The 55983-nt window shown below is 73.8% G+C and carries 55 protein-coding genes and 1 riboswitch (2 of these 56 only partly in view); of the genes, 33 read left to right on the forward strand and 22 right to left on the reverse strand.

Features of this window, described 5'->3' with window-relative positions; all coding sequences use genetic code 11:
• From PVK37_RS21205 to PVK37_RS21225, 5 genes are all read right to left on the reverse strand, one after another.
• Positions 1-461, reverse strand: partial view of a low temperature requirement protein A gene (locus PVK37_RS21205; RefSeq protein WP_275029349.1) — the beginning only. Its footprint begins 790 nt before the window's first position; 461 of the gene's 1251 nt are visible here — the first part of the coding sequence; it begins with the start codon at positions 459-461; its stop codon lies off the left edge, out of view.
• Between the two features lie 187 nt (positions 462-648).
• Positions 649-1977 (reverse strand): helix-hairpin-helix domain-containing protein, encoded by a 1329-nt coding sequence (locus PVK37_RS31905; protein ID WP_423790828.1) that lies wholly within the window; start codon positions 1975-1977, stop codon positions 649-651.
• Positions 1978-2084: 107 nt separating this feature from the next.
• The gene (locus PVK37_RS21215) at positions 2085-3434 is read right to left on the reverse strand and encodes an FAD-dependent oxidoreductase (RefSeq protein ID WP_275029351.1); all 1350 of its coding nucleotides are present in this window, start codon (positions 3432-3434) and stop codon (positions 2085-2087) included.
• Positions 3435-3451: 17 nt separating this feature from the next.
• The gene (locus PVK37_RS21220) at positions 3452-3799 is read right to left on the reverse strand and encodes a TcmI family type II polyketide cyclase (protein WP_275029352.1); all 348 of its coding nucleotides are present in this window, start codon (positions 3797-3799) and stop codon (positions 3452-3454) included.
• A 219-nt stretch (positions 3800-4018) separates the two neighbouring features.
• Positions 4019-4783, reverse strand: a complete 765-nt coding sequence (locus PVK37_RS21225) for an AfsR/SARP family transcriptional regulator (RefSeq protein WP_275035192.1) — start codon at positions 4781-4783, stop codon at positions 4019-4021.
• A gap of 357 nt (positions 4784-5140) precedes the next feature.
• On the opposite strand from PVK37_RS21225, the gene PVK37_RS21230 reads away from it, so the two are divergent.
• The 6 genes from PVK37_RS21230 (at position 5141) to PVK37_RS21260 (ending at position 9822) form a co-directional block, all read left to right on the forward strand.
• Positions 5141-5479 carry a TcmI family type II polyketide cyclase gene (locus tag PVK37_RS21230; protein WP_275029353.1) on the forward strand — a complete coding sequence of 113 codons (339 nt, stop codon included), beginning with the start codon at positions 5141-5143 and terminating at the stop codon, positions 5477-5479.
• 106 nt (positions 5480-5585) lie between these two features.
• A complete protein-coding gene (locus PVK37_RS31740; RefSeq protein WP_341483393.1) occupies positions 5586-6518 on the forward strand; it encodes an SRPBCC family protein in 933 nt (310 codons plus the stop codon).
• Positions 6511-6975, forward strand: coding sequence for a cupin domain-containing protein (locus PVK37_RS21245; RefSeq protein WP_275029354.1), 465 nt, complete (start codon positions 6511-6513; stop codon positions 6973-6975). Before PVK37_RS31740 ends, PVK37_RS21245 begins: the two co-directional genes overlap by 8 nt.
• Positions 6972-8246 (forward strand): beta-ketoacyl-[acyl-carrier-protein] synthase family protein, encoded by a 1275-nt coding sequence (locus PVK37_RS21250; protein ID WP_275029355.1) that lies wholly within the window; start codon positions 6972-6974, stop codon positions 8244-8246. The genes PVK37_RS21245 and PVK37_RS21250 overlap by 4 nt, the downstream gene beginning before the upstream one ends.
• Complete coding sequence (locus PVK37_RS21255; protein WP_275029357.1) at positions 8243-9499, forward strand: beta-ketoacyl synthase N-terminal-like domain-containing protein; 1257 nt, start codon at positions 8243-8245, stop codon at positions 9497-9499. The genes PVK37_RS21250 and PVK37_RS21255 overlap by 4 nt, the downstream gene beginning before the upstream one ends.
• Complete coding sequence (locus PVK37_RS21260) at positions 9496-9822, forward strand: antibiotic biosynthesis monooxygenase family protein (RefSeq protein WP_275029359.1); 327 nt, start codon at positions 9496-9498, stop codon at positions 9820-9822. The genes PVK37_RS21255 and PVK37_RS21260 overlap by 4 nt, the downstream gene beginning before the upstream one ends.
• Positions 9823-9933: 111 nt before the next feature.
• On the opposite strand, the gene PVK37_RS21265 is transcribed toward PVK37_RS21260, so the two are convergent.
• On the reverse strand, positions 9934-10263 hold the full coding sequence (locus tag PVK37_RS21265; protein WP_275029360.1) for a DUF190 domain-containing protein: 330 nt from the start codon (positions 10261-10263) through the stop codon (positions 9934-9936).
• Positions 10260-14531 (reverse strand): putative inorganic carbon transporter subunit DabA, encoded by a 4272-nt coding sequence (locus PVK37_RS21270; protein ID WP_275029361.1) that lies wholly within the window; start codon positions 14529-14531, stop codon positions 10260-10262. The genes PVK37_RS21265 and PVK37_RS21270 overlap by 4 nt, the downstream gene beginning before the upstream one ends.
• Before the next feature lie 156 nt (positions 14532-14687).
• Here PVK37_RS21270 and PVK37_RS21275 point away from each other — a divergent pair, with 156 nt between their 5' ends.
• Both PVK37_RS21275 and PVK37_RS21280 read left to right on the forward strand, forming a co-directional pair.
• Positions 14688-15251, forward strand: a complete 564-nt coding sequence (locus PVK37_RS21275) for a carbonic anhydrase (protein WP_275029362.1) — start codon at positions 14688-14690, stop codon at positions 15249-15251.
• Positions 15252-15722: 471 nt separating this feature from the next.
• Positions 15723-17087, forward strand: a complete 1365-nt coding sequence (locus PVK37_RS21280) for a class I adenylate-forming enzyme family protein (RefSeq protein ID WP_275029364.1) — start codon at positions 15723-15725, stop codon at positions 17085-17087.
• On the opposite strand, the gene PVK37_RS21285 is transcribed toward PVK37_RS21280, so the two are convergent.
• On the reverse strand, positions 17018-17758 hold the full coding sequence (locus PVK37_RS21285) for a 4'-phosphopantetheinyl transferase family protein (RefSeq protein WP_275029365.1): 741 nt from the start codon (positions 17756-17758) through the stop codon (positions 17018-17020). The two genes, PVK37_RS21280 and PVK37_RS21285, sit on opposite strands and share 70 nt — an antisense overlap.
• A 17-nt stretch (positions 17759-17775) precedes the next feature.
• Here PVK37_RS21285 and PVK37_RS21290 point away from each other — a divergent pair, with 17 nt between their 5' ends.
• The 12 genes from PVK37_RS21290 (at position 17776) to PVK37_RS21345 (ending at position 29043) form a co-directional block, all read left to right on the forward strand.
• Positions 17776-18045 carry an acyl carrier protein gene (locus PVK37_RS21290; protein ID WP_275029366.1) on the forward strand — a complete coding sequence of 90 codons (270 nt, stop codon included), beginning with the start codon at positions 17776-17778 and terminating at the stop codon, positions 18043-18045.
• Complete coding sequence (locus tag PVK37_RS21295; protein WP_275029368.1) at positions 18045-18290, forward strand: acyl carrier protein; 246 nt, start codon at positions 18045-18047, stop codon at positions 18288-18290. Before PVK37_RS21290 ends, PVK37_RS21295 begins: the two co-directional genes overlap by 1 nt.
• Complete coding sequence (locus PVK37_RS21300) at positions 18283-19368, forward strand: beta-ketoacyl-[acyl-carrier-protein] synthase family protein (protein ID WP_275029370.1); 1086 nt, start codon at positions 18283-18285, stop codon at positions 19366-19368. The genes PVK37_RS21295 and PVK37_RS21300 overlap by 8 nt, the downstream gene beginning before the upstream one ends.
• Positions 19369-19499: 131 nt before the next feature.
• The gene (locus PVK37_RS21305; protein WP_423791096.1) at positions 19500-20042 is read left to right on the forward strand and encodes a beta-ketoacyl synthase chain length factor; all 543 of its coding nucleotides are present in this window, start codon (positions 19500-19502) and stop codon (positions 20040-20042) included.
• Positions 19997-21613, forward strand: coding sequence for a class I adenylate-forming enzyme family protein (locus tag PVK37_RS21310; RefSeq protein ID WP_275029371.1), 1617 nt, complete (start codon positions 19997-19999; stop codon positions 21611-21613). The genes PVK37_RS21305 and PVK37_RS21310 overlap by 46 nt, the downstream gene beginning before the upstream one ends.
• A complete protein-coding gene (locus tag PVK37_RS21315; protein WP_275029372.1) occupies positions 21610-22848 on the forward strand; it encodes a beta-ketoacyl-[acyl-carrier-protein] synthase family protein in 1239 nt (412 codons plus the stop codon). Before PVK37_RS21310 ends, PVK37_RS21315 begins: the two co-directional genes overlap by 4 nt.
• A gap of 68 nt (positions 22849-22916) precedes the next feature.
• A complete protein-coding gene (hppD, locus tag PVK37_RS21320) occupies positions 22917-24008 on the forward strand; it encodes a 4-hydroxyphenylpyruvate dioxygenase (protein WP_275029373.1) in 1092 nt (363 codons plus the stop codon).
• Positions 24005-24943: a phytanoyl-CoA dioxygenase family protein gene (locus PVK37_RS21325; RefSeq protein WP_275029375.1), complete on the forward strand. Its 939-nt coding sequence runs from the start codon at positions 24005-24007 to the stop codon at positions 24941-24943. Before hppD ends, PVK37_RS21325 begins: the two co-directional genes overlap by 4 nt.
• A gap of 2 nt (positions 24944-24945) precedes the next feature.
• The gene (locus PVK37_RS21330; protein WP_275029377.1) at positions 24946-25740 is read left to right on the forward strand and encodes a DUF3050 domain-containing protein; all 795 of its coding nucleotides are present in this window, start codon (positions 24946-24948) and stop codon (positions 25738-25740) included.
• On the forward strand, positions 25740-26711 hold the full coding sequence (locus PVK37_RS21335; RefSeq protein WP_275029378.1) for a thiamine pyrophosphate-dependent dehydrogenase E1 component subunit alpha: 972 nt from the start codon (positions 25740-25742) through the stop codon (positions 26709-26711). Before PVK37_RS21330 ends, PVK37_RS21335 begins: the two co-directional genes overlap by 1 nt.
• The gene (locus PVK37_RS21340) at positions 26711-27685 is read left to right on the forward strand and encodes an alpha-ketoacid dehydrogenase subunit beta (RefSeq protein ID WP_275029380.1); all 975 of its coding nucleotides are present in this window, start codon (positions 26711-26713) and stop codon (positions 27683-27685) included. Before PVK37_RS21335 ends, PVK37_RS21340 begins: the two co-directional genes overlap by 1 nt.
• A complete protein-coding gene (locus PVK37_RS21345; RefSeq protein WP_275035195.1) occupies positions 27685-29043 on the forward strand; it encodes a hypothetical protein in 1359 nt (452 codons plus the stop codon). The genes PVK37_RS21340 and PVK37_RS21345 overlap by 1 nt, the downstream gene beginning before the upstream one ends.
• A gap of 86 nt (positions 29044-29129) precedes the next feature.
• Here the strand turns inward: PVK37_RS21345 and PVK37_RS21350 are convergent, their stop codons facing one another.
• On the reverse strand, positions 29130-29813 hold the full coding sequence (locus PVK37_RS21350; RefSeq protein WP_275029382.1) for an SGNH/GDSL hydrolase family protein: 684 nt from the start codon (positions 29811-29813) through the stop codon (positions 29130-29132).
• Positions 29814-29925: 112 nt separating this feature from the next.
• Here PVK37_RS21350 and PVK37_RS21355 point away from each other — a divergent pair, with 112 nt between their 5' ends.
• The gene (locus tag PVK37_RS21355) at positions 29926-30804 is read left to right on the forward strand and encodes an alpha/beta hydrolase (RefSeq protein WP_275029384.1); all 879 of its coding nucleotides are present in this window, start codon (positions 29926-29928) and stop codon (positions 30802-30804) included.
• Between the two features lie 93 nt (positions 30805-30897).
• Here PVK37_RS21355 and PVK37_RS21360 read toward each other — a convergent pair whose 3' ends face one another.
• The 4 genes from PVK37_RS21360 to PVK37_RS21375 all read right to left on the reverse strand — a co-directional run bounded on the left by PVK37_RS21360 (position 30898) and on the right by PVK37_RS21375 (position 34868).
• Positions 30898-31662: a TIGR03089 family protein gene (locus PVK37_RS21360; protein WP_275029386.1), complete on the reverse strand. Its 765-nt coding sequence runs from the start codon at positions 31660-31662 to the stop codon at positions 30898-30900.
• A gap of 61 nt (positions 31663-31723) precedes the next feature.
• Positions 31724-31921: a hypothetical protein gene (locus PVK37_RS21365; protein ID WP_275029388.1), complete on the reverse strand. Its 198-nt coding sequence runs from the start codon at positions 31919-31921 to the stop codon at positions 31724-31726.
• A gap of 68 nt (positions 31922-31989) precedes the next feature.
• Positions 31990-33219 (reverse strand): MFS transporter, encoded by a 1230-nt coding sequence (locus PVK37_RS21370; protein ID WP_275029389.1) that lies wholly within the window; start codon positions 33217-33219, stop codon positions 31990-31992.
• Entirely contained in the window at positions 33216-34868 is a 1653-nt protein-coding gene (locus PVK37_RS21375; protein WP_275029391.1) for a class I adenylate-forming enzyme family protein, read from the reverse strand. The genes PVK37_RS21370 and PVK37_RS21375 overlap by 4 nt, the downstream gene beginning before the upstream one ends.
• A gap of 342 nt (positions 34869-35210) precedes the next feature.
• On the opposite strand from PVK37_RS21375, the gene PVK37_RS21380 reads away from it, so the two are divergent.
• From PVK37_RS21380 to PVK37_RS21405, 6 genes are all read left to right on the forward strand, one after another.
• On the forward strand, positions 35211-36494 hold the full coding sequence (locus tag PVK37_RS21380; protein WP_275035196.1) for an SGNH/GDSL hydrolase family protein: 1284 nt from the start codon (positions 35211-35213) through the stop codon (positions 36492-36494).
• Positions 36495-36568: 74 nt separating this feature from the next.
• On the forward strand, positions 36569-37786 hold the full coding sequence (locus tag PVK37_RS21385) for a cytochrome P450 (protein ID WP_275029392.1): 1218 nt from the start codon (positions 36569-36571) through the stop codon (positions 37784-37786).
• A gap of 10 nt (positions 37787-37796) precedes the next feature.
• Positions 37797-38792 (forward strand): alpha/beta hydrolase, encoded by a 996-nt coding sequence (locus PVK37_RS21390; protein ID WP_275029393.1) that lies wholly within the window; start codon positions 37797-37799, stop codon positions 38790-38792.
• Positions 38785-39984, forward strand: a complete 1200-nt coding sequence (locus tag PVK37_RS21395) for an alpha-hydroxy acid oxidase (RefSeq protein ID WP_275029394.1) — start codon at positions 38785-38787, stop codon at positions 39982-39984. The genes PVK37_RS21390 and PVK37_RS21395 overlap by 8 nt, the downstream gene beginning before the upstream one ends.
• Entirely contained in the window at positions 39927-41303 is a 1377-nt protein-coding gene (locus PVK37_RS21400) for an aminotransferase-like domain-containing protein (protein ID WP_423791097.1), read from the forward strand. The genes PVK37_RS21395 and PVK37_RS21400 overlap by 58 nt, the downstream gene beginning before the upstream one ends.
• Before the next feature lie 64 nt (positions 41304-41367).
• A complete protein-coding gene (locus tag PVK37_RS21405) occupies positions 41368-41622 on the forward strand; it encodes a hypothetical protein (RefSeq protein WP_275029396.1) in 255 nt (84 codons plus the stop codon).
• A 47-nt stretch (positions 41623-41669) separates the two neighbouring features.
• On the opposite strand, the gene PVK37_RS21410 is transcribed toward PVK37_RS21405, so the two are convergent.
• Entirely contained in the window at positions 41670-43109 is a 1440-nt protein-coding gene (locus tag PVK37_RS21410) for a glycine hydroxymethyltransferase (protein WP_275029397.1), read from the reverse strand.
• Between the two features lie 18 nt (positions 43110-43127).
• Positions 43128-43217, reverse strand: a riboswitch (ZMP/ZTP riboswitch).
• 123 nt (positions 43218-43340) lie between these two features.
• Between PVK37_RS21410 and PVK37_RS21415 the strand changes: the two genes are divergently transcribed.
• A complete protein-coding gene (locus PVK37_RS21415) occupies positions 43341-44225 on the forward strand; it encodes a metallophosphoesterase family protein (protein ID WP_275029398.1) in 885 nt (294 codons plus the stop codon).
• Between the two features lie 8 nt (positions 44226-44233).
• Here PVK37_RS21415 and PVK37_RS21420 read toward each other — a convergent pair whose 3' ends face one another.
• From PVK37_RS21420 to PVK37_RS21435, 4 genes are all read right to left on the reverse strand, one after another.
• A complete protein-coding gene (locus tag PVK37_RS21420; protein WP_275029400.1) occupies positions 44234-44734 on the reverse strand; it encodes a hemerythrin domain-containing protein in 501 nt (166 codons plus the stop codon).
• Between the two features lie 130 nt (positions 44735-44864).
• Positions 44865-46337, reverse strand: a complete 1473-nt coding sequence (locus tag PVK37_RS21425) for a S8 family peptidase (protein ID WP_275029401.1) — start codon at positions 46335-46337, stop codon at positions 44865-44867.
• A gap of 147 nt (positions 46338-46484) precedes the next feature.
• Positions 46485-47354 (reverse strand): NAD(P)H-hydrate dehydratase, encoded by an 870-nt coding sequence (locus PVK37_RS21430; RefSeq protein ID WP_275029403.1) that lies wholly within the window; start codon positions 47352-47354, stop codon positions 46485-46487.
• On the reverse strand, positions 47338-48069 hold the full coding sequence (locus PVK37_RS21435) for a histidine phosphatase family protein (RefSeq protein WP_275029404.1): 732 nt from the start codon (positions 48067-48069) through the stop codon (positions 47338-47340). Before PVK37_RS21435 ends, PVK37_RS21430 begins: the two co-directional genes overlap by 17 nt.
• Positions 48070-48315: 246 nt before the next feature.
• Between PVK37_RS21435 and PVK37_RS21440 the strand changes: the two genes are divergently transcribed.
• Positions 48316-48546, forward strand: a complete 231-nt coding sequence (locus PVK37_RS21440; protein ID WP_275035197.1) for a hypothetical protein — start codon at positions 48316-48318, stop codon at positions 48544-48546.
• A gap of 115 nt (positions 48547-48661) precedes the next feature.
• On the opposite strand, the gene PVK37_RS21445 is transcribed toward PVK37_RS21440, so the two are convergent.
• Genes PVK37_RS21445 through PVK37_RS21455 form a run of 3 tightly spaced genes read right to left on the reverse strand, consistent with a single transcriptional unit; the run spans position 48662 to position 50010 of the window.
• Positions 48662-49219 carry a hypothetical protein gene (locus PVK37_RS21445; RefSeq protein WP_275029405.1) on the reverse strand — a complete coding sequence of 186 codons (558 nt, stop codon included), beginning with the start codon at positions 49217-49219 and terminating at the stop codon, positions 48662-48664.
• Positions 49212-49499: a DUF1905 domain-containing protein gene (locus PVK37_RS21450; RefSeq protein WP_275029406.1), complete on the reverse strand. Its 288-nt coding sequence runs from the start codon at positions 49497-49499 to the stop codon at positions 49212-49214. Before PVK37_RS21450 ends, PVK37_RS21445 begins: the two co-directional genes overlap by 8 nt.
• Positions 49500-49533: 34 nt before the next feature.
• Positions 49534-50010 (reverse strand): Lrp/AsnC family transcriptional regulator, encoded by a 477-nt coding sequence (locus PVK37_RS21455; protein ID WP_423791098.1) that lies wholly within the window; start codon positions 50008-50010, stop codon positions 49534-49536.
• A 134-nt stretch (positions 50011-50144) separates the two neighbouring features.
• Between PVK37_RS21455 and pdhA the strand changes: the two genes are divergently transcribed.
• The 4 genes from pdhA to PVK37_RS21475 all read left to right on the forward strand — a co-directional run bounded on the left by pdhA (position 50145) and on the right by PVK37_RS21475 (position 55542).
• Complete coding sequence (gene pdhA / locus PVK37_RS21460) at positions 50145-51299, forward strand: pyruvate dehydrogenase (acetyl-transferring) E1 component subunit alpha (RefSeq protein ID WP_275029407.1); 1155 nt, start codon at positions 50145-50147, stop codon at positions 51297-51299.
• The gene (locus PVK37_RS21465) at positions 51299-52321 is read left to right on the forward strand and encodes an alpha-ketoacid dehydrogenase subunit beta (protein WP_275029408.1); all 1023 of its coding nucleotides are present in this window, start codon (positions 51299-51301) and stop codon (positions 52319-52321) included. The genes pdhA and PVK37_RS21465 overlap by 1 nt, the downstream gene beginning before the upstream one ends.
• Positions 52318-53775, forward strand: coding sequence for a dihydrolipoamide acetyltransferase family protein (locus PVK37_RS21470; protein ID WP_275029409.1), 1458 nt, complete (start codon positions 52318-52320; stop codon positions 53773-53775). Before PVK37_RS21465 ends, PVK37_RS21470 begins: the two co-directional genes overlap by 4 nt.
• A 111-nt stretch (positions 53776-53886) precedes the next feature.
• Positions 53887-55542 (forward strand): right-handed parallel beta-helix repeat-containing protein, encoded by a 1656-nt coding sequence (locus PVK37_RS21475; RefSeq protein WP_275029410.1) that lies wholly within the window; start codon positions 53887-53889, stop codon positions 55540-55542.
• A gap of 165 nt (positions 55543-55707) precedes the next feature.
• Here the strand turns inward: PVK37_RS21475 and PVK37_RS21480 are convergent, their stop codons facing one another.
• Positions 55708-55983, reverse strand: the end of a protein-coding gene (locus tag PVK37_RS21480) for a PQQ-dependent sugar dehydrogenase (protein WP_275029412.1). Its footprint extends 1818 nt past the window's final position; only the last 276 of its 2094 coding nucleotides appear in the window; its start codon lies off the right edge, out of view; its stop codon occupies positions 55708-55710.

Genomic DNA, 55983 nt, shown 5'->3' on the forward strand with positions numbered 1-55983 from the left:
TCGTGGCGGGTGGTGTAGATGAGGATGGCGCCGCGGACGAGGTGGATCGCCACGTATCCGAGCGCGAAGGTGAGTCCCCGGTTGTCGAAGGCGTGCGGGACGGCGGTGGCCATCAGCAGGACGCCGGCCATGGCCGCCGGCAGCAGCAGTTTGACGGGTTGGCCCTGGGGGGCGTTCAGGTTGGCGGTGGTGGTGGTGATGGCCCAGACCCACCAGAGCGCCATCAGCAGGATCGGGGCGTGGAGGACCTGGTGCCAGCTGATGGCGGGAACGAGGCCGTGGGTCGTCTCGTCGTGTCGGCTGACGCTCTGGAACAGTTCGGCCGACACCAGGGCGAGGGCGACCACGTAGGCCAGGTCGAAGAAGAGTTCCAGCAGGGTGACCCGGCCCGGTCGTTCCGGGTCGGCGACCCGTTCCCGGGCGCCTTCCGGGACGGGCGGCTGTGCTGCGGCGAACGGCACCGTGGCTCCTGCTGCATGCCGGGAGGCGGCCCGGCGGCCGTCGAGCCCAGATCCGACGGTAACGCCGCCGGTGCGGTCGGTACCGGCGAATCCGCGAACGTTTCCGTCTGCCCGGTCGGCCTCGCGGGCCGGTCGTGGTCGGGTGCGGTGCGGTGACCACGACCGGCCCGGGAGGGCACGCAGGGCGTCAGGGGGTGCTGGGGGCGGGCATGATCTTCTCGGTCTCGGCGGGGGCCGCGGCGAGCAGGCGGGCCTGCTGGGGCCAGCTTGCCAGGCCGGGGGCGCTGCGGAGCCCGGCGGCCCGGATCAGCTCACGGAGGGCGGTCTCGTCCAGGTCGGCCAGTTGCCGGTAGGTGCGGATGCCGGCGCTGTCGAGCGCCGTGGCGATCTTGGGGCCGATGCCCTGGATGCGGCGGAAGTCGTCGCGGGTGGCGGACTCGTCGCTGCTGCGTGGGGCGGGGACGGTGGGCGGGGGCGGCGTGATGGTGTCGGTCGCCTGTCCGGTGGGGGTGGGTGGGGGTACGTCGTCGGGCTGCGGGATGGTGCTGTCCTGGGCGGCCGTCGGCGTGGTGGGTGCGGTCTCCGGTCCCGGTCCCGGTCCCGGTCCCGGTCCCGGGGTCGGGCCGGTGGCCGGTTCCTCGGTGGGGACGGTGGGCGCCGGGGCGCTGCCCTCGGCGGCCTCAGGCGTCCCAGCCGTCTGAGGGGTCTCAGCGGCCTCAGGCGTCTCAGGCGTTCCGGCGGGCACGACGGGGGCGGTGGTGTCGACAGGCACGGTGGTCTCGAGCGGGGCGGTGGTCTCGGCCGTCTCGATGGGCGCGGCGGGTGCGGCGGTGTCGGCCGTCGGTTGGCCGGTCGGCGTGTCCGGCTCGTCCGGGATGACCTGCGGGGCGGGTTCTGCCTCGGTGGTCGCCGCCAGCTCCGGCTCGATGGTGACGCCCGGCCCTGCCTGGGTGGTGGCGGTCGGCTCGGGCTCGGTGGTGACGGTCGGCTTCGCCTCGGTGGTCGTCGCGGGCGTGCTGGTGGCCGTCGGTTCCGGTTCGATGGTTGCCGTGAGCGGGGTGGTCGCCGTCGGCTCCGGCTCGCGCACCGGCGTGGCCGTGTGGTCGGCGGTGGGCGTGTCCACGGGTGCTTCCGCGGTGGTCGGCGGGTCGGCGGATACGTCCGCGGTGGTCGGCGTTTCCGGGGTGGTCAGCGGGTCCGGACTGGGCACTGACGTGGCGGGTGTCCGCGTGGTCGCCTCCGCGTCCGGGACCGGGGCGGTCTCGGACGTGTCGCCGCGTTCGTCGGTGCTGGTGCTGGTGCCGCTCGGGGTGGCCGGGGCCGCCGGGGGTGGTGTCGGCTGGTCGACGGTGGTGGTCGCCGGGGTGGGGCTGGTCGACCGGGGGGTGGTGGGGGTGGGGGCGGTCCGTGCCGGTGTGTGGTCGGTGCTTCGGCGGCCGCGCGCCGCCCAACCGGCGGCCGCGCCGCCCGCCAGTGCCAGAACGAGTAACAGTGTGTGCCCGAAAGTCCACGCCACGGCGTACCTCCCATTGCGTATGGCGAAACTGCGAGAAAAGTCCGCCGAAGCTTCGCATACGCGTGTTACCGGCCTCATTCAGGCCGGGAGGATGGCCGGGTTCGGGGTCATTCCTCGGCGCCCCGGTAGGTGTAGAAGCCGTCGACGAACTTCTTGCGTAGGCGGGGTACCCGGCTGGTGACTCCGAAGTAGCCGCGTGCGCCGAGTAGGGCGAGGCGTCCGATCACGGGGTGGTAGAGGGTGTCGTCGCCGTTGGTGCCGTTGTCCCTGAGTGAGTCGGCGACCCGGGCGAAACCGTAGGGGAGCATCTGCGCTTCGTAGTCGCCGACGGCTTCCAGTAGTGGTTTGTCGTCGGTGGCGACGGCGGTGAGTTGTCGGCAGAGGAGCGCGGCGTCGCGGAGGGCGGTGTTGGCGCCGCTGCCGCGGCCGGGGGTCATGGTGTGGATGGCATCGCCGAGCAGGGTGACGGTGCTGGGTTTCCAGGGTGGGACGGGTTCGCTGGTAGCGACCTTGATGGGCATGGCGCTGCCCGGGTCGGCGCGGGCGATGAGTTCGCGGAGGTGGGGGTGCCAGCCGGTGGTCAGGTCGAGGGCGATCCGGATCAGGTCCTGGCCGCGGCGCTGCATGATGTCGGGTGGGAATCGGCGGGCGGTGCTCCAGATGACGATGGCGATGTAGTCGCTGGTGTTGTCGTAGAGGAGTCCGGGCCAGCGGTCGAGGAGTTCGGCGTCGGTGCTGCCGATGCCGGACTTGAGGGCGCCGGTGTGTTGCCACTTGAATTCCATGACGTGCAGGACGCCCATCAGTCCGCCGCTGGCGAAGATCAGGTTGATGCCTTTGCGGATGCGGTCGGGTAGCAGGCTTCGGGTGTGGTCGGTGAGGGGGATCTTCACGGCGACGTTGATGGTGCCGGAGTCGCGGATGACGGCGTGGGGGAGGTACTGGCGGCGGACGGCGGAGTGGGTGCCGTCGGCGGCGACGAGCAGGTCGCCCACGGCGGTGCTGCCGTCGGCGAAGTGGGCGGTGACGGTGCCGTCGTCGTGTTGGTCGTAGCCGGTGCAGGTCTTGTCGAAGTGGACGATGTCCTCCATGCCGGTGAGGAGGATCTGGCGCAGGGTCATCCGGGAGACGGAGCGGTCGGTGTCGGCGGGGTCGGTGTCGGGTCGCAGGTCGAAGGAGGCGGTCTGGCGCATCTTCTCGCTGATGACGTTGAAGTGGGCGGGGGAGCGGGCGCAGGTGGCGACGAAGGTGTCGAACAGGTCGGGTGGTAGGCATTCGCGGAGGGCTCGGGTGCCGGTGGGTCCGATGCCGACGCGGTAGCCGAGGAGGCCGTCGGTGCGGGTGCGGTGTCGTTCGTAGACGGCGACGCTGATGCCGGCGCGGCGTAGGCCGTGGGCGAGGCACATTCCGCCGGTGCCGGCGCCGATGACCAGTACGTGGGGGCGTTGGGGTGTCATGTTTCCTCCTCGTGTGGTCAGTCGGTGGTGCCGGTGGACGGGGTGGTGGTGGCGTCCCACCGGTAGAAGCAGCCGGCGATGGCGTCGCGGGGTGAGCGCCAGGTGGGTAGGTAGGGGGAGGTGTGGGCGGAGAGTCGTTCGTTGACCCGGAGGTAGAGGGGGTGGTTGCGGGCGTCGGCGACCGCGCCGGGGTCGACGTCGGCGGTTTCCATCAGGTGGACGTACAGGTCGTGCAGGCTGTAGAGGGAGCGGTGTCGGACGCCGGTCATGGCGGGTAGGCCGGTGGCGTCGGATTCGGCGAAGATGTCGGCCACCGGGCCTTCGGAGCCGGGGATGATCCGGCTGACGATGAGTAGTCGACTCATGTGTGGGTCCCTCTGGTCGTGGTGGTGTCCGGGGGCGGGGTGGACATCTGGTGGGGTCACCCTGGCGGCGGGGCTGTCACGGGGCTGTCACGGTGGCGTCACCGGTGGGGGTGGTGGCGGTGACGGTGGGCGGGGTGGTGCGGTCGGTGGTGGTGCGTTGGCGCTGCTCGCGGTCGGCGTCCACGCGTCGTCGGCGTGCACCGGTCGGCGTCCGTCGGGTCAGGGTTGGGATCGGGTGGGGCGGGTCGGTGGGCGGGGGTGGGGTGGGGTGGTGCGGCGGCGGATCGGGGCGAGGGTGTCGTCGAGGAGGGCGCACATCGCGGCGGAGGGTTCGAGGTGCAGTTCGCGCAGGATCAGGTCGCGGTAGACGTAGAAGGCGTGCAGGGCTTCGAAGGCGTTGCCTTCGGCGAGGTGGATCTGCACCACGAGGCGGTGGGGGGTTTCCCGGAGGGGTTCGGCGGCCATGGCTTCGAGGGCGGCTTGGAGGGCTTCGCCGTGCCGGCCGGCCTGGAGGTGGTTGCGGGCCAGCTGTTCGAGCATGTGGAGGCGTAGTTGCCGGAGTCGTTCGCGTTCGAGGAGGACCCAGTCGTCGTACCAGCCGGGGAGCAGGTCGTGGCGGCCGGCGGCGAGGGCGTCGAGGGCAGGGTGGTTGGTGTCGTGGAGGTGGGCGGCGGTGTGGACGAGGTCGTCGACGTCCAGGCTGACCCGGGGGTCGAGGTGGACGGTGTCGCCGTCGGTGCGGAGGGGGCAGTAGGGGTCCTGGCGGAGTCGCCAGAGGGCGGTGCGGAGGGAGGAGAGGGCGCGTTCCTCGGTGGCGTCGGGCCAGAGGAGTCCGGCGAGGTGGCTGCGGGTGGCGCCGGGGCGTAGTCCGATGAGGGCGATGATCCGTTGCAGGCCGCGGGGGACGGTGACGGGTGTGTCGTCGTGGAGGAGGCGGAAGCCGCCGAGTAGCAGCAGGCGGATCTGTGCGGCGGGTGTCGGCATGCTGGTGTCGGCCACGGCTGCTGCACCCCCTGCTGGAACCGGGGTTCCGTCGTCCAGTGTGCCTGTCGGTGACGGGCTGCGACGAAGATTATCAATAGCGATTACGCTGGGTCAACGGCTGGTGTGTGGGGTGTGTGGGGTCGGCGCGTCCTGAGGATGGCTCTGAACTGGGCTTTTGTCTGCCCTCGGGGTGGATCTTGTGGGTGGGTCGTCAACGGGGCGTCACTGCCGGTGTGGGGCGGTGGACGGTTCATCGTGACGGTCGGTTGACGGTCGGGTGACGGTGCTGTGGGCATCGTGTCGGCAGCCGCCCGGGTTGTCGGGTGGGTCCGGCGTAGGCCGTAGGGGAGGCCGTTGATGGACCGTTCGTTGATCGTGGCGAAGGTGCTGCCGACCGCGGAGACGCGGGTCGCGGAGATCTTCGCGGAGTCGGACGCGACGGAGTTGCCGCGCCTGGTGGGGGTACGGCACCGGTCGTTGTACCGGCTGCACGACCTCTACGTGCATCTGTTGGAGACGGATTCCTCGGGGGCGGGGACGGTGGAGAACGCCCGCCAGCATCCGGAGTTCCGTCGGGTCAGTGACCGGTTGCGTCCGTTCATCTCGCCGTACCTGCCGACGTGGCGGTCGCCGCAGGACGCGATGGCGCGGTGTTTCTACCGGTGGGACGCCTCGTCGAACGGGCGTCGGCCGTGACGGTCGCGGTGATTCGGCAGTGGGGCGCGGTGCGGGTGTGCCGGGCCCGGCGACTGCGCACCCACCCGGTGGCACCGCCTCCGGGTGCACATCTGAGGAGGACTGCATGACCGTCACCAGAGGACCGGACGCGGCGGCACTGGCCACCGAGATCACCGACATCCTCGTCGCGCACTGCGGGCTGGACCCGGGGGCCGCCGGCCGGGCGCCGGCGGCCACGTTGGCGGAGCTCGGCATGGATTCGTTGGCCCTGTTGGAGTTGCAGGCGGTGGTCGCCGACCGGTACCGGGTGCGGATTCCGGCCGAGACGGCGGAGTTGAGTATCGCCGCGGTCGCCGACCTGGTCGCCGAGCAGACCGTTGCGCCGCAGCACCGGGCCGGTCCGTCGGAGCATGCCCACCGGGCGGTTCCGCCGCAGCGTCCCGACCGGGCCGGTCCGCCGGCGGCGGGCGTGGACCCCACCGCCGCGCCGACCGACCAGACCGCCGCGCCGACCGACCGTGCCGGCGGGTCGACCGAGCAGACCGACGCGTCCGGGTCGCCCGGCGGGTCCGGCGCGCCCGGGCACACCGAGAACAGCATCGTGATCGGCGCGCCGTTGCCGCTGGTCTGGAACGTCACCAACGACGTGGAGGGCTGGCCGGACCTGTTCACCGAGTACCAGTCGGCGCAGGTGCTGCACCGCGACGGGGACACGGTGCGGTTCCGGTTGACCATGCATCCCGACCCGGACGGCACGGTGTGGAGCTGGGTCAGCGAACGCACCGCCGACCCGGTCACCCGGCAGGTGCATGCGCACCGGGTGGAGACCGGGCCGTTCGAGTACATGCGACTGCACTGGCTCTACAGCACCGAGCCCGACGGGGGCACCCGGATGACCTGGATCCAGGACTTCGACCTGCGCGCGGACGCGCCGATCGACAACCGGGCCATGGAGGTCCGGCTCAACACGAACACCCCACAGCAGATGGCGATCATCCGGGACAAGATCGAGCAGCTGGCCCGGCAGCGTGGCCTGGAGGTCGACGACGATGAGTGAGACCCGCGACCGGGTGATCGCCGCCCGTGACGTTGTCGCCGACCGGCGGCGTGGTGCGGAGCTGCGGGTGCTGCTCGGCCCGAAGACGGTGGGTTCGACCAGCGGATTCATGGGGGTGGCGGTGTTGCGGCCCGGGGAGCGCATCGCCGAGCACTACCACCCGTACAGTGAGGAGTTCCTGTACGTCGCCCGGGGTGTGCTCACCGTGGACCTGGACGACCGGCCGGTGCCGTTGGCGGCGGGTGAGGCGCTGTTCGTGCCGGTGAACGTGCGGCACCGGTTGCGGAACACCGGCGACGAGCTGGCCGAGGTGGTGTTCCAGCTGGGGCCGTTGGCGCCGCGTCCGGAACTCGGCCACGTCGACACCGAGGCGGCGCCCGCCGGCGCGCCGTCGTCCGGTGTGGCGGCGCAGCCGGGGCCGGTGGACACGGGCGTGACAGTGGAGGCGACGTCGTGACCGGGCGCCGCACGGTGGTGACCGGCATCGGGGTGGTCGCTCCGGGCGGCGCCACCCGGGACCGGTTCTGGAAGGGCATCACCGAGGGGCGTACCGCCACCCGCCGGATCAGCTTCTTCGACCCGTCGGCGTTCCGGTCCCAGATCGCCGCCGAGTGTGACTTCGACCCGGACGCCGCCGGTCTCGGTCTGGCCGAACGGCTGCGCGCCGACCGGTACGTGCAGTTCGCGTTGGCGTGCTCCATCGAGGCGCTCGCCGACAGTGGACTGGACCTCACCGACGCGGTACGGGACCGGGCCGGGGTGGTGCTCGGTACGGCGGTGGGCGGCACGATGGCGCTGGAGCAGGAGTACGTGCGGGCCAGCGACCAGGGCCGCAACTGGCTGGTCGACCCGACCCGCACCGGCCCGTACCTGTACCAGGCGTTGGTGCCGAGCAGTCTGGCCGCCGACGTGGCCTGCCGGCACGGGCTGCACGGGCCGGCGCAGGTGGTGTCCACCGGCTGCACGTCCGGTATCGACGCGATCGGCTACGCCCACCAGTTGATCGTGGACGGGGAGGCCGACGTGGTGGTGGCCGGGGCGTCGGACTCGCCGATCTCGCCGGTGACGGTGGCGTCGTTCGACGCGATCGGCGCGACCAGCCCCGACAACGACGATCCGGCGCACGCGTCCCGCCCGTTCGACGCGCACCGGCGCGGGTTCGTGCTGGCCGAGGGGGCGGCGGTGCTGGTGCTGGAGGAGGCCGGGCACGCCCGGCGGCGGGGCGCGCACGTGTACTGCGAGGTGGCCGGGTACGCCAGCCGCAGCAACGGCTACCACATGACCGGGTTGCGGCCGGACGGGGTGGAGATGGCGCTGGCGATCGACGACGCGATGCGGCAGGCCCGGATCGGCCCGGACGACGTGTCGTACGTCAGCGCGCACGGTTCGGGGACCCGGCAGAACGACCGGCACGAGACGGCGGCGTTCAAGCGGGCCCTGGGCGCGGCGGCGTACCGGGTGCCGGTGAGTTCGATCAAGTCGATGGTGGGGCATTCGCTGGGGGCGATCGGGTCGATCGAGATGGCGGCCTGCGCGTTGGCCATCGAGTACGGGGTGGTGCCGCCGACGGCGAACTGGACCACCCGGGACCCGGAGTGCGACCTGGACTACGTGCCGAACGTGGCCCGGGAGGTGCCGGTCGACGTGGCGGTGTCGGTGGGCAGCGGCTTCGGTGGCTTCCAGTCCGCGATGGTCTTCCGCCGGTTACGTGGGTCGGTGCCGCGGTGACCGCGCGGGCGGTGGTGACCGGCATCGGGGTGGTCGCCCCGAGTGGTGTCGGCGTGGACGCGCACTGGCGTTCGGTCACCGCCGGCACCCGGTCGACCGGGCCGATCACCCTGTTCGACCCGGACCACCGCTATCCGACCCGGATCGCCGGGGAGGTGGCCGGGTTCGACGCCGGCCGGTACGTCGACAACCGGCGGCTGGTGCAGACCGACCGGTGGACGCACCTCGGGTTCGCGGCGACCACGTTGGCGCTGGCCGACGCCGGTCTGCCGGAACAGGCGCCCGACCCGTACGGGTACGCGGTGACGTTGGCGAGTTCGTCGGGGGGGAACCTGTTCGGGCAGCGGGAGCTGCAACGGTTGTGGGGCGGGCCGTCGCGGACGGTCGGGGCGTACCAGTCGATCGCCTGGTTCTACGCGGCCAGCGTCGGGCAGGTGTCCATCCACCACCAGTTCAAGGGCCCGTGCGGGGTGCTGGTCACCGAGGCGGCGGGCGGGTTGGACAGCCTGGCGCACGCGGTGCGGACGATCCGGCGGGGCACCCCGGTGGTGATCGCCGGGGCGACCGAGTGTCCGCTGAGCCCGTACGCGCTGGCCTGTCAGCTGCGGTCCGGGCTGCTCAGTCCGGTGGACGACCCGGAGCGGGCGTACCAGCCGTTCGACGTGGACGCCGCCGGTTACGTGCCCGCCGAGGGCGGCGCGGTGTTCGTGGTGGAGGAGCGCGGGCACGCGGTGGCGCGGGGCGCGCGGATCTACGGCGAGGTGGCCGGGTGGGGGGCCACCCACGACGCCGCGCACACCGGCCCGGAGTCCGCCGGTGACCCGGTGCAGTACGCGCGGGCGGTGCGGTCGGCCCTGGACCGGGCCGGCACCGGCCCGGACGAGGTGGACGTGGTGCTGCCGGACGCGCTGGGGGTGGCCCGGTACGACCGCAGTGAAGCCGAGGCGCTGCGGCGGGTGTTCGGGGCCCGCCCGGTGCCGGTGACCACGCAGAAACCACTGACCGGGCGGGCCCACCAGGGCGGGTCGGCGCTGGACGTGGCGACCGCGCTGCTGGCGATGCGGCACGACCTGCTGCCCGCGTCGGCCGGGCCACGTCGCCCGGCCGACGGGTGCGAACTGGAGTTCCTGCGGCGGCCCCGGCGGCCGGAGACCGGGGTCGCGGTGGTGTGCGCCCGCGGCTTCGACGGTTTCAACAGCGCACTGGTGCTGCGCGGGGCGCGGCCGGGTTCAGATGGGGGTGCCGGAGCATGACCGAGCAGCGGGCGCGGGTGCTGTTCATGGTGCGGGTGGCGGCGGACCGGACCGCGGACTTCCTCCGGGCATACGAGATGGTGCGGCACGAGGTCAACGAGGTGCCGGGACACCTGGTGGACCAGATCTGCCGGTCCGCGGCCGACCCGGAGCAGTGGCTGGTGACCAGTGAGTGGGTGACGTTGGCCGATTTCGAGGCGTGGGAACGCAGCCCCGGGCACCGGGAGCTGGTGCGGCCGATGCGGGAGTGTTTCACCGACGCCCGGTCGCTGCGGTTCCTGGTGCACGCGCAGACCCCGGAGCCGGAGGCGGCCCGCCGGTAGGGCGGCCCGACCACCCGACCACCCGTCCGGGCGGCGGTCCGGGGGCCACGTGGTCCGTGGCCCCCGGCGTGGTGACGCCGTCGTGGCGGTGCCGCCGTCATCCGGGGACGGTCACTCCGTGGCGAAGTAGTCGGGTCGGCTGACCCAGGCGTCGCTGACGAACATGACGCCCGGCCGGTCGGCGAGGATGTCCCGCAGCCCGGTGACGACCGGGTGGGCCCGCTCGTACGGCAGGACGGCGATGACCATGACGAGTCCGTCCCGGTCGTTGAACAGCAGCCGGCCCTCGTGGGTGCCGTGGTGACCGAAGCCGGACACGCCGCTGAGGCTGGTCCAGCCGCGCACGGCGGACGTGTGCAGCAGCGTGCGGACGGCGTCGGCGTCCACGCCGCGGGTGACGACCTCGACCTTGACCATGCGGGTCAGTCCCAGCTCTCTCATGCCGTGGGCTCCTTCTCGGTAACGGTGCGGGTGGGCCGGGCCGGTGCCGGTCCGGTGGGGTGTGGCAGGCGGGTACGGGGCTGGCCGGGGTGGGGTGCCGTCGGCGTGGGTGGCCGCCGGACGCCGTCCGGTCGGGGCTGCGACCATTCGCCGGTGTGCGGGTCGTGGACGGTCAGCGTGAGCCAGCCGCCGTCGACGAGCCGACGCAGCGCGGGGTGGCGTTCCAGCACCGTGTCCACCAGGGCTCGGGGGGCCTGGACCAGCGCGAACAGGCGCAGTGGTTCGTGGACCAGGTCACCGCCGCTGCCCACCGACTGCCAGGGCAGGCCGGTGCGCAGGTCACCGCCGGTGCCGGGCAGGACACCCAGCCCGTCGCCGAGCACCGAGTGCACGGTCTTGGTGCCGGCGCCGAGGCGGTGCGGGTCGACGGTGGAGAAGTAGTACTGGAGGTTGATCCAGGTGGCGACCACCAGCGGCCCTGTCATGATCGCCTCCAGGGCGGCGGCCTGCGGGTCGGTGGACCAGTCGTAGGAGTGCAGGAACACCCGGCCGTCGAGGTCGACCCCGGCGGTGAGGTCGCGGGGCGCGGCGATGAACGCGGCGTTGCCGGCGAGCGCCCACTCCGGGCGGACCTGCGCCCAATCGGTGGCCCGGGTGGGCAGCCGGCCGGGGCCGGGACGGTCGGGTAGCCGGGCGGCGCGTTCGGCCCGCAACCGCTGTCCCGCGTCCGCGAGGTGACCGGTCAGGGCGTCGACGACCGGCTGGTGGGTGGCCGGGATGCCGGCGGGGTCGAGTAGCCGCACCTGGTCGGTGACGGTGTCGTGTTCGGCGGCCAGGACGAGGGTGTGGTCCGGGATGGTGATGCCCCGCCCGGCCAGCGCGGCCCGTACCCGTGGGTCGTTGAGGACGGTGGCGGCGAGGTGGGCGCTGACGCCGCCACGGTTGCCGCCGCAGGCCCCGCAGTCGAGGGCGGCGGCGTACGGGTTGTTGGCGCTGGTCGCGCCGTGCCCGCACAGCAGCACCAGCGGAGCGAAGTCGGTGGTCAGTCCGATCGCCCGCAGGGTCGCCTCGGCGTAGTAGACCCGCTCGTCGAGGGTCAACGCGGCGTCCAGGTCGGCCGTGGTGACCGCGGTGTGGTCGACGGGCGGGGCGAGCCGTCGGGGTGCCGCCGCGCGCAGCAGCAGGGCACCGGTGGCGAGCAGACCGGCGACCTCGACGAACGCGAACGCCCCGGTCGGGTTCGCCTTCGCGGCGACGAACGCCCGCCGCCAGGCCTGCCGGACCCGCAGCGGCCCGCTCCGGGCCGGGGGTTCGGTGACCGTGGCGACCGGTGCCATCAGGGCGGGGCAGCGGTCCCGGCCGCGCCGCGCGCCGACGGCCGTGGTGCGTACCGGCAGACCGAAGAAGCCGGCGAACCCGAAGGTACGCACCGGTCCGGTCGCCTCCAGGTGGCGGCGCAGGCCCTCGCTGCGCACGTCGATGCAGAACACCGCCTGGGCGAGCGGGGCGTTCGGCGGTACCGGGCGGCCGGTGCGGTGGCCGAGCCGGTTACGGAGCTGCCGCCGGTAGGCGTGTTCCGCCGCGGCCAGCCAGATCTCCGCCTGCCGCTGCGGGGACAGGTCGGTCACCGTGTCGTGCAGCGCCGTCAGGGACCGCTGCGGCAGCCCGTCCAGGGCGGCGGCGTCGAGACCGAGGACCGCCGCCAGCCGGGCGACGCCGGCCACCGCGTCCGGCCCGCCCGGGTCACCGGCCACCGGGTCCGAGCCGGCCGGGGCACCGGCCACCTGCGTGTCCGGGGCGGGCCGGTGTGGGGTGCGGGCCGCCGCGACGACCAGGTCGACGGCCGGGCCGACCCCGAGATGCCGGTGCGCGACGGCGGCACCGAGGGCGACCTCGTAGGCGAGGCGTACCGCGAGCAGGTCGAGCACCGTCAACGTCGGCCGCTGCGCCGGGTGGTCCTGCGACCAGCGGGCGTAGCCGGCCCAGCCGGGCAGCCGCACCAGCGACCGGGACAGGTAGGTCGCCCAGTCGTCGGGCGCGACACCGAGGGTGCGCAGCAGCACGGCGAGAGCCGGTCCGGAGGCGGCCGGCAGGGCGGCGACGAAGGCACCGAAACCGGTGGCACCGTGCCACGCCGGCGCGGGGTCGGCCGCCGCGACCTGCCGCCACCGCGACCAGCATCCCTGTGCGTCGGCACCGGGCACCGGCCAGGGCGCGGCCGGTCGACCGCAGTGCGCGGCGCACCAGTCGGCCACCAGGTCGTCGACGTCCGCGCCGACCCGGCCGCCCAGCGCGTCGTCGAGGATCTCGGCCAGGGTCCGCACCCCGTCGACGGTGGGCGCGGGCCGGGCCGGGAGCCGACGCCGCGCCACGGCGAGCAGGTCGGCCCGGGGCGGTGGCCCGTCGTACACGGGGTGGCGCAGCACCAGCATCCGCAGGTCACCGACGTCGGCCAGCCGGCCGTCCAGCCGTACCGGGCGGGTTGCCCCGGGCACCGTGGCCAGGGCGGCGGTCAGGTCCGCGGCGGTGAGGTGGCCGTCGCGGAGCCGCTGCCGCCAGTGCTCGGCGGGCAGGTGGGTGCGGATCCCACCGAGTTCCCGCATCCGGGCGGTGGCCGGCCCGAACGCGGTACGTTCCAGACCGGCCAGCGGGTTGACCGCCACGAAGCTGTCCAACGGCCAGGTCGCGGCGACGTGGTCGGCAGCGCTGGTCGCCGCGGCGACCGCGCGGGCGGCGTCGGCGTCGGTGTCGCCGGCGGTGACCACCAGCGGTGGGTGCCCACCCGTGCCGTCACCTCCCGTCCGCCGCCCCGCGACGGTCGACGGCAGCGGCAGCCAGCTGGTGGCGGTCGACGGCAGCGGCAGCCGGCCGTCCCGCCAGGCCCACCACCACAGCCCGACGGCCCGGCGGCGCAGCGCGGACCGGGACGACAGCGCGACGACCGCCAGCACCAGCGCGGCGGTACCGACCGCCAGTGGCGTCACCGCCTGGGGCAGGCCCATCCAGTCGGTGGCCGCCCGCCCGGCGAGCAGGTAGCCGGCGGCCAGGGCGGCGACCGTGGCGGTGACCGCCAGCGTGGCGGTCACCGGCAGCCGCCGGTCGGCCAGGGCGGCCCGCAGCGCGGCGACACCGGCGACGCCGGCCAGGGCCGCGCTGAGCAGCCCGGTCAGGGTGGCCCCGAGGATCGTCTCGGTGACCACGACGACGGTGACCAGGACGGCGGTCGCCGCGGCGAGCCGCCGGACCGGGGCGGGTCCCACCGGCTGTGGCGCCTCGGCGGCCCGCGCCTGGGCCTGCACGGCCCCGCCGGCGGACAGGAACGCGTACGCCTTGTAGACGCCGTGCCCGACCAGGTGCACGGCGGCCAACCCGAACGCGCCCAGCCCGCACTGCGCCAGCATGAATCCCATCTGCGCCACGGTGGACCGGGCCAGGGCGCCCTTGACGTCGGTGCGTACCGCCGCGAACAGCGTCCCGGCGGCGGCGGTGGTCAACCCCACCAGCAGGGTGGCGGCCATCACCGCCGGCGCGGCCACGACGACCGGCGCGAACGTGATCATCAGGAAGCCCGCCACGTTGACCATCCCGGCGTGCAGGAAGGCCGACACCGGGGTGGGCGCGTCCAGGGTTCCGGGCAGCCACCCGTGTACCGGCACCTGCGCCGACCGCACCATGCCGGCCACCAGCAGCAGCCCACCCGCGGTCGCCGGCACCCAGCCGGGGGCGGTGTCGCCGAGTGCCCGTACGGCGGCCAGGTCGGCGCTGCCGGCAGCGGCCGTCAGCAGCGCGAAGGCACCCACCAGGGCGACGTCGCCGAGGAGGAACAGCCGGCGGACGCGGCGCACCGCGACCCGGACGCGTGGCTGGTCACGGTGGTAGCCGATCAGACCGACCAGCAGCCAGCCCGCCGCGATCCAGCCCGCCGCGAACTGCGCCAGGCTCGGCGCGGTGGCCATCACCAGGGTCGCCGCCGCGGCCCCCGCGATCCGGGCCTGGAAGCCGGCCATTCCCGGCTCGCCGTCGAGGTACCGCCGCGCGTACCCCGCCACCACCGCCGCGATCCCGCTGACCAGCAGCACGAACAGCGCACCGAACCGGTCGACCCGCACCCCGAGCGGGAACGGCACGCCGCCGACCTCCGGGCGGGCCAGCACGCCGGTCGCGGGTGCGGTGACCGCGACGGCGGCGAGCAGCCCGACGGCCGCGACAGCGGCGACGGCGAGCAGCCAGCCGGCCGCGCGGGCGGCCCGGCGTGGATCCGGTACCACCAGTGCGCACCCCGCTGCGGCCGCGGTCGCGGCAAGAACTCCTGTGACCAGTGCGACGGACATCGCCACCTCCCTCGATGCACGCACTGTAGAACACGATTCATGATTCGTGTATCGTGAGTCGCATAACAGCTGGTGTGAGACGGAGGAACGGCGATGACTGACCTCGATCCGATGGGCCGTGACGAGCGGCCGAGCCCGGCCGCCGCCCTCGCCGCGCTCCGCGCCGGTCATGCCCGGTTCCGGGCCGGCGCGGCGGTCCTGCCGGTGGCGTCGGGTTCCCCCGCGGTGGCGTCGGGCCCCCTCGCGGCGGTCTTCGCCTGCGCCGACCCGCACCAGCCCGAGCCCGGGCCCCTGTTCGGCGGCAGCGAGTTGCTCACGGTCCGCACGGCCGGTCTCGGCATCGGACCGGCTGTGCTCGGCAGCCTCGAGTACGCCGTCGCGCACCTGCGCCTGCCCCTGATCCTCGTCCTCGGCCACGAGTCCTGCCGGCTGCCCGGTGGCGGTGGACACGAGCGGGTACGCGCCGCCGCCGCGACCCTGCGCCACCGGTCCGCCCTGCTCGACGCGGCCGTCCGCGCCGGCCGGTGCGCGATCCACGGGATGTGCTGGCACGACCCGGAGCGGGTGCTCCGGTCGGTACGACGCACCGAACCGCCGTCCGCGCCACGGCCGCCCCGACTGCGGCCGAGGGCATCCCGGACCGCGCAGGCCCACTGAGGGCGCGGGTGTTCGCGACGAGCTACTGAGGGCGCGGATGCCCGCGCGGAACCACTGAATGCACCGAATTCCGCGACGACCCGCTGACGTACGGGCCGGTGGGTCGTCGCGTGGCGGGCCGGTGTCGATGCCGGCCCAGCCGCCGGCAGTGCCCTACCTGGCCCACCCCTGTCGGGGGCAGCGAAGCCGGTCTATCGGCTGGTGGGCCTCTGTCGACTGACTGATCGGACGGTCGATGAGGACCGCCGTCCGAACGAGACTCCGCTGGACGATCCTGCCCGCCGAACCGGCATCCGACAATAGGACCCGGCGCTCGAATTGATCTAGCCATTCGCATCTAGTCATGCTCGGGTGGCTGTCGTAGGGTTCCGGGCAGCAATCAATCAGACGCACCTAACGGGCTGATATGCCCGCTTTTGTGCTGAGCGCTGGACGGCGGTGACGATGAATCGTTCGGCGGAAGATCTTCCGGTGTCCGACGGTGCCTGGGTGGACGACGTCCTGCTCGCCGGCCCCGCCACCGACGTTTGTCTTCGCCTGCCCGAACCCGTCGACCGGGGCACGCTGCGCCGACTCGTCACCGACGCGCAGGCCCGACTCGCCGGGGCCGGGCTGCGCCCGGGCGGTGCCGTCGCGCTCCGTCTGCCGCCGTCACTGTCCTATGTGGTGAACCTGCTCGCCACCTGGCGCAGCGGCGGCCAGGCCGTCCTGCTCGACCACCGGCTCACCGACTACGAGGTGGACCGCGCCCTGCAGCGGCTGCACCCCCAGGTCGTCGTCGCGCCGGTGCGTACCGGCGGGGGAGCGCTGCGGGTCTTCGTCGACGTCACCGAGGGCCTGACCGCCTACTCCGACCGGCCCGCCGCCAGCGGCCACGCCGTCGTCCAGCTCAGCTCCGGCTCCACCGGACCGTCCAAGGTGATCGGTCGGACCGCCGACGACCTGGTCGCCGAGGTGCACCGCTACACCCGCATCGACGGCGTCGCCCGACCCGGCGAGCGGATCATCCTGCTGCCGTCCATGGTGCACGTCCTCGGCCTGGTCGGCGGCCTGCTCTACGGTCTGCACGCCCGGGTCGAGCTGGTCCCGCCGGAGCGCCTCAGCGGCGACGCCGTGCTGGCCGCCATCTCCGCCCAGCCCACCCCGGCCACCGTCCTCGGCGTGCCGTTCCACATCGGGCTGCTCGCCTCCACCCGGCCGCCGGCCCCGCTGCCGCAGTTCACCCGGATGACCACCGGCGGGGAACTCGTCCCGGCCGCCGTCGCGCAGGCCTTCCACGACCGGCACGGCGTGCCGCTGGGCAACATGTACGGGATGACCGAGGTCGGCGTGATCGGCACCGACCTGCACGGCGCGCACCGCCCCGCCATCCTGCCCGCCCCCGGCATCACCGTCCGGGAGGTCGCCGGTGAACTGCAGGTCAGCTGCCCGGCCACGCCGTACCTCGGGCTGTCCGACCCGACCCGCTGGGCCGACGGCTGGCTGCACACCCGCGACGCCGGCACCGTCGACCCGGACACCGGCCTGGTCACCGTGCGCGGCCGACTCGACTCCCAGGTCAGCGTGGGTGGCCTGAAGGTCGACCTGACCGAGGTCGAGGCCACCGTCACCGCCCTGCCCGGTGTCACCGCCGCCGTGGTCGTCTACGACGGCGGCATCACCGCGTACGTGCAGACCGACGGCACCCTCACCGAGGAACACCTGGACAAGCTGCTCGCCGAACGGCTCGCCGGCTACAAGCGGCCCCGCACCCTGCACCTGCTGGCTCAGCTGCCCCGCACCACCACCGGGAAGCTCGTCCGCTCCACCGAGGCGCTGCGGACGGCCGCCTCATGACCCGACCCCTCGACGCGGTCCACCACGACCTGCCGGGCCGGCCCGACGACCGCCACGGCCACCACCAGCTCCGTACCCGCGTCGGGATGGCCCACCCGCAGCCCGGACGCCCCGGGCACCGGGCGCAGCAGCGGCCCACCGTCCGGCACCGGGCGCAGCGGCCCGTTGTCCGGCAGCGGGCGCAGCAGCGGACCCCCGCCGTCCGGCAGCGGCATCGGCCGGGCCAGCCCACCGGCGCGCAGCCCCGACCCCAGGGCCTTGCCCACCGCCTCCTTGGCCGTCCACAGCAGCAGGAAACCCGCCACCCGGTCCTCGGCCGGCAACCCGGCCACCCATCCCGCGGCGGCCGGCTCGAACCAGCGCCGCGCCAACGCCTGCGCCGGCACCGGCCGGTGCCGCTCCACGTCCACCCCGACCGGCGCGGCCCGGCAGGCCGCCACGACCACCACACCCTCGACATGGCTGACGCTGACCGGCAGCTCCACCCCGCCGGCGCGTACCCGGGGGCGACCGTCCGGCGCGCGTCCCACCGAGACCGCCGACCGGTCCCGGCCCAGCAGCGCCACCCCCGCGCCCACCAGCATCCGCCGCGCCACCTCCGGCTGATCGCCGGTGCCGCGGCAGACCCACACGTACACGGTGTCCCGACCGGGCACCGGTAGTTGGCTCACGGAAAGAGGTTAACCCCATGTCCGACGAGGTCCGCACCTTCGTCATCGAGCAACTGACGGACATGAACTACGACGTCGAGGGCATCGACGACGACACCACCCTCGGCCCCGCCGGCGTCGACCTGGAGTCCCTCGCCCTGGCCGACCTGGCGGTCCGCGTCGAGGACCGGTACGGCCTGGCGTTCGCCGAGGACGAGAACGAGAAACTGGCCCTGATGACGGTCGGCGAGTTCACCCGCATGGTCGCCGACCGGGTCTCCGCCAAGGCCACGAGCGACCTCGCCTGATGGCCGGACAGCCCGTACCCGAGCGGGCCGAACTGGTCGACATGCTCGCCGAACTGACCAACAAACCGGCCACCGAGGTACCCGAGCGGCTCGGCTCGATGGAGCTGGCCTGGCTCGTGCACCTCGTCGAGCAGCGCTACGACACCCGCCTCGACCTGACCGACGACCAGCTCGCCGGCATCCGCACCGTCGACGACGCCCGGGAGGTCTTCCGCTCCTGCCTGACCGCCGCCGCAGATGGCTGACGGGACGACGACCGCCCGCATCACCGGTGTCCACGCGACCAGCGCCCTCGGCCGGGGCGCGGCGGCGCAACTCGCCGGCGTGCTCGCCGGGACGCCGGCGTTCGGGCCGGTGCACCGCTTCGACACCACCGGCCGGCGGGTCGACCGGGCGGCGACCCGCACCGACGTCGGCTCCCTGGCCGACGAACTCGCCGACGCTGTCGACGCCGCCTGCGTCGACGCCGCGCTGACCGGCCCGGACCGGCGTACCGCCGCCCTGCTGCTGGCCGTCCACGGTGGCCCCGCCGCCGGGCCGCTCGCCGCCGAGCTGGCCGTCCGGACCGGCATCGGCGGGCTCCGCCGGGTCTACACCAGCGCCTGCGTGTCGGCCAGTTCGGCGCTGGCCGACGCCGCCACCCTGATCCGTCGCGGTGACCTGACCCGGGTCGTGGTGGCCGCCGGCTACCTCGTCGAACCCGACCAGTACGCGCTGTTCGACGCCGGTCGGGCGCTGGCCACCGACGGTGCCGTCCGGCCGTTCAGCACCGGACGCACCGGACTGCTCCTCGGTGACGCGGTGGCGGCGGTGGTGCTGGAGTCCCCGGCGGTGGCCCGGCACCGCGTCGCCGACCTGCTCGGTTGGGGCCGGGCCGGGGACGCCTTCCACGCCTGCCGCCCGCACCCCGACGGCGTGGGCCTGGCCCGGGCCGTCGAGGCGGCCCTGCGCCGCGCCGGCCTGCCCGCCGCCGCGCTCGGCTACGTCAACGCCAACGCCACCGGCACCGGCTTCAGCGACGCCTCCGAGGCCAACGCCCTCCGGGCGGCGCTGGGCACGGTCGCCGACCGGATCCCGGTCAGCTCCACCAAGGCCCTGCACGGGCACGCCCTGGAAGCCTCCGGCCTGCTCGAACTGGTGGTGACGGTGCTCGCCCTGCAACACGGGAAACTACCGGTCAACGCCGGCTATCTCGGCCCCGACCCGGCCTGCCCGCTGGACGTGATCCTCGACGCGCCCCGCCCGGCGACCAGCCCGTACGCGCTCAGCCTCAACGCCGCGTTCGGTGGCGCGAACACCGCCCTGCTGGTCGGTGCGGCATGACCGCCACCGACCCGACCACCGCCACGAACGCGACCGCCGGTACCGGCGGCGTGCCGGTCGCGACCGACGTGGCGGGGACCGCCACGGGCACCGACCAGGGCCGCGGGCGTCCGGCCGGTGCCGCCGGGCGGCTGCGGGTGCTCGCCGAGGCCCGCTGGCCGGAACCCGGCGACGGCCCGGCACCCACCGTGCCCGGGTTCGTGCACTCCATGTTCCCGCCCCTGGTCGCCGCCGTCGCCGACCGCTGCCTGACCCGCCGCCACGGCACCCCACCCGCCGCCGGTGACGTCGGCGCCCGCACCGCCGTGCTGCTGGCCAGCGCCGGCGGCGACCGGGCCAGCGCCGACCACGTCCACACCACCGTGGCCACCGGCGGCCGGGTCGGCCCGCTGTTCTTCTACCAGTCGGTGCCCAACAGCATCGCCGGACACGTGGCCGCCCGCTGGGGGCTCGGCGGCCCGGTGCTGTGCCTGAGCCCCACCACCGCAGACCCCCGGGCCGAGGCGACCGCCGAGGCCGACCTGCTGCTGTACGACGGCGACGCGGACGAGGCGTTGCTGGTCCTGATCGAACAAACCGCCACCGGCGACCACGCGGTCGCGGTGCTGCTGGGGCAAGGAGACACAGAATGCGGACCAGGGGACTTCGCGGTCAGCTCGCCACCGACGAGCTGATCGGCGCCGGCAACGTACTGGCCCGGGTACTGGCACACGGCGCCGACCCGGACGGGCCGGGCCTCACCTTCGACACGCCGGTCGACGGCCACCCCGCCGAACACCCGCTCACCCTCGGGCAGCTCGACCGGATGGTCGACGCCCGCGCGGCCTGGCTGCACGCCCGTGGCGTCAAACCCCGCGACCCGATCGCGGTGTGGGCCGGCACCGCCGCCGACATGGTGCTCAGCTTCCTCGCCCTGACCCGCATCGGCGCCATCCCCGCGCTGATGAACGGCAAGCTGCGCCCGGAGATCGCCGCCGAGTACATCCGCCGGCTGCGCGGCGCGGGCGTGCTCGCCGACGCCGACCACACCGCCCTGCTGGCCGGGCACGACCTGGGCGTACCGCTGATCGGCGAACCCGCCGAAGCCGGCGCCGGCGACCCGGCGGCCGTGCCCACGCCGTACCGGCACCACCCGAACGACCCGGTCGTCATCACCCACACCTCCGGCACCACCGGCATCCCCAAGGCCGTGCTGCACTCGCACAGCAGCCTGTTCGCCGCCACCCGGCACCTGCTCACCATGCCGCAGGCCCAGGGCACCAGCCGCATCCTCAACGCGCTGCCCGCCCCGCACACCGCCACCGTGCTCATGGTCAACCAGGCCCTCGGCAACCGGGCCGAGATGTTCCTGCTGTCCGAGCAGAGCGGCGAGAAGGTCCTGGACGCCATCCAGCGCTGGCGGCCCGACGGCGTGTTCGGGTTCTCCGTCACCTGGGCCGAACTGGCCCGGTTCGACCTGTCCGGGTACGACCTGGAGTCGGTGCGGCTGTGGTTCAACACCGGCGACTGCTCCCACGAACCCCACGTGCGCAAGCTCGTCGCGGTCGGCTCCCGGGACACCGTCACCCGCGAGGGCGTCAAGCGGGTGCCCGGCTCGGTGTTCATCGACGGCCTCGGCTCCAGCGAGATGGGCCACTCGATGTTCCACATCACCCACCACAGCGGCACCGACCGGTACGGGCGCTGCGTGGGCCGCCCCTACCAGTTCACCAAGGTCGCCGTCCTCGACGCCGACGGGAACCCGCTGCCGGCCGGGCAGGTCGGCTGGCTCGGCATCGACTCCCCGTCCCTGTTCAAGGGCTACTGGAACGACTCGGTCACCACGTACCGGTTCCGGCAGCAGGGCTGGTACCTCACCGGCGACCTGGTGTACGCCGACGACGAGGGCCGCTACTACCACATGGACCGGGCCGTCGACTCGGTCGACGTCGGCGACGGCAAGCGGTTCTTCACCGCGCTCAGCGAGGAACGCGTCCTCGCCGCCTGTCCCGACGTGGTCGACTGCACCGCCGTCATCGTCCGCGAGCCGGCCGGCGTGGTCACCGACGTGCTGCTGGAACTGGCCGCCGGCGCCGACCCGACGCTGGACCGCACCGAGGCGGTCCGGGCGGCCCTCGGCACCGACGTCGGGGCCACCCTGCGCCGGGTGGTGCCGGTCGCCTCCGCCGACATCCCGGTCACCGTCACCGGCAAGGTCCGCAAGGTGGTGCTGCGCGAGCGGTACCTCACGGAGTCGCCGTCATGACCGTGCTGGTCACCGGAATGGGCCTGTTCACCCCGGCCGGTCGGGGCGTGGCGGAGACCTTCACCGCCCTGACCACCGGCCGGTCCGGGCTGAGCCGGCCCCCGGCCGGGCACCCCGCCGAGGAGTCGCTGGAGGTCGCCGGGATCCTGCCCGAGGTCGACCCACGGACCGTCGCGTCCGGCCCGGAGACCCGGGTACTGGACCGCACCGTCGTCCTGGCGCTGCTCACCGCCGCCGAGGCGCTCGCCGACGCCGGCATCGAGGTCGGCCGGGACGTCGACGGCGACCGGACCGGGGTGATCGTCGGCGGCGTCGGCGGCATGGCCACCCTGGAGACGCAGGCCGTGGCCCGCGCCCAGCGTGGCCGGGCGGCGGTGAGCCCGTACCTGCTCACCGGGATCCTGCCGAACATGCCGGCGGCCCGCATCGCCATCGCCCACGGCATCCGCGGCTACGCGTCCTCCGTCGGCACCGCCTGCGCGTCCGGCGCGCAGGCCATCGCCGACGGGGTACGGCTGATCCGCGCCGGTGAGGCCGACGTGGTGCTGGTCGGCGCGAGCGAGGCCCCGCTGTTCCCGACCTTCGCCGACACCTTCGGCAACGCCCGCGCCCTGGCCCGCGGCTGGACCGACCCGACCGAAGCCAGCCGCCCGTTCGACCGGCGACGCAACGGGTTCGTGCTCGCCGAGGGGGCCGCGCTGCTGGTGCTGGAACGCGCCGACCACGCGCACGCCCGGGGCGTCACCGGCTACGCCGAGGTCACCGGGTACGGGATCACCACCGACGCGCACCACCCCACCGCGCCCCGCCCGGACGGGGCCGGGGCCGCCGCGAGCATGCGCCGCGCCCTCGCCGACGGTGGCGTCGACCCGGCGGACGTCGGCTACGTCAACGCCCACGGCACCAGCACCAAACTCGGCGACATCGCCGAAACCACCGCCCTGACCAGAGTCTTCGGTACCGGGGCGGTGCCGGTCAGCTCCACCAAGGGACTCACCGGGCACCTGCTCGGCGCGTCCGGGGCGCTGGAGGCGGCGGTCACCGCGCTGGCCCTCGGGCGGGGACTGCTGCCGCCCACGTACCACCTCGACGACCCGGACCCGGACTGCCCCGCCGACCACGTCCGGGCCGCGCCCCGCCCGGCCCGGCCGGCGTACGCGCTGTCCAACTCGTTCGGGTTCGGCGGGCAGAACGTCAGCCTGCTGTTCGGCCGGGCCGCCGGACCGGGGAGGTGAACCGGCACCACCCGGGCACGACGCCCGGCCCAAACCACACGGGGGGATCTGTGGAGAGGCTGAAAAAGATGGAAATCCGCGGAATTGATCACATTGAGATGTTCGTAGGGGACGCCCGGCAGGCCGCCTTCTACTTCGGTACGGCGGTCGGCTTCCACCTCGGCGGCCAGGGCGGCCCGGAGACCGGCCTGACCGACCAGCGGTCCCTGCTGCTGCGCCAGGGCGCCATCCGGATGGTGCTCACCTCCGGACTGACCGCCGACCACGACGCGTCGACCTACGTGCAACGGCACGGCGACGGGATCGCCGTGGTGGCCCTCGAGGTCGACGACACCGCCGGGGCGTACGCCGAACTGGTCGGCCGGGGCGCGACGCCGCTGGCCCCGCCGCGTACCCTCACCGGCCCGGACGCCGAGGTGGTCGTCGCCGAGGTCGGCGGCTTCGGGGACGTGCGGCACCGGCTGGTGCAGCGCCGCGGCGACCGGGACGACTTCCTGCCCGGCGCGGTGGAGATGCTGCCCACCCCGCCCGGGGTGACCGCCGGCCCGCTCACCGACATCGACCACCTGGCGATCTGCGTGCCACCCGGTCAGCTGGACCGCACCGTCGCGCACTACCGGCAGGTGTTCGGGTTCGACCAGATCTTCACCGAGTACATCGAGGTGGCCGGGCAGGCGATGAACTCCACCGTGGTGCAGAGCCCGTCCGGGCGGGTCACCCTGGTGGTGCTGGAGCCGGACACCAGCCACCGGCCCGGACAGATCGACACCTTCCTCGCCCAGCACGCCGGGGCCGGGGTGCAGCACCTGGCGCTGAACACCGACGACATCGTCACCGCCGTCGAGGCGCTACGCGACCGGGGCGTCCGCTTCGCCTTCACCCCCGGCAGCTACTACGACGCCATCGAGGACCGGGTCGGTCGGCTCGACGCCCCGGTCGACAAGCTGCGCGAGCTGGGGGTGCTGGTCGACCGCGACCACGCCGGACAACTACTCCAGATCTTCACCGAGTCGATGCACGTACGCCGGACGCTCTTCCTGGAGCTGATCGAGCGCCGCGGGGCGCTCACCTTCGGCAGCGGCAACATCAAGGCGCTCTACGAGGCGAAGGAACGCGAGCTGGCCGCCACCGCGGCAGCTCAACAGAAGGTGGGGGCATGACCACGACCGAGATCACCACCGACAGGACCACCCTGACCCCGGAGGAGGAGGCGCTGCTTCCCACCGACGAGGAGGTGGCCCACTACGCCGAACACGGCTGGTACCTGTCGAAGAAACTGTTCACCGACGACGAGATCGACGAACTCGTCGCCGCGTCCGACCGGTACTACGACGGCGAACGGGACCGGCTGCTGCCCACCCGCCCACCGAAGCTGGCCTACTGGGAGCCGGCCAAGGGCGACGTGCAGCGGCACAACGACTACGTCCACCACGAACACGACGTGATCGGCCGGATCCTGCGCAAGCCGCTGGTCGGCGCGGTGGCCGCCCGACTCGCGCGGGCCGACGAGATCCGCGTCTTCCAGGCCACCATGATCTACAAGCCGCCGATCTCCGGGGAACCCAGCAACATCGTGCCCTGGCACTTCGACAAGCACTACTGGTCCTCGTCGTCGTCGGAGAAGATGCTCACCGCGTTCATCCCCTTCCACGACTGCGGCGAGGAGATGGGCACCATCACCATGGTCGACGGCTCGCACCGCTGGCAGGAGATCGGCGCCGACGACACCGTGGTCCGGCACTTCGCCGACCGCGACCGCGACCAGCTCGAGGAGATGCTGGCCGAGAACGCGGCGTACAACGACGCCGAGATCCGCAAGATCCCCATGGTGATCCCCAAGGGACACATGAGTTTCCACCACTGCCGCACCTACCACGGCAGCGGTGCGAACGTCAGCGGACGCCCCCGGCGGGCGATCTCGCTGCACCTGCAGGACGGCGACAACGCCTGGCGGGAGTTCCCCCTCTCCGACGGCAGCCTCGCCGCGTACAACCACGACGTGCTGGTCCGCCGCACCGCCGACGGGCGACCGGACTACGCCGACCCCGAATACTGCCCGGTCATCTGGCGCACGAGCGCCCAGCAAGGAGGCTGACAATGTCACGGTACGACTGGGGCAAGACCCACCCGGGGATCGAACGGCTCGAGCAGGCCGTCACCGCCCGCCGCGACCAGGTGGTGCAGCACCCGCTCTACGCCAACCTGGACACCCACGAGGCGCTGGTGACCTTCATGGAGCACCACGTCTTCGCCGTGTGGGACTTCATGTCCCTGCTCAAGTCGTTGCAGCGGCAACTCACCTGCGTCACCGTCCCGTGGATCCCCACCGGGCCGACCGGCAGCCGCCGCCTGATCAACGACATCGTCATGGTGGAGGAGAGCGACGAGCTCGGCGACGGCTACATCAGCCACTTCGAGCTGTACGTGCAGGGCATGGCCGAGGCCGGCGCGGACACCACCGCCATCGACAAGCTCATCGACCTGCTCCGGGCCGGCGGTACGGTGACCGACGCGCTGGTCGCCGCCGGGGTGCCCGCCGCGTCGGCGGCGTTCGCCGGCACCACCTGGCACATCATCGAGAACACCCCGGTGCACTGCCAGGCGGCGGCGTTCGCGTTCGGCCGGGAGGACCTGATCCCGGAGATGTTCGCCCAGGTCGTCGCGGTCAACGAGCGCAGCCAGAAGCTGAACAAGTTCGTCGACTACCTGGAGCGGCACATCGAGGTCGACGGCGAACAGCACACCCCGATGGCGATGCAGATGCTCGCCGACCTGTGCGGCGACGACGACACCAAGTGGCAGGAGTGCGCCGACACGGTCAACACCGCGCTGGCCGCCCGCGCCCGGCTCTGGGACGACATCCTCGCCGCCGTCAAGGAGGGCCGCGGCTAGTGACCGAGCCCGAGGCCGTCCGGCTCTACCGGACCGTACGGCTGATCCGGCGCTTCGAGGAGCGGGCGATCGACCTCGTCCGCTCCGGCGCGATCGTCGGCGGCATACACCCGTACCTCGGGCAGGAGGGCGTCGCGGCCGGTGTCTGCGGCGCCCTCCGCGCCGACGACATCGTCGCCGGCACCCACCGGGGCCACGGGCACGTGCTCGCCAAGGGCGCCGACCCGGCCCGGATGCTCGCCGAACTGTGCGGCCGGGCCAACGGTCTCAACCGGGGCCGGGGCGGGTCCATGCACGCCGCCGACTTCGGGGTCGGCGTGTACGGGGCGAACGCCATCGTCGGCGCGTCCGGGGCGATCATCACCGGCGCGGTGTGGGCGCTGCGCCGCCGCGGCGGCGACCAGGTCGGGGTGAGTTTCTTCGGCGACGGCGCGGTCAACGAGGGCATGCTGCTGGAGGCGTTCAACCTGGCCGCCCTGTGGCGGGTACCGGTGATCTTCGTGTGCGAGGACAACGGCTACGCCACCACCATGCCCGTCGACAGCGCGGTGGCCGGCACCGTCGCCGGCCGGGCCGAGGCGTTCGGCATCCGGTCCACCCTGGTCGACGGCCAGGACCCGGAAGCCGTCCGGGACGCCACCGCCGCCGCCGTGGACCGGGCCCGTGCCAGCGGGGCACCGGAGCTGATCGAGGCCCGCACCTACCGCTTCGACGCCCACCACACCTTCGAACACGCGGTACGCCTCGACTACCGCGACCCGGCCGAGGTGACCCGGGGCCGCTCCCGGGACCCGGTCACCATCCAGGGCGACCGGCTGCCCGACGAGGTCCGCGAACGCGTCGACACCGAGATCGAGGACCTGCTGGCCGGGGCGGTCGAGTTCGCCCTCGCCGGCCCGGAACCCGACCCGGCCGGCGCGCTGGACCACCTGTACGCGAGCGGGCTGGTCGCCCGGACGGGGAGCCACTGATGCCACGGCTGTCGTACCTCAAGGCCCTCAACCGGGCCCTCGGCGACGAACTGGCCCGCGACGACGACGTGTTCCTGCTCGGCGAGGACATCCGGGTCGGCGCGTCGAACGTCACCGCCGGGCTGTTCAAACGGTTCGGCCCGGACCGGGTGCTGGACACCCCGCTGTCCGAGCAGGCGTTCACCAGCTTCGCCACCGGCGCGGCCCTGGCCGGCATGCGGCCGGTGATCGAGTTCCAGATCCCGTCGCTGCTGTTCCTGGTCTTCGAGCAGATCGTCAACCACGCGCACAAGTTCCCGCTGATGACCGGCGGGCAGTGCGCCGCCCCGGTCACCTACCTGGTGCCCGGCTCCGGGTCGCGGACCGGCTGGGCGGGGCAGCACTCCGACCACCCGTACAGCCTCTTCGCGCACGTCGGCATCACCACCGTCGTGCCGGCCACCCCGGCCGACGCGTACGGGCTGCTGGTCTCGGCGATCCGGCACGACGACCCGGTGGTGGTGTTCGCCCCGGCCGGCGCGCTCGGCGTCCGCGCCGACGTGGACTTCGCCGCCCTCGCACCGGTGCCGCTCGGGGTCGGCGCGGTACGCCGGGCCGGCACCGACGTGACCGTGGTCGCCGTCGGGCACCTGGTGCACGACGCGCTCGCCGTCGCCGACGACCTGGCCGGCACCGTGTCGGTGGAGGTGTTCGACCCGCGCACCCTGTACCCGTTCGACTGGGACGGGCTGGCCGCGTCGGTGACCCGCACCGGCCGGCTGGTCGTGGTGGACGACTCCAACCGGTCCTGCGGCATCGCCGGGGAGATCATCGCCACCCTGGCCGAGCGGGGCGTGCCGCTGGCCGCACCCCCGGCCCGGGTCACCCGCCCGGACGGCGCGGTGCTGCCGTTCGCCCAGGCCCTGGACCGGGCGGTGCAGCCCAGCCGGGAACAACTCACCGCCGCCATCCACCACGTCACGAAGGACGGATGATGATCGACGCTACGTACGCCTGGCCGCCGGCCGGCCAGGCCTGGTTCGACCTGCCGGAGCCGGTCCGGGCGGCGATGGTGTCCGCCGGCGCGGACAACTGGGCGGAGATCTTCCACGGCCGGGCCACCTACAACAAGCAGTGGCGGCTGGCCCGGCCGCCGGTGCTGACCGCCGACAGCTACCGGATGCTGAACGAGGTGGCCCTGCGGCTGGCCGAACTGCTGCTGGAGGCCGCCCGCCGGCGGGCCGGCAGCACCGGCGAGCTGGCCGCCGTGCTCGGCGTGGACCCCGTCGACACCCGGATGCTGCCCACCGACGAGCCACTCGACGCGCACCTGCTGGCCGCCGTCCGCCCTGACGTGCTGCTCAGCGACGGGGTGCCGAGGATCGTCGAGTTCAACATCGACAGCAGCATCGGCGGGGTGCTGGACGCCGACACCGTCATCGAGCGGTTCACCCGGGTGTACGCCGAGCGGGGCGTCCTCGACGGCGTGCCGGTGCGGCCGGCACCGTCGGCGATGGACACCCGGTTCGCCGCGATCCGGGCCACCCTCGGGCTACCCGAGGGAGCCGTGGTGCCGCTGCTGCTGGACTTCGAGGCCGACTACCCCGGCCTGGACGACCCGGACCTGATGCGGCGGGTCCTCGCGCCGGTCACCGAGCGGGCCGCCCGGTTCGGGCTGGTGATGCCGATCGAGCCGGTCACCGCGGTCAGCGTCGCCGCCGACGGTGGCCCGCTGGTCTCCGGTCGGCCGGTCGACGGCGTGTTCCGGCTGTTCGTGCTCAACCGGGTCACCCGCGGGCCCGGCCTGGACGCCCTGGAGACCCTGGTGCTCTCGGGCCGGCTGCCCGCGTTCACCTCCGGGGCGGCCTGGCTGCTCGGCAACAAGCAGCTGCTGGCCTGGCTCTGGGCCGACCTGGACACCCTCGACGACACCGACCGGGCCATCGTCCGGCGGCACCTGCCCCGCACCGACCTGCTCACCGCCGACCTGTTCGACCGGGCCGTGGCCGACCGGCACGACCTGGTGTCCAAGCCCGCCGACGGGTCGGCCGGCGTGGACGTGGTGATCGGACGGGAGTCCGACGCCGACACCTGGGCCGAGGCGCTGCGCCGGGGCATCGACCGGGGCGGCTACATCCTCCAGGAGTACGCCCACGCCGACGTGGTCCCGATGGACTTCGTGCACATCGAGACCGGCGAGACGGTCACCGAGGACGTGCCGTACAGCATCGCCCCGTACCTGTTCGGCCGGGAGCCGGCCAACGCCTGCGTCCGGTCCGGGTTCCCCGGCTGCGAGGGCGTGCTGAACCTGGCCCGGGGCGTACTGCTGTCCGGCATCTTCCTCACCGACTGACAGCCCCACCCCGCCTTCCCTGACCAGGAGGTTCGTGTCCTCGTCGCGGCGGCGCCGGGCGCGGACCTCCTGATCGTCGAGGGTGTTCAGCGGGGGCGGGTGAGGTGGGCGGCCAGCCGGCGCAGCGTCTCGGCGGTGGCGACGGCGTCGCTGCGGGCGCTGCCGTGCCGGCCGTCGCTGCTGTAGATGGACGGGTCGGCGGTGAGCGGGTGGTCGGTCAGCGGCACGTGCAGGGTGCCGAGCCGTTCGGCGAGCCGCCCGGTGTGCGCCGACAGCAGCCGCATCCGTTCGCGTAGGCCGGGGCGGACCCGTTCGGGTACGGCCGGGCTGTGCGACACGTCGAACATGCCCACGGTGATCACGTCCGCGCCGGCCGCCTGCAACGCGGTGACCATCAGGGTGAGTTCGGTGTCGACCGCGTCCGGGTCGTACGCCGGGCGGAACGCGTCGTTGCCGCCGCAGACCACCAGCGCCAGGTCGGGGCCGAAGTCCAGCGCTGGGCGCAACTGTCCGGCGTGCACCTCGTGCGCCCGCAGCCCTCGCCGGCCCAGGTTCAGGTACGCCAGGTCGGGTGCGACGGCCCGCAGCTCGGCGGCGATCCGGTCGGCCCACTGGAGCCGGCTGTAGCCGTCGACCGGCTCGCACAGCCCTTCGGCCACGCTGTCGCCGAGCACCACGAACCGCCGCCACGGGTGGCCGGCGAGCAGCGTCGCGCTCTCCCCGTCGCGCAGGCAGTACGGATCGGTGGACTCGGTCAGCGTCGACGGCATGCCCGGCACCGTAGCCGATCACCAGGGTGCGGACCACCGGCCGTGCGGACGGTCGTGGATCTGCCGCGTCCCTTGTCGACCGGGCCGGGTATCCGTTTGGTGTACTGGCCGAATGGAGCTGTCCATAGACGCCGGGGACGTCCGGCTGCCCGGAACCCTGACCCTGCCCGCCGGGCCACCCCGCGCCGGAGTGGTGCTGCTGCACGGCGCGGGGTACGGCCACCGGTCCTACTTCCTGTACGAGCATCTGGCCCGGGTACTGCCGCCGCTCGGGATCGCCGTGCTCCGGTACGACCGGCGGCCGGTGGCGGCCGGGGACGTGCCGTTGGCGGTGCAGGCCGCCGACGCGGCGGCGGCCGTCGCCCGACTGCGGGCGGAGATCGGTGACCGGCCGGTCGGCCTGTGGGGCTGGAGCCAGGGCGCGTGGGCGGCCCTGGCTGCGGCGACCAGCACCGTCCCCGAGGCGGCCTTCCTGGTCCTGCTCTCCGCCTCCGGTGTCACGCCGGCCCGGCAGATGCGCTACGGCACCGCCGAGCAGCTCCGCCGGCACGGGTACGGCCCGGAACCGCTGGCCGACCTGCTCGCCCTGCGGACCACGGTGGAGGAGTACCTGCGTGGCCGGCTACCCCGGGACCGGGCCCAGGCCGAGGTCGACCGGTACGCGGACCAGCCCTGGTTCCCGCTGGCGTACGTCCGCCGGCACCTGCCCGAGCCCGGGGCCTGGACGGACATGGACCACGACCCGGCACCGACGATGGCCGCCGTGACATGCCCCGTCCTGCTGTACTACGGCGAGACCGACGAGTGGGTGCCGGTCGAGGAGAGCCTCGCCGCCTGGCGGGACACCGGGACGGCGGCCACCGTGTGCCGGCTGGCGGGCTGCGACCACGCGGCCACCCCGCTCGGCGGGACGACCATCGCCGAGATCAGCCCGACGTACTCGGCGACCCTGCGGGACTGGCTCACCGACCGGCTCGCCCGGTCGAGGTGACCGGCCCCGGGCGGGCGTTCGTACCCCGCCCACGACCGCCGCGAGGTCGACGCCACGGTCGGCGTCCTCCGCTCGACGGTGGCGTCCGCCGGGTCAGAGGACCCGGGTGACCTGCTCGGCGGCGGCCAGCGCGGCCCGCCGCTGCGGGGTGGTGTTGGCGCAGAGCACCACGGACGCGCCGACCGCCAGCGGCGCGAGCAGCCACGTCACCGGCTCGTCGTGGACGTCCGCGTCCACCAGGATCCGGTCGCCCGTGCGCAGCCCGAGCCGTTCGGCCACCCCCTGGGCGATCTCACCCCACTGCCGGTAGCTGGTGCCGTCGACGCTGGCCGCGTCCGACCGCCGGACCTCGGCCGTCGGCGGCGGGGCGGCGGCATGCCGGTCCAGTTCGGTGAGGAAGTCCAGGTAGCCGGTCGGCGGCGGCGGGGTGGGCGCTCCGACCGGGCCGAGGCCGAGGACGTACCGGTGGGTGGCCTCGGGTGGGTTGTCCAGCCAGTCGTCGACCCGGGGCCGGTGGACGAAGCTGGCGTCCAGCGCCGCGTCCGCGCCCGCACCGACCGGGGACAGCCCGGCGGTGGCCCGGCCCCGGAACGACACCGCCACCCCGGCCGCCCAACAGCCCATCAGCACCACGGCCGTCTGCCAGTGCGGCGGCAACAGCACGGCCGCCCGGTCGCCGGGGCGCAGCCCGCACCCGTCACGCAGCAGCCCGGCCGTCCGGGCCGCCCAGTCACCCAGCTCGACGGCGGTCAGCGCGGTGCGTTCACCGGTCGCGCCGTCGTGGTACGTCAGCAGGGGTTCGTCCCGGCCGGCACCAGCGCGCAGGCCGGTCCCGTCGATGGTGGCGGACAGGGTCATCGGAGCCTCCGAAGGACGCGGGTCGCGTACAGGGTCGACCCTATTGGCTGTCCGATCCTCCCTACCGGCGGGGCTTCACCATGACGGTCAGGATCAGCGCGAGGATGACGAGCGTCAGGATCAACCAGCCGATGTTGACAGCGAGACCGATCACCGCGTCTCGGGTACCTGGGATGATCAGCAAGATGACGACGCCGAGCAGGATCCCGCGCAGCGGTGACGGCTTCCTTCTGCCCGCCTTGTTCTCGTTCCCTGCCATCTCAGCAGCTCCCCTCGGGGTATGCCGGCAAGCGTCATCGGCCTGAAGAACGTTGCCTGCCGGTCGGTTCAGGCCGGGACGGTGGCCTTCTCGGGTCCGCCGACCGGGGCCGAGGGCGGCCGGGCGATCAGCGGTACGACGATCACGGCCAGGCACAACACCGCCGAGGCGACCAGGGCGGGGGTCAACCCGAAGGCCGTCACACCCCACCCGGCGAGCAGCGCGCCGGCCGGCAGCCCGGCGAACCCGATCGCCCCGGCCAGACCGATCACCCGGGTCTGCAACACCGGGGGCACCCGTTCGTAGAGGGTCACGCCGAGCAGCGGGTTGATCGCGGCCACCCCGATCGCGGACACGAAGGTGACCGAGGTGACCAGCACCAGGTCGTCGGTGGCGGCCATGGCGAGCAGCCGGGGTGTGCCGCACAGGGCCGCGCCGGCCACGAAGGTGGCGAACGGGGGCAGCCGGGGCCCCAACCAGGTGAAGATCACGCTGCCGAGCAGCGCACCCGCACCGAACGCGCCGAGCACCAGGCCGAGGCCGGCGGGGGAGTCCAGCACCTCGGCCACCCAGAGCGGCACGAAGACCGCGATGCTGGCGTTCGCCACCATGTTCAGCGCGAACACCACCAGCAGCATGCTGCGCAGCAACCGGTCGTCGCGGACGTAGCGGAAGCCGCCGCGCAGCGCCGCCCAGTAGCCCTCGCGGGCCGGGGCCGCGTCGCCGCCGGCCGGGGCGGGCAGCACCACCAGCAGCCCGATCAGCAGGGCGCACACCGCGAAGGTGGCCGCGTCGATCAGCAGCGCGGTGGTGGTGCCGAACCAGAAGATGAGCAGCCCACCGAGGCTCGCGCCGAGCAGCGTGACCACCCGGTTGAGCCCCTCGTACACGGAGGTGAGCCGGATCAGGCGTACCCCGGCGGCCTCGGCGGCCGGGCGCATCATCACGTGCTTGACCCGGTCGCCGATGCCGCGCAGCCCGCCGACCACCGCGACCAGCACCACCAGGGCTGCCAGGCCGAGCCAGGGGGCCACCGCCACCGCGACCATCCCGGCGGCGCTGGCGGCGTCGGCCACGACCGAGGTCCGCCGCAGCCCGACCCGGTCGGCCAGCGGCGCGGCCAGCGCGCTGGAGAGCAGGTACGGGATGGTCTCCGCCGCCGCGACCAGCCCCATCAGCGCCGGGCTGCCGGTGGTCTCCAGCACCAGCCAGGGGATCGCCACGATCGACACCCGGCTGCCCAGGGTGGAGATGATGTCGGCGGTGACCAGGGTGGCCAGTCGCGCCCTCGGGGTCACCCGCCGACGCCGATCACCCGGTGCGCGGCGGCGTGCCGGGCCCGCAGCGCGGGCTTGTCCACCTTGTTGGAGCGGTTCAGCGGCAACCGGTCCACGAACTCCACCTGCTGCGGGGCCCACAGGTCGCTCAGTTCCCGGGTCACCAGGTCGATCAGTTCCTGCTCGGTGACGGTCGCCGCCGGGTTCCGCACCACGTACGCGTAAGGGTCCTCCGCGCCGTCGTCGCCCGGTACGCCGATCACCGCCGCCGCGGCGACCTGCGGGTGCCCGGCCAGCACGTCCTCGACGGGGCGGCTGTAGATCGGCCAGGACCGCCGCTTGGTGAGGATCCGGTCGGCCAGCCGGTCCACGAGGTGGAGGTACCCGTCGGCGTCGAGGTGCCCGACGTCGCGGGTGCGGACCCACCCGTCGACCAGGGTGTCGGCGGTCAGCTCGGGCTGGCCGAAGTAGCCGACGAAGCTGAGTTTCGTGCGTACCCACACCTCGCCGTCGGTGCCGGCCGGCACCACCTGCCCGTCGGCGTCGCGGATCTCCAGGTCCACGTCGCCGTACGGTCGGCCGCAGGAGCGGAGCCGTTCCGGGTGCGCCGGGTCCTCGGTCAACTGCGGCAGCGCCGTGATGATCACCGCTTCGCTGAGCCCGTACACGATCCGCATGACCGGGCCGAACCGGGCGATGGCCTGGCGTAGCCGGGCCGGTGCGGCCGGGCCGCCACCGACGTTGAACATGAACATGTTCGAGAAGTCCGCGCCGGGCAGGGCCGGGTGGTCGAGCACCTCGTACAGCATCGGCGGGGTGAGGAAGGTGGAGTTGATCCGCTCCCGGTCGACGGTGGCGATGAACCGGGCCGGGTCCCAGTCGTCGGACAGGAACAGCACTCCGCCGGTGAACAGGTTGACCAGGGTGGTGACCTGGCCGCTGGCGATCCACATGGGGGAGTGGGACAGGTGCCGCAGCAGCGGCGCGCCGCTGCCCCGGATCGCCTCGGCGATGGCCAGGACCTGCCGGTAGAAGCTCTCCCGGTGGTGCACCAGCTTCGGCGTGCCGGTGCTGCCGCTGGTCTGGAGGAACGACTCCGGCGTCGGCACCCCGACCGGCAGCGCCTCCGGGCTGGCGGTCGATCCACCGGTTCCGCTGGCCGGTCCGCTCGGGGCGGCGGTCGGGTCGGTCGGATCGACGGTCGCGCCGGCCGGCCCGGCGGTCGGGTCGGGCGCGGTGAGGTCGGGGCCGTCCCCGGCACCGAGGCAGAGCACCGGCACCCCGGGCAGCGCGCCGGCCAGTTCCGCGCCGAGGCCGTCCGGGCGGCGGGCGTCGTAGACGAACACGTCGGGGCGGGCCAGCCGGACGAACTGGTCGATCTCCCGGCGGGAGGTGACCGGCGCGACCCACATCGACCGGCAGCCCAGCAGGTGCAGGGCGAGTTGCAGCAGTGGTGCCTCGACCACGTTGCCGGCCATCACCAGCACCGCCGCGCCGGGCCGGACCCCGTGCCGGAGCAGCCGGGCCGCCAGCGCCCGCACCTCGGCGGCCACCTCGCAGTAGGTGAGCCGTCGTCCGCCACCGACCAGCGCCTCCCGGTCGCCGAACCCGGTGAACAGCGCCAGGGCGTCGGAAACGTAGCTCGGCTGGTGCGCGGTCCCGTCAGACATGCGGCAACTCCCGTCCCGTCCAGGGTGGTCGTTCGGGTGCCCCGGATGCGCGCGGATGTGGCGCATCCGGGGGGAAGGATTCGGCGACGGGACGGCGCGCCGAGGTGCCGTCGACGGCCGCACCGCCGCCCGTCGAGCCTAGGTGGAGGGTGCCCGGACGGGCCAGAGCCGATCGTCGTCGGGTGCCGGCCGGGCAGTAGTTGATCATGCCGGTCCGGTTGATTGACGCCTGTAAACAGCGGGGCTAGGTTTCTGGACCATCGTCCAGGCGCTGCCGTCAGCGGACGGCCCTGGGCTGCCGATAATGGAGGTTCAATGTCGACCCCGAAACGATGGCAGGTCGTGGCCACCGCCACGGCGCTGCTGGTCACGGGTACTCCCGCGGTGGTGGCGAGTGCCGGACCGTCCACCGACGCCGCCAACCGCAACGACCGGTCGCGCGACGTGTGGGCGGGCACCTGGGCCGCCGCGGTCACCCGCGGCAACTCGGTCGGACTGACCAACAACGGGCTCAACAACCAGAGCGTACGGATGGTCGTGCACACCACCGTCGGTGGTGACCGGCTCCGCATCCGCCTCAGCAACATCTACGGCGAGCAGATCGTCAAGCTCGGCCGGGCCACCGTCGCCAAGCCGAACACCAGCACCCCGGACGACCTGTCCGACATCGACACCAGCACGGTGCGGGAGCTGACCTTCGGCGGCACCGCCACGGTGAACATGAACCGCGGCGGCGAACTGCTCAGCGACCCGATCGACCTGCCGGTCGGCGAGCAGCAGGACCTCGTCGTCACCCTGTACTTTCCGACCATCACCGGGCCGGTCACCTTCCACGGCCAGTCCCGGCAGACCACCTACATCGGTGCCACCGACCTCACCGGGGCGGCCGACGGCGCGGGCTTCACGGTCCGCCCCGACTGCTGCTGGTTCTTCCTCTCCGGCGTGGACGTCGAGCGGCGCAAGAGCCCCGGCTCGGTCGTCGTCTTCGGTGACTCGATCGGTGACGGCAACAAGGCCACCGTCAACGCCAACAAGCGCTGGCCGGACTTCCTCGCCGACCGGCTGATCGACACCCGCGCCGAGGTCCGCACCCCGGGCGTGCTCAACGCCAGCCTGGCCGGCAACCGCCTCAACCACGAGGGCACCGAACCGGGTGCGGGCGGCTTCCCCGGCTACTACGAGCTGGGGCCGAACGCCCTGGCCCGGCTCAACGAGGACGTCTTCGCCCAGACCGACGTGCGGACCGTCGTCACCCACCTGGGTATCAACGACATCTGGATGTCCGGTGACTCCGCCGAGAGCATCATCGCCAGCCTGCGCCAGATCAACCAGCAGGTGCAGCAGCGCGGCCTGACCAGCCTGGTCGGCACGCTCACCCCGTACGAGGGGCACGGCGCGGAGGGGGTCTGGACGCCGGCGAAGGAGGCCACCCGGCAGGCCGTCAACGCGTACCTGCGCAGCAGCACCGAGTTCGACGGCGTGATCGACTTCGACAAGGTGCTCCGCGACCCGGCGCAGCCGAGCCGGCTGCTGCCCGCGTACGACTCGGGCGACCACATCCACCCGAACGACCTGGGCAACCAGAAGATGGCCGAGGCGGTCTCGCTGCGGCTGCTCGGGCTCTAGCACCACCAGGCGGAAGCGGCGGGGTGACCCCCCGCCGCTTCCGGCCGTCTATTCCTGGGGAGGAAGCACCACCAGTGGACGTCCAGAGCATCCTGACCGGCCTGTACAGCGAGGCCGGTCGGCAGGACCCCTACCCGTACTACGCCCGCCTGCACCAGCTCGGCCCGGTCGCCGCCGTACCGGACCGGGGCGAGCACCGCTCGGTGACCGCCGTCGCGGTCGGCTACGACGCGGTCTCCCGGATCCTGCGCGACCCCGGCTTCTACAAGCAGGCCCCGCCGACCTGGCGCGACCACGAGGTGCTGCGTACGCTCCAGACCTCGATGATGTTCGTCAACCCACCCGACCACACCCGGATGCGGCAGGTGTTCGCGAAGACGTTCACCCCGCGTCGGCTGGGTGCGCTGGAACCGGTGGTGGCCCGGGTCGTCGACGCCCAACTGGACCGGATGGCCGAGCACGGTGCCGGCGGCGTCCCGGTCGACGTCGTCGCCGACTTCGCCCACCCGGTGCCGGCGCTGGTGATGGCGGAGTTCATCGGCATCCCCGCGCAGGACCTGGACTGGTACCGGCAGCGGGTGGAACGCATCGACGACTTCCTCGACGTGGCCGGCAAGACCGCGCAGCGGCTCGCCGCCGCCAACACCGCCGCCGACGAACTGCGCGCGTTCTACCGCGACCTGATCGCGCACCGTCGCCGCACCCCGGGCGATGACCTGGTCGGCGCGCTGGTCGAGGCGCTGGACTCCGGTGACGTCGGACTGACCGAGGACGAGCTGATCAGCAACCTGGTGGTGCTGTTCAACGCCAGCTTCGTCACCACCGTCTACCTGCTCAGCAACGGCCTGCCGCTGCTGCTGGCGCACCCGGACACCGCCGCCGCGCTGCCCGGTGACGACACCCTGGCCGCCGGCTGCGTGGACGAGATCCTGCGGATGCAGAACCCGGTGCACTTCCTGGCCCGCGCCGCCCCGGACGACGTCGACCTGGACGGGGTGAAGGTCGCCAAGGACGAGAACGTGCTGCTGCTGATCGCCGGCGCGAACCGTGACCCGGCCCGCTTCCCGGACCCGGACCGGTTCGACCCGCGCCGCGCCGGGCCGCCGTCACTGGCCTTCGGGCTCGGCCTGCACTACTGCCTCGGCGCGGCGGTGTCCCGGCTGGAGGGGCGGCTCGCCCTGCCCCGGCTGTTCGCCCGCTTCCCCGGGCTGGCCGTCGCCGAGCAGCCCACCTACAGCGGCAGCCTGTTCCTGCGCGGCATCGACAAGCTTCTCGTCACCACCGGCGGTTAGGAGACCAGACATGCCCCTCGACCCGCAGGTCGTGGCGTACCGGGCGCAACGCGCGGCGGCCGGCACGCCCCAGCTCTACACCCAGACCCTCGCCGAGGCCCGCGCCGCCGACCTGGCCGCGATCCGGGCCGGCGGCGGCGACGCCGAACCGGTCCACCAGGTACGCGACACGTCTCTGCCCGGCCCGGACGGCGACCTGCCGATCCGGATCTACCGCCCGGCCGGCGACGGGCCGCTGCCCACCCTGGTGTACTTCTTCGGCGGTGGCTGGACCCTCGGCAGCATCGACACCGCCGACGGCATCTGCCGACGCCTCGCCAACCTGGTGCCCTGCCAGGTGATCACCGTCGGGTACCGGCTCGCCCCCGAGCACAGGTTCCCCGCCGCCGTGCTGGACTGCCACGCCGCCACCGCCTGGATCGCCGCGCACGCCGACGCCCTCGGTGTCGACCCGGACCGGATCGCGGTGGGCGGGGACTCCGCCGGCGGCAACCTGGCCGCCGCGGTCACCCTGCTCGCCCGCCGCGACGGCACCCCGCCGCTGGCCGGGCAGCTCCTGGTGTACCCGAACACCAATTACCGCGACGAGACCGACTCGATGCGGACCTCCGACGACCCGTACCTGTTCAACCGGACGTCGGTCGGCTGGTACTGGAACCACTACCTGGCCGACCCGGCCGACGGGCGGAACCCGCTCGCGTCGCCGCTGCTCGCCGAGGACCTGGGCGGACTGCCGCCCGCCCTGGTGATCACCGCCGAGTACGACCCGCTGCGCGACGAGGGGGAACGGTACGCGCACCGGCTCCGCGAGGCCGGCGTACCGACCGAGCTGACCCGCTACGACGGCATGATCCACGGCTTCTTCGCCATGTCCGGGGTCCTCGACGGCGGTCGGCGGGCTCTCGACCAGGCGGCCGGCTGGCTCCGCGACCGGCTGGTCCACCCGGCCCCCGGACCGGACTCCGCCGGCCGCCAGCCGGTCGGCGCGAGGCGCGCCGATGACTGAGCGTGCCGCCACCACCGACCCGGCGACGGCGCGGCGACCCGACCCGGAGGCCGGCGGCGGGCGGTCCGCCGCCGTCCCGGGCCTGGGCGAGCCAAACAGCAGCGCGGACCAGGTGGTCTGCCTGGCCGACTTCGCCGAGCGGGCCCGCGCCGTGCTGCCCGCGCCGGTCTGGGACTACGTGCACGGCGGCAGCGGCGCGGAGACCACCCTCGCGGCGAACCGGACCGCCCTGGACCGGGTGGCGGTGCTGCCCCGGATGCTGCGCGGCGTCGGCACCCCGACGCTCGACACGACGCTCGCCGGCCGGCCCAGCGCGCTGCCGGCGGCGGTCGCCCCGATGGCGTACCAGAAGTTGCTGCACCCCGACGGGGAACTGGCGCTGGCCACGGCGGCCCGGACCGCGGGCGTCCCCTACGTGGCGAGCACCATCGGCAGTTGCCCGATCGAGGAGGTCGCCGCGACCGGCGCGGACGTCTGGTTCCAGCTCTACTGGCTGCGCGACCGGGCGCTGGTGATCGACCTGCTGGCTAGGGCCGAGGAGGCCGGTTGCAGCGCGCTGATGGTCACCGTGGACGTGCCGGTGCTCGGCCGGCGGCACCGTGACCTGCGCAACGCGTTCGCGCTGCCCGCCGGGGTGGTGGCCGCGAACCTGCCCGGCGGCCGCGACGACCTCGCCCACCAGGGGGTCCCGGGGGTGTCGGCGGTGGCCGCGCACACCGGGGCCGTCTTCGCGCCCGCCCTCTCGTGGGCCGACCTGGAGTGGCTGCGCGCCGAGACCCGGCTGCCGCTGCTGGTCAAGGGCATCCTGGACCCCCGGGACGCCACCCTCGCCGCGTCCGTCGGCGCGGACGCGGTGGTGGTGTCCAACCACGGCGGACGGCAGTTGGACGGCGCGCCGGCCAGCGTCACCATGCTGCCCGAGGTGGTGGCGGCGGTCGAGGGCCGCTGCGAGGTGCTGCTGGACAGCGGTGTCCGGGGCGGCACCGACGTGCTGCGCGCCCTGGCGCTCGGCGCGCGCGGGGTGCTGGTCGGCCGGCCGTTGCTCTGGGCGCTGGCGGTGGCCGGCCGGGACGGGGCCGAACGGGCGCTGGCGCTGCTCGCCGAGGAACTGCGGGACGCGTTGACCCTGGCCGGCTGCGCCGATCCGGCCGACGCCGCCGACCTGCGGACGCTGATCGGGGGCGGACGGTGACCGGCCCGGTGGAGATCGACGTGGCGGCCCTGCACCCGGCCCTGGACGACCCCGCGCTGAACTCGATGAACTTCCTCAACGAGATCGCCCAGCACTACCCGGACGCGATCAGCCTGGCCGCCGGCCGCCCGTACGAGGAGTTCTTCGACGTCGACGCGCTGCCCCGCTGGCTGGACCGGTTCCGCCGGCACCTCGCCGACGACCTCGGCCACGACCCCGGCCGGATCACCCGCACCCTGTTCCAGTACGGCCGGACCAAGGGCATCCTGCACGAGCTGATCGCCCGCAACCTGGCCCTGGACGAGCAGATCACCGTCGACCCGGAGGCGGTGGTGGTGACGGTCGGCTGCCAGGAGGCGATGTTCCTGGTGCTGCGGGCGCTGCGGGCCGGCCCCCGGGACGTGCTGCTGGCCGTCGCACCCACCTACGTGGGGCTGACCGGCGCGGCCCGGCTGCTGGACTTCCCGGTCCGGCCGGTGGCCGGCGGTCCGGCCGGGATCGACCTGGCCGACCTGCGCGCCCAGCTCGACCGGGCGCGGGCCGCCGGGGAACGCCCCCGGGCCTGCTACCTGATGCCCGACTTCGCCAACCCGTCCGGGGTCAGCATGAGCCTGGCCGACCGGCGTCGGCTGCTCGACCTGGCCGACTCCGAGGACCTGCTGCTGATCGAGGACAACCCGTACGGGCTGTTCCCGGCCGACGACGACGGCACCCGGCTACCCACCCTGAAGGCCCTCGACGAGCGGGCCCGGGTGGTCTACCTGGGCTCGTTCGCCAAGACCGTGCTGCCCGGCGCGCGGGTCGGCTACGTCCTGGCCGACCAGCGGGTCCGTGGCTCGGACGGCACGGTGGGGCTGTTCGCCGACCAGCTCGCCCGGATCAAGAGCATGGTCACCGTGAACACCTCGCCGATCGCCCAGGCGGTGATCGGCGGGCGGCTGCTGGAACACGGGTGCAGCCTGGTCGAGGCGAACGTCCGAGAGCGGGCCGTCTACGCCGGCAACCTGCGGCACCTGGTGGCCGGCCTGGCGCGGCGGTTCCCGGCCCCGTCCGAGGTGGGCTGGAACGTGCCCCGGGGCGGGTTCTTCGCGGTGGTGACCGTGCCGTTCCCGGTGGACGACGCCCTGCTCACCCGCTCGGCGCGGGAGTACGGGGTGCTGTGGACGCCGATGGCGCACTTCTACGACGACACGGCGGCGGTGAACGCGCTGCGGCTGTCGGTGAGCGTGGTCACCCCGGAGCAGATCGACCAGGGTCTGGACCGGTTGGCCGCGCTGCTCACCGACGAACTGGCGCGACGGAAGGTGTCGGTCTCCTGACGCCGGGTGCGACACGGGCCGGGCGTGCCCGGCACGCTCCGCTGTGGACGGCGATAATGGCCGCATGGTCGCCTGGGAGTACGCATTGCTGGTCCGCCGCTACCAAGGGCAGGGGCGCAGTTTCGAGGTCACGTTCATCTGGTACGGCCCGGACGGCTCACGCCGGGACGTCACCCCGTACGGCGACACCGCCGTGGCCCACCTGAACCGGGTCGGCCGGGAGGGCTGGGAGCTGGTCACCGCCGCCGAGGACGTCAACAACGTGCAGGGCAGCACCGAGGTGCACCGCTACCACCTCAAGCGGCCGATCACCATCTGAGGCGCGGTCGCCGGAGCCGGGACCCGGCTCCGGCGACCGCCGACGACTCAGCCCAGGTCGACGTCGGGGTACAGCGGGAACCCGGCGACCAGGTCACTGGCCTGCTTGCCGACCCGCTCGGCCACGGCCGGGTCGAGCAGGTACTTCGCCTTCGACGCGGTGCCGTCGGCGTTCGCCCCCGGACGGGTCTGGCTCAGCACGGTGTGGATCAGCTCGGCGGTCTCGTCCATCTGGGCGGTACCCAGGCCCCGGGTGGTCAGCGCCGGGGTGCCGATCCGGATGCCGGAGGTGTACCACGCCCCGTTCGGGTCCTGCGGCACCGCGTTGCGGTTGGTGACGATGCCCGAGTCCAGCAGCGCCTGTTCGGCCTGCCGGCCGGTGAGACCGTACCCGGTGACGTCGATGAGCACCAGGTGGTTGTCGGTGCCGCCGGTGACCAGCTTCGCGCCCCGGCGCAGCAGCCCCTCGGCGAGCGCCTGGGCGTTGTCGACGATGCGCCGGGCGTAGTCGGCGAAGTCCGGCCGGCGGGCCTCGGCCAGCGCGACCGCCTTGGCGGCCATCACGTGCGGCAGCGGACCGCCGAGCACCATCGGGCAGCCCCGGTCCACCTGCTCGGCCAGCTCCGGGCCGCAGAGCACCAGACCGCCGCGCGGTCCGCGCAGCGACTTGTGGGTGGTGGTGGTGACGATGTGCGCGTGCGGCACCGGGTCGAAGTCGCCGGTGAAGACCTTCCCGGCGACCAGCCCGGCGAAGTGCGCCATGTCCACCATGAAGGTCGCGCCGACCGAGTCGGCGATCTCCCGCATGATCCGGAAGTTGACCTTCCGGGGGTACGCGGAGTACCCGGCGACCAGGATCAGCGGCCGGAACTCCCGGGCCGCCTCGGCGACCTTGTCGTAGTCGACCAGGCCGGTGGCCGGGTCGGTGCCGTAGCTGCGCTGGTCGAACATCTTGCCGGAGATGTTCGGCCGGAAACCGTGGGTGAGGTGCCCGCCGGCGTCCAGCGACATGCCGAGCATCCGCTGGTCGCCCAGCTCCCGGCGGAGGGTGAACCAGTCCGCCTCGGTCAGGTCGTTGACGTGCCGGGCCTGCGCCTTCTTCAGCGCGGGGGCCTCCACCCGGTCGGCCAGGATCGCCCAGAAGGCGACGAGGTTGGCGTCGATGCCCGAGTGCGGCTGGGCGTACGCGTGCGCCGCCCCGAACAGCTCCCGGGCATGCTCGGCGGCGAGCGCCTCGACGGTGTCGACGTTCTGGCAGCCGGCGTAGAACCGCCGCCCGACGGTGCCCTCGGCGTACTTGTCGCTGAACCAGTTGCCCATCGCCAGCAGGGTCGCCGGGGACGCGTAGTTCTCGCTGGCGATCAGCTTGAGCGACTCACGCTGGTCGGTCAGCTCGGCGCCGATCGCGTCGGCCACCCGGGGCTCGACGGCCCGGATCACCTCGAGGGCGCTGCGGAACGCGGTGGACTCGGGACTAGACGACGGCATGCGACCTCCATCAGCTGTGCGGAAGGCCCAGGCGCTCGGCTCGCGTCCTCGTGACGGGACCGCTTCCCGATGGTGCTCCATCCCGACGCGCCAGTCACGGCCCACCGGTGATCCTACCGGGTCGTCCCGGCAGGCCACCGGCGCGGCGGCGGGTCCGCTTCTCCGACCGTGCGCAGCCGACCGGTACCCGCCGGGACGCCGGCACGCCGGTCGATCCGTAAGATCGGTGTCATGGTGGGGGAGGCCGGCACCGACGGCAGTCTGGTCGCGATCAGCGACCTGCACGTCGGGTACGCCGAGAACCGTAGGCTGGTCGACGAACTACGACCGGGATCGCCGCAGGACTGGCTGCTCGTCGCCGGTGACGTCGGCGAGACCGTCGCGCACATCGAACGCACCCTCGGGCTGCTGGCCGAGCGGTTCGCCAAGGTGGTCTGGGTGCCCGGCAACCACGAGCTGTGGACCCCGCCGACCGACCCGGTGACGCTGCGCGGCGAGGAACGCTACCGGCACGTGGTGGACGTCTGCCGACGGCTGGGCGTGGTCACCCCGGAGGACCCGTACGAGGTGTGGCGCGGGCCGGGCGGGCCGGCGCGGATCGTGCCGCTGTTCCTCGGCTACGACTACACCTTCCTGCCGGACGGGATGGACCAGGCGCAGGCGCTCGCCGAGGCGTACCGGACCGGCATCGTCTGCACGGACGAGAACCTGCTGCACCCCGACCCGCACCCGAGCCGGGAGGCGTGGTGCGCGGCCCGGCTGCGGGAGACCGCCGCCCGTCTCGACGCGCTCCCCGACGACCTGCCGACCGTGCTGGTCAACCACTATCCGCTGGTCCGCGAACCGACCCGGATCCTGCGCTACCCGATCTTCGCCCAGTGGTGCGGGACCACCGCCACCGCCGACTGGCACCTGCGCTACCGGGCCACCGCCATGGTGTACGGCCACCTGCACGTCCCGCGCAGCACCGTCTACGACGGGGTGCGGTTCGAGGAGGTGTCGGTCGGCTACCCGCGCGAGTGGCAGCCCCGGCCGTACCCGCCCCGGCTGCGGCAGATCCTGCCCGCCCCGACCGGCCCGGTACCGGAGTGGCCGGCGACCCAGCCACCCCGGTAGGTCCGGGCTCAGGCGGTCATCGCGTCCAGGGCCTTCTTGAGCGCCTTCGGCGCGGTCGGGGTCCGGGGCGCGTCCGCGCGCAGCGCGATCATCCGTTCGCCGATCTCCTGCAACTGGTTACGGCCGAGCGCCTCCCGGACCTTCGGGAACCACTCCTGTTCCTCCTCCTCGACGTGGTGCGTGACGTTCTCGATCAGCACCGTGGTCTTGGCGACGAAGCGTTCGTCGTCGGCGTCCATGGTGGCCAGCTCGGCGCAGAGCACGTCGGCGACGTGGTGTTCCTCGTACGACTCGAGGATGTCGTCCTCCAGGTCGGGCAGGAGCTTGCGGACCTCCGGGTACATCACCTCGTTCTCGAGGTAGGTGTGCACGGTCAGCGCCTCCAGGATCTGGTTCACCAGCGCCTGCCGGCGGCGCGGCGGCCCGTCCTGCGCGGCCTGGAACTCCCGGAACAGGCGGCGCATCTCCTTATGGTCTTCCTTGAGCAGCACGATGGCATCGGTGGACACCGGCGGACCTCCTTGTTGAACTGGTGCCCGCCCTGCTACCCGGGCCGAAGCCGGACAAACAGCGCTCACCCGAACGGGTGAGGGCCCGGCGCGTGGCTGACGCGCCGGGCCCTCGCTCGGGTGGAACCTGTTACTTCACGGCCTCGTAGGCGTTGACCATGCCCGCGCCGTAGAAACCGTTACGGGCCCCGCCGGTGCAGGTCGCGTCGTAGACGCTGCCCAGCAGCGGCACCGGGTTGTAGACCCCGGCCGGGCAGGCCAGCGGGTCGGCGGTGCGCTGCAGGAACGACGCCAGCTGCCCGGGGTTCATCCCCGGGTGCGCCGACGCGGCCAGGGCGGCCACCCCGGTCGCGTGCGGACCCGACATCGAGGTGCCCTGCTTGTAACCCCAGCCGTTGGTCCGGGTCGTCACGTTGAACGTGGTCGACAGGATCGCGTCGGCGGTGGTGGAGCGGGCACCCTGGGTACGGAACCGGGTGTCGCCACCGGGCGCGGTCACCTCGACCACACCCTGCCCGTACGAGGAGTAGTAGCTCTTCTCCCCGGTCGGGCCGACCGCCGAGACGGTCACCACACCCGGCGCCTCGCCCGGCAGGACCAGGCAGGCGCCGTTGACCTCGCGCACCTCCGGCGTCCCGTTGTTCGGGCTGCCGTCGTCGACGAACTTGTGCTGGAGGTCGTAGTTGGAGTTACCGGCGGACGCCACGTGCAGCACGCCCTTGCTCTGCGAGTACCGGATCGCCCGCTGCACGGCCTGCCACACCGGACGCTGGCGGGCGTCGTTGCGGCAGTTCAGCTCCCACGGGTCGATGTAGTAGCTGTTGTTGGTCAGCTGCATGCCGTGCTCGGCGGCCCAGATGAAGCCGCAGACCGCCGCCTCGGGGAAGATGTACCCCTCGTCGTTGACGACCTTGACGGCCGCCACCTTGACGCCCGGGGCGACGCCGGTGACGCCGACGCCGTTGACGGCGGCGGCGATGGTCCCGGCCACGTGCGTGCCGTGGTCGGAGGTGGTCGGGTTCCAGGACGCCTCGGTGGTGTCGACGACACCGCCCAGGCAGCTCGCGCTCTTGTCCTTGGCGATCTGGCTGGCCAGATCGGGGTGGCTGCTGGAGATGCCGCTGTCCAGCACGCCGACGACCACGTTCGGGCTGCCGGTGGTGACCGCGTGTGCCTGCGGCACCTTGATCATCGGCATGTCCCACTGCTGCGCGTACAGCGGCTCACCGGTGGGGTCGCCGCTGGCCGTGGACGCGTCGAGACCGGTCAGCTCCACCGTCTCGCCCTCGTCCAGGGCGCTGCCCAGGCCGGCCGTGGACGCGACCGAGTCCACCCCGGCCCCGGCCACCTGGGTGGCGAAGGCGGGGTTGGTCGAGCGGACCACGAGCACGCCGATCTGGTCGTACCTGGCGACCACCGTGCCCTGCGCGGCGGTCGCCCGGGCCACCGCCCGCTCCGTCGACGCGCCCTGCGGTGCGAGCACCAGGAACGTCGTCTCCGGACCGGCGGCGGACGCCGGGGCCAGCCCGCCGGTGACGGCGAGACCGACACCGAGCGCCACGGTGGACGCCGCGGCAAGTGTCTTGCGACGGATGAACTTCACACACACTCCCAGGGGCTGTTCCAGCCGGCGCGGACTCCTGGTGGGAGCCCGTCCGGCGGGAGGCGGGCCGGGTGCCCACCTCCGGTTGCCCAGCGTAGGGAGGGCGGTGTGGCGTTACACACAGCCGTTCGGTCAGAACCGGAACTGTCAGATGGTGGCGAGCGTCTGCGGGATCTCGTCGAGCAGTTCCCGGGCCAGGAAACCGATCCGACCGAACCGGGGGATCAGCCGCTGCCCGCTGACCGCGTGCGCGAACGCCGCCCAGCAGGCGGCCTGCGCCGGCGCCGCGCCCCGGGACAGCAGCCCGGCCAGCAGTCCGGCCCGGACGTCCCCGCTGCCCGAGGTGCCCAGGCCGGCGTCGCCGCTCTCCTCCCGCCACCGGCGACCGTCCGGGTCGGCGACGTGCCCGTACAGCGAGACCACCGCCCGGTAGCGGTCGGCCAGCTCGGCGGCCTCGGCGGCCAGGTCGTCGCCGGGGTCCCGGCCGAGCAGGTGCCGGGCCTCGGTCAGGTTCGGGGTGAGCACCGCCGGCCGGCCCGCCTCGGCCAGCAGGGCCGGCTCGTGGCTGAGCGCGCCGAGGGCGTACGCGTCGAGCACCAGCGAGGTGTGCTTCCCGGCCGCGTCGAGCACCTGGTGCAGCAGGACCCGGGTCTCGTCGATGTCGTGCAGGCCGGGGCCGACGGCGATGACGTCGGCGTCGGCGGCCAGCTCGTCCAGCCGGGGGGAGCGTCGCCCGGCGACCGCCCCGTCGGCGGTCTCCGGCAGCCCCACCACCAGCGCTTCCGGCACCTGGATGCTGAGCGCCGCCGCGGTCGACTCGGCGGCGGCCAGTTGCAGCACGCCGGCCCCGGCGCGCAGCGCCGCCACCCCGGCCAGCAGCACCGCCCCGGGGGTCACCCGGGAGCCGCCGACCACCAGCACGGTGCCCCGGGTCTCCTTGCCGCCCGTCGGTACGGGCAGCGCCCAGTCCCGCAGCAACCCCGCCGTGATCACCTGCGGCTCAGACCGGTTCGGCATGGACCTCGTCCTCCGTGGTCGGGTGGGCACCCTGCCGGCGCAGGTGTGTCACGTCGTTGAACGCCACCGGGGCCAACCGGTCGGCGGGGTCGGCCGTCCAGCCGGTGACCGAGCAGTTGGCGATGGCGTGTGCGCGGGTCAGCGCCATCAGCTCGGCCTCGGTGAGCCCTTCCACCAGGTAGCGGAGCAGGAAGACCAGCGCGTCGTGGCCGACCAGCAGCACCCGCCGGCCGGCGTGGTCGCGCCGCAGGTCACCGAGGAGGGACCGCAGCCGCAGCACGACGTCCGCCCAGGACTCGCCGCCGGGCGGCCGGTAGTAGAACTTGCCCAGCCGGGCCCGTCGGGCCGCCTCGTCCGGGTGGCGCTGGCGTACCCCGAAGCTGGTCAGCCCGTCGAGGATGCCCAGTTCCCGGTCCCGGAGCCGCTCGTCGCGGCTGGCCGGGACATCGCTGCCGGCCAGGGCCAGTTCGGCGGTGCGTACCGCCCGCAGGTACGGCGACACGACGGCGACGTCCGGGCGACGTGCCTCGGGCAGCCCGGCCAGCCAGCGTCCGGTGGCGCGGGCCTGCTCCTCGCCGGTGGCCGACAGCGGCACGTCCGCGTCCCGGTGGGTCAGGTCGATCAGCTCGGCGCCGGACGTCTCCGCCGCGGTCGCCGCCACGTTCGCCGTGCTCTCGCCGTGCCGGATGATCCACAGCGCCGCCAGTTCCGCCATGCGCCCACCCCTACCCGGGAGGAGGACGCGGATAACGTGCCCGGCCCGGGAGCGTGCGGACGGGCGGCCCCGGGTGATGCCCGGGAGCGGGCCGCCGGCCCTCGGCTTCGGCTCCCGGCTTCCGGCCGCTGGCTCCGGCCGCCGGGGGCAGGTCGGCGGCCGGCGGGTCGACGAGTAGCCGCAGCGCGGGCGGGTAAGCGCCGGACGCACGGAGGAACCGACGAGGGGAGGTACGCCGTGGCGACCATGGTCAGGGAACCGATGAGCCCGGTCAAGGACAAGGACTACGACCTGATCCACACGCTCCAGCTCTCGCTGGAGCACATCTGGCGGATGGAGACGTACATCGCCGATGCGGAGGATCGGGGCGACAAGGAACTCGCCGCCTGGTTCCGGCGGATCCAGGAGAACAACCGCAAGGCCGGTGAGCAGGGCAGGCAGATGCTCCGGGAGCGGTTGCAGCGCGAGAGCCGGTGACCGTGCCGGCCGGTGGTGGGCCGGTGCGGCCCGCCCCCGGCCGGTAGGCCAGCGACGCGGGCACCGGGCAGCCGCACCGGTCGGTCGGGGGGGGACGTCACCCGCACCGGTCGGGTCAGGGCACCGTCACGGGGACGTCGTCGGGCCGGCGGACCAGTCGCAGGTGCGCCCCGACCCAGGCCACCGCGAGGGCCAGCCGCCATCCGTCCGCCAGCGGGTAGGGGCGGTCGGCGGCGGCGTCGAGCATGGCCGCCACGTGCGCCGGGTCAGGGGCCGCCCCGGCGTAGACCGCGTAGCCTGCCCCGCCGACCAGGAGTTCCGCTGCGCCCGCCCAGACCGACCAGAGCGCGTAGACCAGCAGCAGCAGACCCGTGACGGCCCACCCCAGCCTGATCGCGGGCGAGCGGGACACGTCGTGCCGGATGACCTCCCGCGCGGTCGTCGCGGCCACCACCGCGGCCACCGCCGCCACCGTGAGGTTCGCCCAGGAGAACGGGGTGTACCAGCCGGTCACCTGGTGCAGGTCGAGGTAGCTGCCGGCCGCGACGGCCTGGGACCGGAGGAGCCGGTACGCGCCGAGCTGCACCAGCTCGGCCAGCAGGACCGTGACGGCGGCGACCGTGCTGACGGGCGTCAGCCGGGACGGCAGGCCGGTCGTCGGGCGGTCAGACATCGACGCTCAGGTGCACCGAGACCGGCTCGCCCGGCTCGATGCCCTCGGCGCGGCGGACCGACGCCCGCACCGGCGCCAGATACCGGCCGTCCTTGGGGAACAGGGAGGTCGTCCAGGTGGTGCCGCCGACCCGGGCGGTCACCGGGATCATGCCCCAGCCGTAGGTGACGGCGGCGGCCGCCGCCCGCAGCGCCGCGCACTGCTCCTCCGGCACCCACACGAAGTGGTGGGGTGCCGGCCCCCGCCAGAACCACAGCTCCCCGGTGACGGTCAGCTCCACCCGGCCAGGTTAGGGACCGGGTACGACACCCACGTCACACCCAGGGCGGCCGGGTGCCGTCGAACTCCTCGAAGACCAGCCAGGTGCGGGTCGACAACACCCCGGCGATGCTCTGCACCTGGCCCAGCACCACGTCCCGCAGCGCCGCGTTGTCCGGCGCGCGGACCAGGGCCAGCACGTCGTGGTCGCCGCCGAGCAGCGCCGCGTGCTCGATGTACCGCACCCGGGCGAGCTGGGCCGACACCTCCCGCCAGGTGTTCTGCTCGATCTTCAGGGCCACGTACGCCGAGGTGCCCAGCCCGGCCTGCTCCGGGGCGACCTGGGCGCGGAACCCGGTGATCACCCCGTCGCGCAGCAGCCGCTCCACCCGGGCGTACGCGTTGGTGCGGGAGACGTGCACCCGCTCGGCCAGGGTGCGGATCGACATCCGTCCGTCCCGGACCAGCTCGGCGACGATCTGCCGGTCCACCTCGTCCAGGGGACGTGCCGTTCGTCCCGCCCCGGGGGTCAACTCGGCGGGCGGTTCGGCATCTTGGCTCACGGAACCGCCTCCTGACTGCCGAACGTCCCGCATTCGGCGTTGATCTTGAGTCAACCATCCACACGGTCGAGCATAGGGCCACCACACGTCCAGGAGGTTCCGCCGTGACGACCACACCGCAGGCGGTCCGCCGGGTACCGTCGCAGAAAGGGCGGACGGCCACCCCGTCCGACCCGGCACGCGACCTGATGCCCAGCGCGGAGCCGGTCCGCATGCTCGACCCCACCGGCACACCACTGCCCACCCACCTGCCCGAGCCACCCCTGGCCGAGCTGCGCGAACTGCACCGCCGGATGGTCGTCGGCCGCCGGTTCGACGCCCAGGCCACCGCGCTGACCAAGCAGGGCCGGCTCGCCGTCTACCCGTCCGCCCGTGGCCAGGAAGCCTGCCAGGTCGCGGCGATCCTCGCCCTGCGGGACACCGACTGGGTGTTCCCCACCTACCGGGAGTCGATGGCGCTGGTCTCCCGGGGCATCGACCCGGTCGAGGTGCTCACCCTGCTGCGCGGCGACTGGCACTGCGGATACGACCCCGCCGCCCGGCACACCGCACCCCAGTGCACCCCGCTGGCCACCCAGTGCGTGCACGCCGCCGGCCTCGCCTACGGCGAGACGCACCAGGGGCGGGACACCGTCGCGCTGGCCTTCGTCGGCGACGGCGCGACCAGCGAGGGCGACTTCCACGAGGGGGTCAACTTCGCCGCCGTCTTCAAGGCCCCGGTGGTCTTCTTCGTGCAGAACAACCGGTACGCGATCAGCGTCCCGCTGTCCCGGCAGACCGCCGCGCCGTCGCTGGCGTACAAGGGCGTCGGGTACGGCGTACCGGCCGAACAGGTCGACGGCAACGACCCGGTCGCGGTGCTGGCCGTGCTGACCCGCGCGGTCGCGCACGCCCGTGCCGGCCACGGGCCGTACCTGGTCGAGGCGCACACCTACCGGATGGAACCGCACACCAACGCCGACGACGCCACCCGCTACCGCGACCCGGCCGAGGTCGAGGCGTGGCGTGACCGCGACCCGGTCGCCCGGCTCGAGGCGTACCTGCGTGCCCGGGGCGTGCTCGACGACGACGCCGTCGCGGCGGTCACCGCCGAGGCCGAGGCGTACGCCGCCGACCTGCGGACCCGGATGCACGACAAGCCGGCCGTCGACCCGATGAGCCTGTTCGACCACGTCTACGCCGAGCCGACGCCGCAACTGCGCGAACAGCGCGAACAGGTACGCGCCGAACTCGCCGCCGAGCAGGAGGAGGGGAACTGATGGCCCCGACCACGATGGCGAAGGCGCTCAACGCGGCGCTCGCCGACGCGCTGGCCGACGACGACCGGGTGGTGGTCTTCGGTGAGGACGTCGGCCAGCTCGGCGGCGTCTTCCGGATCACCGACGGGCTGCTGGCCCGGTTCGGTGACAAGCGCTGCTTCGACACCCCGCTCGCCGAGGCGGGCATCGTCGGCTTCGCGGTCGGGCTGGCCATGTCCGGGCTGCGCCCGGTGGTGGAGATGCAGTTCGACGCGTTCGCGTACCCGGCGTTCGAGCAGATCGCCTCGCACGTGGCGAAGCTGCGCAACCGGACCCGGGGCGCGCTGAGCGTGCCCATGGTGATCCGGGTGCCGTACGCGGGCGGCATCGGCGGGGTCGAGCACCACTGTGACTCCTCCGAGGCGTACTACGCGCACACCCCCGGTCTGAAGGTGGTCACCCCGGCCACCGTGGACGACGCGTACGCGCTGCTGCGCGCGGCCATCGACGACCCGGACCCGGTGGTCTTCCTGGAACCGAAGAAGCTCTACTTCTCCAGCGCCGAGGCGACCCTGTCGACCGACGCCGCGCCGATCGGGCGGGCGGTGGTGCGCCGGCCGGGCCGCGACGCCACCCTGGTCGCGTACGGGCCGGCGGTGCCGGTCGCGCTGGAGGCCGCCGAGGCGGCCCGCGACGAGGGCTGGGACCTGGAGGTGGTCGACTGCCGCAGCATCGTCCCGTTCGACGACGAGACGGTCACCGCCTCGGTCCGCCGCACCGGCCGGTGCGTGGTGGTGCAGGAGGCGCAGGGCTTCGCCGGGGTGGGCGCGGAGATCGCCGCCCGGGTGCAGGAACGCTGCTTCCACCACCTGCACGCCCCGGTGCTGCGGGTCAGCGGGCTGGACATCCCGTACCCGGCGCCGATGCTGGAGCACACGCACCTGCCGTCGGTGGACCGGGTACTCGACACGGTGGCCCGGTTGCAGTGGGACGACCAGCCCGACTCCCGCTGGCTGCCCCGGCTGGAAGGCAGCGCGGCATGACCACCGTCGCCCACACCAGGGACTTCCTCCTGCCGGACCTGGGGGAGGGGCTCGCCGAGGCGGAGATCGTGCAGTGGCGCGTCGCCGTCGGTGACGTGGTCACCGTGGACCAGATCGTGGTCGAGGTGGAGACCGCCAAGGCGGTGGTGGACGTGCCCTGCCCGTACCCGGGGCGGGTGGTCGCCCTGCACGGCGCGGCCGGTGAGGTACGGCCGGTCGGCCAGCCGCTGATCACCATCGAGTCCCTGGACGTCCCGCCCGGTGCCGGGACCCCGGCGGAACCGGCCGGGCACGCCACCTACCGCGAGGAGGAGCGGGCCGGCTCCGGCAACGTCCTCATCGGGTACGGCACCGGCCACGGCGCCGCCGGCCGGCGACGTCGCCGCCCCCGGCTGACGGTCGCCCCGGAACCGGCCGCGCCCATCGTCGCCCCGGAACCGGCCGCGTCCGCCGTCGCCCCGCCCCCGCACGCGGCACCGACCGACACCGGACGGCCCCGGCCGACCGGCTCCGGCCCGTCCCTGGTCATCTCGCCGATCGTGCGGCGGCTGGCCCGCGAGCACGGCATCGACCCGGCCACCCTGACCGGCAGCGGGCCGGGCGGCGTGGTCCGGCGGGCGGACGTGGAGGCGGCCCTGGCCGCGCCCACCGGCCCGACCCCCGTCCTGACCTCCGTGCCCGATCCGGCCGACCCGACGTCCCGCTCCGGGACCGACCCGGCCACCCCGGCAGACCCGGTGCCGGCGGCCCGGCCGGTCGCCGACGACCTGGTCATTCCGCTGACCGGGGTCCGGAAGGTGATCGCCGACAAGCTCTCCCGCAGCCGGCGGGAGATCCCCGAGGTCACCATCTGGGTGGACGCCGACGCGACCGGGCTGGTGCAGACCCGGGCGGCGATCAACGCCGCCCGGCCGGACCAGCCGGTCAGCCTGCTCGCGCTGCTGGCCCGGATCTGCCTGTCCGGACTGCGCCGCTACCCGCAGCTCAACGCCCGGGTCGACGGGGAAGGGCAGCGGATCGTCCAGTCGGCCGGGGTGCACCTGGGCATCGCCGCGCAGACCGACCGGGGCCTGCTCGTCCCGGTGCTGCGCGACGCCCAGCGACTCACCACCGCCGAACTCGCCGCCGAACTCGCCGGGACCACTGCGGCGGCCCGCGCCGGCACCCTGCCCCCGGCCCGGCTCACCGGGGGCACCTTCACCCTCAACAACTACGGGGTGTTCGGCGTCGACGGGTCCACCCCGATCATCAACCATCCGGAGGCCGCCCTGCTCGGCGTCGGGCGGATCGTGGACAAGCCCTGGGTGGTCGACGGGCAGCTCGCCGTCCGCAAGGTCACCCAGCTCAGCCTGACCTTCGACCACCGGGTCTGCGACGGTGGGGTGGCCGGCGGGTTCCTGCGGCACGTCGCCGACTGCGTCGAGCAGCCCGCCCTGCTGATCGCCAACGTCTGAGCCCGCGACCGGTCGGCCCCGGCACCCCGCCCCCGGGTGTGCCGGGGCCGCCGGTTTCCCCCTCCCCGGACCGGGAAAGCGGTGGGCCGGACCGTCGAGGGAGGGGGACGGGTGGGACAGCCCGGCAGGCCCGCCACCGCCGCGCGGCTCGCCGAGGTCGGGGCGCCGCTGTACTGCGACGCGCGCCAACACGGCCTGACCGGTGACGGGGTCACCAACGACCAGCCGGCCTTCGCCGAACTCGTCGAGCAGCTCGGGGACGCGTACGAGGCCGACGGCCGGGCCCGGGTGATCTACTGCCCGCCCGGGGTCTACCTGATCCGTGACCGGGGGACCGCCTGGCGGTGCGGTGTCTCCCTGGTCGGGGCCGGCCCGGGGGCGACCCGGTTCGTGCTGAGCAACGCCGGCAACCGGGCGGACCCGACCCCGCTGGCCTTCCACACCATCCAGCACCACGGCGCGGGGCCGCAGCGGCACCTGGTGGACTGCACGTTCGCCGACTTCGAGATCGACGGCTCCCAGGTGGCCTCGGTCGACTACAACCCGCTGGCGAAGGGCCTCGGCTTGCAGTACGTGCTGCGTGGCCGGTTCCGCAACCTGTACATCCACCACACCGCCGCCACCGGCCTGGGCTGCGACTTCCTCCAGGACACGGTGATCGACGGGGTGCTGGTCGTGGGCTGCGGCCGGCAGGACAACGGCACCGAGATGGGCGGCGCCGGCATCGGGGTCGGTGTCGGCGGGTGGGGTGCGGTGGAGCGGCTCGCCATCGTCAACTGCACGGCGGTGGGGAACGCGACCAACGGCATCTTCCTGGAACTGCAACACCGGGACTTCTCGCCACCCCGGGGCATCCGGATCACCGGCTGCCACGTGCAGGGCAACCGGTTCGGCATCTCCGACTGGGGCGCGGACGGCCTGGTGGTGTCGGCCTGCACCATGATCGGCAACCTGGACGCCGGTTTCGACGTGTCGGCGAAGGGCACCACGGCCACCGCCGGCCGCGGCGGGCTGGTCACCGACTGCGTCATCGACGACAACCTGGGTGACGGGGTCAGCATCGGCAACACCCCCGGCCCGTACACGGTGCGCGGCAACCGGATCAGCGGCAACGGCCGGTACGGCTACCACCAGCGCGACCTCGGCGACGGCTACCGGGCGGTGGCCCGGGACATCGTGATCGAGAGCAACGACATCTGGGGCAACAGCGCGGACGGCATCCGCATCGACCAACCGGTCGCCGACGCGGTGCTGCTGGACAACCGGATCCGCAACAACGGCCGGCAGTGTGCCCCGGCCTGCTGCGGCGGCGGCGACCCGGTCGGCTACGGCCGGACCAGGCTGGTGGACCGGGCGGCGGACTGGCCGCACGACGGGCACCGGGGCAAGACGGTACGCGTCGGCGACCGGATCGCGCTGGTCGCGGCGAACGACTCCACCACCCTGCACCTCGCGGCGATCCGCCCCGACTCGCACACCGCGTGGAGCGCGGACATCCCACCGGCGGGCACCCCGTACCGCCTGGCCGGGGGCCCGGCGACCCGCGCCGGCATCACCGTCGACGCCTGCTGCGAGGCGATGACCGTCCGGGGCAACCGGATCTGGGACAACCACAGCCCGCGTACCCAGAGCCACGGACTGTGGGTCACCGGGCGGGGCAGCCTGGTCGACTGCCGGATCGAGGGGAACGACCTGGCCGGCAACGCGCTCTCCGACGTCCGCCTGGACACCCCGCCGACCGGGGGCCGCTGGCGCGACAACGGGTAGCCCCCGGGTCGCCGTCCGCGCCGGGGCGGCGGCACCGGGCCGGGCCGGGTCCGCCCGGAGAGCGGCGACCCGAGGGCCGGGCCGGGTCCGCCCGGAGGACGGCGACCCGAGGACCGGACGGCGACGGCCCGGGGGTCGGGGACCCCGGGCCGACGGTCGTACCGGTCAGTCCGCGTCCGACGGGACCAGGACGACCTGCGCGGTACCGGTCTGCGGCGGCACCTCCGGATCGTCCGGCGCGTCGGTGTACTCGGCGACGAAGACCGCGGTGAGGTTGTCCGCGCCGCTGTGCCCACCGTCGACGAACGTGGTGATCGTGCCGGAGCAGCCCGAGGCGGAGGAGAGCGGATGCCCGTGCTCGTCGTGCCCGAGGATGTAGGTGACCCGCACCCGGGCGCAGTCCACCGGCAGGTCGTCGACGACCGACACCTGGTACGTGAC

Source organism: Micromonospora cathayae, assembly GCF_028993575.1.
GTDB lineage: Bacteria > Actinomycetota > Actinomycetes > Mycobacteriales > Micromonosporaceae > Micromonospora > Micromonospora cathayae.

Excerpts from the sequence above, each read along its gene's own strand:
- PVK37_RS21215 (WP_275029351.1), bottom strand. The coding sequence starts at position 3,434 with ATGACACCCCAACGCCCCCACGTACTGGTCATCGGCGCCGGCACCGGC.
- PVK37_RS21220 (WP_275029352.1), bottom strand. The coding sequence starts at position 3,799 with ATGAGTCGACTACTCATCGTCAGCCGGATCATCCCCGGCTCCGAAGGC.
- PVK37_RS21225 (WP_275035192.1), bottom strand. The coding sequence starts at position 4,783 with ATGCCGACACCCGCCGCACAGATCCGCCTGCTGCTACTCGGCGGCTTC.
- PVK37_RS21230 (WP_275029353.1), top strand. The coding sequence starts at position 5,141 with ATGGACCGTTCGTTGATCGTGGCGAAGGTGCTGCCGACCGCGGAGACG.
- PVK37_RS31740 (WP_341483393.1), top strand. The coding sequence starts at position 5,586 with ATGACCGTCACCAGAGGACCGGACGCGGCGGCACTGGCCACCGAGATC.
- PVK37_RS21245 (WP_275029354.1), top strand. The coding sequence starts at position 6,511 with ATGAGTGAGACCCGCGACCGGGTGATCGCCGCCCGTGACGTTGTCGCC.
- PVK37_RS21260 (WP_275029359.1), top strand. The coding sequence starts at position 9,496 with ATGACCGAGCAGCGGGCGCGGGTGCTGTTCATGGTGCGGGTGGCGGCG.
- PVK37_RS21265 (WP_275029360.1), bottom strand. The coding sequence starts at position 10,263 with ATGAGAGAGCTGGGACTGACCCGCATGGTCAAGGTCGAGGTCGTCACC.
- PVK37_RS21275 (WP_275029362.1), top strand. The coding sequence starts at position 14,688 with ATGACTGACCTCGATCCGATGGGCCGTGACGAGCGGCCGAGCCCGGCC.
- PVK37_RS21290 (WP_275029366.1), top strand. The coding sequence starts at position 17,776 with ATGTCCGACGAGGTCCGCACCTTCGTCATCGAGCAACTGACGGACATG.
- PVK37_RS21295 (WP_275029368.1), top strand. The coding sequence starts at position 18,045 with ATGGCCGGACAGCCCGTACCCGAGCGGGCCGAACTGGTCGACATGCTC.
- PVK37_RS21300 (WP_275029370.1), top strand. The coding sequence starts at position 18,283 with ATGGCTGACGGGACGACGACCGCCCGCATCACCGGTGTCCACGCGACC.
- PVK37_RS21310 (WP_275029371.1), top strand. The coding sequence starts at position 19,997 with ATGCGGACCAGGGGACTTCGCGGTCAGCTCGCCACCGACGAGCTGATC.
- PVK37_RS21315 (WP_275029372.1), top strand. The coding sequence starts at position 21,610 with ATGACCGTGCTGGTCACCGGAATGGGCCTGTTCACCCCGGCCGGTCGG.
- hppD (WP_275029373.1), top strand. The coding sequence starts at position 22,917 with ATGGAAATCCGCGGAATTGATCACATTGAGATGTTCGTAGGGGACGCC.
- PVK37_RS21325 (WP_275029375.1), top strand. The coding sequence starts at position 24,005 with ATGACCACGACCGAGATCACCACCGACAGGACCACCCTGACCCCGGAG.
- PVK37_RS21330 (WP_275029377.1), top strand. The coding sequence starts at position 24,946 with ATGTCACGGTACGACTGGGGCAAGACCCACCCGGGGATCGAACGGCTC.
- PVK37_RS21340 (WP_275029380.1), top strand. The coding sequence starts at position 26,711 with ATGCCACGGCTGTCGTACCTCAAGGCCCTCAACCGGGCCCTCGGCGAC.
- PVK37_RS21345 (WP_275035195.1), top strand. The coding sequence starts at position 27,685 with ATGATCGACGCTACGTACGCCTGGCCGCCGGCCGGCCAGGCCTGGTTC.
- PVK37_RS21350 (WP_275029382.1), bottom strand. The coding sequence starts at position 29,813 with ATGCCGTCGACGCTGACCGAGTCCACCGATCCGTACTGCCTGCGCGAC.
- PVK37_RS21355 (WP_275029384.1), top strand. The coding sequence starts at position 29,926 with ATGGAGCTGTCCATAGACGCCGGGGACGTCCGGCTGCCCGGAACCCTG.
- PVK37_RS21360 (WP_275029386.1), bottom strand. The coding sequence starts at position 31,662 with ATGACCCTGTCCGCCACCATCGACGGGACCGGCCTGCGCGCTGGTGCC.
- PVK37_RS21365 (WP_275029388.1), bottom strand. The coding sequence starts at position 31,921 with ATGGCAGGGAACGAGAACAAGGCGGGCAGAAGGAAGCCGTCACCGCTG.
- PVK37_RS21375 (WP_275029391.1), bottom strand. The coding sequence starts at position 34,868 with ATGTCTGACGGGACCGCGCACCAGCCGAGCTACGTTTCCGACGCCCTG.
- PVK37_RS21390 (WP_275029393.1), top strand. The coding sequence starts at position 37,797 with ATGCCCCTCGACCCGCAGGTCGTGGCGTACCGGGCGCAACGCGCGGCG.
- PVK37_RS21395 (WP_275029394.1), top strand. The coding sequence starts at position 38,785 with ATGACTGAGCGTGCCGCCACCACCGACCCGGCGACGGCGCGGCGACCC.
- PVK37_RS21405 (WP_275029396.1), top strand. The coding sequence starts at position 41,368 with ATGGTCGCCTGGGAGTACGCATTGCTGGTCCGCCGCTACCAAGGGCAG.
- PVK37_RS21410 (WP_275029397.1), bottom strand. The coding sequence starts at position 43,109 with ATGCCGTCGTCTAGTCCCGAGTCCACCGCGTTCCGCAGCGCCCTCGAG.
- PVK37_RS21415 (WP_275029398.1), top strand. The coding sequence starts at position 43,341 with ATGGTGGGGGAGGCCGGCACCGACGGCAGTCTGGTCGCGATCAGCGAC.
- PVK37_RS21430 (WP_275029403.1), bottom strand. The coding sequence starts at position 47,354 with ATGCCGAACCGGTCTGAGCCGCAGGTGATCACGGCGGGGTTGCTGCGG.
- PVK37_RS21435 (WP_275029404.1), bottom strand. The coding sequence starts at position 48,069 with ATGGCGGAACTGGCGGCGCTGTGGATCATCCGGCACGGCGAGAGCACG.
- PVK37_RS21440 (WP_275035197.1), top strand. The coding sequence starts at position 48,316 with ATGGTCAGGGAACCGATGAGCCCGGTCAAGGACAAGGACTACGACCTG.
- PVK37_RS21445 (WP_275029405.1), bottom strand. The coding sequence starts at position 49,219 with ATGTCTGACCGCCCGACGACCGGCCTGCCGTCCCGGCTGACGCCCGTC.
- PVK37_RS21465 (WP_275029408.1), top strand. The coding sequence starts at position 51,299 with ATGGCCCCGACCACGATGGCGAAGGCGCTCAACGCGGCGCTCGCCGAC.
- PVK37_RS21470 (WP_275029409.1), top strand. The coding sequence starts at position 52,318 with ATGACCACCGTCGCCCACACCAGGGACTTCCTCCTGCCGGACCTGGGG.